45 protein-coding genes and 2 pseudogenes (1 of these 47 running past the window's edge) are annotated in these 57671 nt (G+C 71.2%); 23 read left to right on the top strand and 24 right to left on the bottom strand.

Annotated elements, in window-relative coordinates:
- Nucleotides 1-109: 109 nt before the first annotated feature.
- Nucleotides 110-1471 (bottom strand): NAD(P)/FAD-dependent oxidoreductase, encoded by a 1362-nt coding sequence (locus tag ACFWRV_RS25290; protein ID WP_384338029.1) that lies wholly within the window; start codon nt 1469-1471, stop codon nt 110-112.
- Nucleotides 1472-1890: 419 nt separating this feature from the next.
- On the opposite strand from ACFWRV_RS25290, the gene ACFWRV_RS25295 reads away from it, so the two are divergent.
- On the top strand, nt 1891-3459 hold the full coding sequence (locus ACFWRV_RS25295; RefSeq protein WP_384338030.1) for a fused MFS/spermidine synthase: 1569 nt from the start codon (nt 1891-1893) through the stop codon (nt 3457-3459).
- A gap of 23 nt (nt 3460-3482) precedes the next feature.
- On the opposite strand, the gene ACFWRV_RS25300 is transcribed toward ACFWRV_RS25295, so the two are convergent.
- The 5 genes from ACFWRV_RS25300 to ACFWRV_RS25320 all read right to left on the bottom strand — a co-directional run bounded on the left by ACFWRV_RS25300 (nt 3483) and on the right by ACFWRV_RS25320 (nt 12524).
- The gene (locus ACFWRV_RS25300) at nt 3483-5264 is read right to left on the bottom strand and encodes an ABC transporter ATP-binding protein (protein ID WP_384338031.1); all 1782 of its coding nucleotides are present in this window, start codon (nt 5262-5264) and stop codon (nt 3483-3485) included.
- Complete coding sequence (locus tag ACFWRV_RS25305) at nt 5261-7120, bottom strand: ABC transporter transmembrane domain-containing protein (protein WP_384338032.1); 1860 nt, start codon at nt 7118-7120, stop codon at nt 5261-5263. The genes ACFWRV_RS25300 and ACFWRV_RS25305 overlap by 4 nt, the downstream gene beginning before the upstream one ends.
- Before the next feature lie 157 nt (nt 7121-7277).
- Nucleotides 7278-8762 carry a Gfo/Idh/MocA family protein gene (locus ACFWRV_RS25310; RefSeq protein ID WP_384338033.1) on the bottom strand — a complete coding sequence of 495 codons (1485 nt, stop codon included), beginning with the start codon at nt 8760-8762 and terminating at the stop codon, nt 7278-7280.
- A 262-nt stretch (nt 8763-9024) separates the two neighbouring features.
- On the bottom strand, nt 9025-11976 hold the full coding sequence (locus ACFWRV_RS25315) for an FAD-binding and (Fe-S)-binding domain-containing protein (protein ID WP_384338034.1): 2952 nt from the start codon (nt 11974-11976) through the stop codon (nt 9025-9027).
- 83 nt (nt 11977-12059) lie between these two features.
- Entirely contained in the window at nt 12060-12524 is a 465-nt protein-coding gene (locus tag ACFWRV_RS25320) for a MarR family winged helix-turn-helix transcriptional regulator (protein ID WP_384338035.1), read from the bottom strand.
- A gap of 115 nt (nt 12525-12639) precedes the next feature.
- On the opposite strand from ACFWRV_RS25320, the gene ACFWRV_RS25325 reads away from it, so the two are divergent.
- Both ACFWRV_RS25325 and mltG read left to right on the top strand, forming a co-directional pair.
- Nucleotides 12640-14457, top strand: coding sequence for an ABC transporter ATP-binding protein (locus ACFWRV_RS25325; protein ID WP_384338036.1), 1818 nt, complete (start codon nt 12640-12642; stop codon nt 14455-14457).
- A 425-nt stretch (nt 14458-14882) separates the two neighbouring features.
- Nucleotides 14883-15743, top strand: coding sequence for an endolytic transglycosylase MltG (gene mltG, locus ACFWRV_RS25330; protein ID WP_384338037.1), 861 nt, complete (start codon nt 14883-14885; stop codon nt 15741-15743).
- Between the two features lie 23 nt (nt 15744-15766).
- Here mltG and ACFWRV_RS25335 read toward each other — a convergent pair whose 3' ends face one another.
- The 6 genes from ACFWRV_RS25335 to ACFWRV_RS25360 form a co-directional block, all read right to left on the bottom strand.
- Nucleotides 15767-16903 carry an NAD(P)-binding domain-containing protein gene (locus ACFWRV_RS25335; protein WP_384338038.1) on the bottom strand — a complete coding sequence of 379 codons (1137 nt, stop codon included), beginning with the start codon at nt 16901-16903 and terminating at the stop codon, nt 15767-15769.
- A 244-nt stretch (nt 16904-17147) separates the two neighbouring features.
- Nucleotides 17148-18359 (bottom strand): LLM class flavin-dependent oxidoreductase, encoded by a 1212-nt coding sequence (locus ACFWRV_RS25340; protein ID WP_384338039.1) that lies wholly within the window; start codon nt 18357-18359, stop codon nt 17148-17150.
- On the bottom strand, nt 18356-19384 hold the full coding sequence (locus tag ACFWRV_RS25345) for an ABC transporter substrate-binding protein (protein WP_384338040.1): 1029 nt from the start codon (nt 19382-19384) through the stop codon (nt 18356-18358). The genes ACFWRV_RS25340 and ACFWRV_RS25345 overlap by 4 nt, the downstream gene beginning before the upstream one ends.
- Nucleotides 19381-20409 (bottom strand): ABC transporter ATP-binding protein, encoded by a 1029-nt coding sequence (locus ACFWRV_RS25350; protein WP_384338041.1) that lies wholly within the window; start codon nt 20407-20409, stop codon nt 19381-19383. Before ACFWRV_RS25350 ends, ACFWRV_RS25345 begins: the two co-directional genes overlap by 4 nt.
- A complete protein-coding gene (locus ACFWRV_RS25355) occupies nt 20382-21269 on the bottom strand; it encodes an ABC transporter permease (protein ID WP_384338042.1) in 888 nt (295 codons plus the stop codon). Before ACFWRV_RS25355 ends, ACFWRV_RS25350 begins: the two co-directional genes overlap by 28 nt.
- 293 nt (nt 21270-21562) lie before the next feature.
- Nucleotides 21563-21664 (bottom strand): putative leader peptide, encoded by a 102-nt coding sequence (locus ACFWRV_RS25360; protein ID WP_350772794.1) that lies wholly within the window; start codon nt 21662-21664, stop codon nt 21563-21565.
- A 74-nt stretch (nt 21665-21738) separates the two neighbouring features.
- Here ACFWRV_RS25360 and ACFWRV_RS25365 point away from each other — a divergent pair, with 74 nt between their 5' ends.
- The 3 genes from ACFWRV_RS25365 to ACFWRV_RS25375 all read left to right on the top strand — a co-directional run bounded on the left by ACFWRV_RS25365 (nt 21739) and on the right by ACFWRV_RS25375 (nt 24505).
- A complete protein-coding gene (locus tag ACFWRV_RS25365; RefSeq protein WP_384338043.1) occupies nt 21739-22161 on the top strand; it encodes a YjbQ family protein in 423 nt (140 codons plus the stop codon).
- An 873-nt stretch (nt 22162-23034) separates the two neighbouring features.
- On the top strand, nt 23035-23898 hold the full coding sequence (locus tag ACFWRV_RS25370) for an RNA polymerase sigma factor SigF (RefSeq protein WP_384338044.1): 864 nt from the start codon (nt 23035-23037) through the stop codon (nt 23896-23898).
- Nucleotides 23899-24196: 298 nt separating this feature from the next.
- Nucleotides 24197-24505, top strand: a complete 309-nt coding sequence (locus tag ACFWRV_RS25375; protein ID WP_384338045.1) for a hypothetical protein — start codon at nt 24197-24199, stop codon at nt 24503-24505.
- A gap of 117 nt (nt 24506-24622) precedes the next feature.
- Here the strand turns inward: ACFWRV_RS25375 and ACFWRV_RS25380 are convergent, their stop codons facing one another.
- On the bottom strand, nt 24623-25708 hold the full coding sequence (locus ACFWRV_RS25380) for a DNA gyrase subunit B (RefSeq protein WP_384338046.1): 1086 nt from the start codon (nt 25706-25708) through the stop codon (nt 24623-24625).
- Between the two features lie 438 nt (nt 25709-26146).
- Between ACFWRV_RS25380 and ACFWRV_RS25385 the strand changes: the two genes are divergently transcribed.
- Entirely contained in the window at nt 26147-26401 is a 255-nt protein-coding gene (locus tag ACFWRV_RS25385) for a hypothetical protein (protein WP_384338047.1), read from the top strand.
- A 4-nt stretch (nt 26402-26405) separates the two neighbouring features.
- On the opposite strand, the gene ACFWRV_RS25390 is transcribed toward ACFWRV_RS25385, so the two are convergent.
- The gene (locus tag ACFWRV_RS25390; RefSeq protein ID WP_384338048.1) at nt 26406-27194 is read right to left on the bottom strand and encodes a hypothetical protein; all 789 of its coding nucleotides are present in this window, start codon (nt 27192-27194) and stop codon (nt 26406-26408) included.
- A 264-nt stretch (nt 27195-27458) separates the two neighbouring features.
- Here ACFWRV_RS25390 and ACFWRV_RS25395 point away from each other — a divergent pair, with 264 nt between their 5' ends.
- A complete protein-coding gene (locus tag ACFWRV_RS25395) occupies nt 27459-28148 on the top strand; it encodes an SDR family NAD(P)-dependent oxidoreductase (protein WP_384338049.1) in 690 nt (229 codons plus the stop codon).
- A 97-nt stretch (nt 28149-28245) separates the two neighbouring features.
- Here ACFWRV_RS25395 and ACFWRV_RS25400 read toward each other — a convergent pair whose 3' ends face one another.
- Nucleotides 28246-28758, bottom strand: coding sequence for a universal stress protein (locus ACFWRV_RS25400; RefSeq protein WP_384338077.1), 513 nt, complete (start codon nt 28756-28758; stop codon nt 28246-28248).
- A gap of 199 nt (nt 28759-28957) precedes the next feature.
- On the opposite strand from ACFWRV_RS25400, the gene ACFWRV_RS25405 reads away from it, so the two are divergent.
- Nucleotides 28958-29293 carry an SAV_915 family protein gene (locus ACFWRV_RS25405; protein ID WP_384338050.1) on the top strand — a complete coding sequence of 112 codons (336 nt, stop codon included), beginning with the start codon at nt 28958-28960 and terminating at the stop codon, nt 29291-29293.
- A 38-nt stretch (nt 29294-29331) separates the two neighbouring features.
- Nucleotides 29332-30666 carry a diaminopimelate decarboxylase gene (gene lysA / locus ACFWRV_RS25410; protein ID WP_384338051.1) on the top strand — a complete coding sequence of 445 codons (1335 nt, stop codon included), beginning with the start codon at nt 29332-29334 and terminating at the stop codon, nt 30664-30666.
- A gap of 151 nt (nt 30667-30817) precedes the next feature.
- On the opposite strand, the gene ACFWRV_RS25415 is transcribed toward lysA, so the two are convergent.
- Entirely contained in the window at nt 30818-32275 is a 1458-nt protein-coding gene (locus tag ACFWRV_RS25415) for a serine hydrolase domain-containing protein (protein ID WP_384338052.1), read from the bottom strand.
- Between the two features lie 143 nt (nt 32276-32418).
- Here ACFWRV_RS25415 and ACFWRV_RS25420 point away from each other — a divergent pair, with 143 nt between their 5' ends.
- Complete coding sequence (locus ACFWRV_RS25420; protein ID WP_384338053.1) at nt 32419-33144, top strand: TetR/AcrR family transcriptional regulator; 726 nt, start codon at nt 32419-32421, stop codon at nt 33142-33144.
- A gap of 54 nt (nt 33145-33198) precedes the next feature.
- Here ACFWRV_RS25420 and ACFWRV_RS25425 read toward each other — a convergent pair whose 3' ends face one another.
- Complete coding sequence (locus ACFWRV_RS25425; RefSeq protein ID WP_384338054.1) at nt 33199-33933, bottom strand: MerR family transcriptional regulator; 735 nt, start codon at nt 33931-33933, stop codon at nt 33199-33201.
- 54 nt (nt 33934-33987) lie between these two features.
- Here ACFWRV_RS25425 and ACFWRV_RS25430 point away from each other — a divergent pair, with 54 nt between their 5' ends.
- Nucleotides 33988-34266: a hypothetical protein gene (locus ACFWRV_RS25430; RefSeq protein ID WP_384338055.1), complete on the top strand. Its 279-nt coding sequence runs from the start codon at nt 33988-33990 to the stop codon at nt 34264-34266.
- A 185-nt stretch (nt 34267-34451) separates the two neighbouring features.
- On the opposite strand, the pseudogene ACFWRV_RS25435 reads toward ACFWRV_RS25430, so the two are convergent.
- Nucleotides 34452-35244 (bottom strand): annotated as a pseudogene (locus tag ACFWRV_RS25435) (ABC transporter permease).
- A pseudogene (locus ACFWRV_RS25440) lies at nt 35241-36202 on the bottom strand (ATP-binding cassette domain-containing protein). The pseudogenes ACFWRV_RS25435 and ACFWRV_RS25440 overlap by 4 nt, the downstream one beginning before the upstream one ends.
- A 211-nt stretch (nt 36203-36413) precedes the next feature.
- Between ACFWRV_RS25440 and ACFWRV_RS25445 the strand changes: the two are divergent.
- Nucleotides 36414-37148 carry a helix-turn-helix domain-containing protein gene (locus tag ACFWRV_RS25445; protein ID WP_384338056.1) on the top strand — a complete coding sequence of 245 codons (735 nt, stop codon included), beginning with the start codon at nt 36414-36416 and terminating at the stop codon, nt 37146-37148.
- A gap of 504 nt (nt 37149-37652) precedes the next feature.
- On the opposite strand, the gene kdpB (ACFWRV_RS25450) is transcribed toward ACFWRV_RS25445, so the two are convergent.
- The gene (gene kdpB / locus ACFWRV_RS25450; RefSeq protein WP_384338057.1) at nt 37653-39803 is read right to left on the bottom strand and encodes a potassium-transporting ATPase subunit KdpB; all 2151 of its coding nucleotides are present in this window, start codon (nt 39801-39803) and stop codon (nt 37653-37655) included.
- A gap of 245 nt (nt 39804-40048) precedes the next feature.
- Complete coding sequence (locus tag ACFWRV_RS25455) at nt 40049-41929, bottom strand: APC family permease (RefSeq protein WP_384338058.1); 1881 nt, start codon at nt 41927-41929, stop codon at nt 40049-40051.
- Nucleotides 41930-42199: 270 nt separating this feature from the next.
- Here ACFWRV_RS25455 and ACFWRV_RS25460 point away from each other — a divergent pair, with 270 nt between their 5' ends.
- From ACFWRV_RS25460 to ACFWRV_RS25505, 10 genes are all read left to right on the top strand, one after another.
- Nucleotides 42200-42352: a hypothetical protein gene (locus ACFWRV_RS25460; RefSeq protein WP_384338059.1), complete on the top strand. Its 153-nt coding sequence runs from the start codon at nt 42200-42202 to the stop codon at nt 42350-42352.
- Nucleotides 42349-42438, top strand: coding sequence for a K(+)-transporting ATPase subunit F (kdpF, locus tag ACFWRV_RS25465; protein ID WP_380948735.1), 90 nt, complete (start codon nt 42349-42351; stop codon nt 42436-42438). The genes ACFWRV_RS25460 and kdpF overlap by 4 nt, the downstream gene beginning before the upstream one ends.
- Nucleotides 42439-42446: 8 nt before the next feature.
- Nucleotides 42447-44111: a potassium-transporting ATPase subunit KdpA gene (gene kdpA, locus ACFWRV_RS25470; RefSeq protein ID WP_384338060.1), complete on the top strand. Its 1665-nt coding sequence runs from the start codon at nt 42447-42449 to the stop codon at nt 44109-44111.
- Nucleotides 44108-46216 carry a potassium-transporting ATPase subunit KdpB gene (kdpB, locus tag ACFWRV_RS25475; RefSeq protein WP_384338061.1) on the top strand — a complete coding sequence of 703 codons (2109 nt, stop codon included), beginning with the start codon at nt 44108-44110 and terminating at the stop codon, nt 46214-46216. The genes kdpA and kdpB (ACFWRV_RS25475) overlap by 4 nt, the downstream gene beginning before the upstream one ends.
- A gap of 6 nt (nt 46217-46222) precedes the next feature.
- Nucleotides 46223-46894, top strand: a complete 672-nt coding sequence (locus ACFWRV_RS25480; protein WP_384338062.1) for a potassium-transporting ATPase subunit C — start codon at nt 46223-46225, stop codon at nt 46892-46894.
- A 98-nt stretch (nt 46895-46992) separates the two neighbouring features.
- Nucleotides 46993-47676 carry a response regulator gene (locus ACFWRV_RS25485; RefSeq protein WP_384338063.1) on the top strand — a complete coding sequence of 228 codons (684 nt, stop codon included), beginning with the start codon at nt 46993-46995 and terminating at the stop codon, nt 47674-47676.
- Nucleotides 47677-47711: 35 nt separating this feature from the next.
- Complete coding sequence (locus ACFWRV_RS25490) at nt 47712-50273, top strand: DUF4118 domain-containing protein (protein ID WP_384338064.1); 2562 nt, start codon at nt 47712-47714, stop codon at nt 50271-50273.
- Between the two features lie 297 nt (nt 50274-50570).
- Nucleotides 50571-51824, top strand: a complete 1254-nt coding sequence (locus tag ACFWRV_RS25495) for a lycopene cyclase family protein (RefSeq protein ID WP_384338065.1) — start codon at nt 50571-50573, stop codon at nt 51822-51824.
- Nucleotides 51821-52549 (top strand): class I SAM-dependent methyltransferase, encoded by a 729-nt coding sequence (locus tag ACFWRV_RS25500; RefSeq protein WP_384338066.1) that lies wholly within the window; start codon nt 51821-51823, stop codon nt 52547-52549. Before ACFWRV_RS25495 ends, ACFWRV_RS25500 begins: the two co-directional genes overlap by 4 nt.
- Nucleotides 52550-52554: 5 nt before the next feature.
- Nucleotides 52555-54105, top strand: coding sequence for an FAD-dependent oxidoreductase (locus ACFWRV_RS25505; protein ID WP_384338078.1), 1551 nt, complete (start codon nt 52555-52557; stop codon nt 54103-54105).
- A 45-nt stretch (nt 54106-54150) separates the two neighbouring features.
- Here the strand turns inward: ACFWRV_RS25505 and ACFWRV_RS25510 are convergent, their stop codons facing one another.
- The 3 genes in view from ACFWRV_RS25510 to ACFWRV_RS25520 are tightly spaced (each overlapping or abutting the next) and all read right to left on the bottom strand, a layout consistent with a single transcriptional unit that may run on beyond the window.
- Nucleotides 54151-55161, bottom strand: a complete 1011-nt coding sequence (locus ACFWRV_RS25510; RefSeq protein ID WP_384338067.1) for a DUF5914 domain-containing protein — start codon at nt 55159-55161, stop codon at nt 54151-54153.
- Nucleotides 55158-56186: a phytoene/squalene synthase family protein gene (locus ACFWRV_RS25515; protein ID WP_384338068.1), complete on the bottom strand. Its 1029-nt coding sequence runs from the start codon at nt 56184-56186 to the stop codon at nt 55158-55160. The genes ACFWRV_RS25510 and ACFWRV_RS25515 overlap by 4 nt, the downstream gene beginning before the upstream one ends.
- Nucleotides 56183-57671, bottom strand: partial view of a phytoene desaturase gene (locus tag ACFWRV_RS25520; protein ID WP_384338069.1) — the 3' portion only. Its footprint extends 29 nt past the window's final position; only the last 1489 of its 1518 coding nucleotides appear in the window; its start codon lies off the right edge, out of view; it ends in the stop codon at nt 56183-56185. The genes ACFWRV_RS25515 and ACFWRV_RS25520 overlap by 4 nt, the downstream gene beginning before the upstream one ends.

Consider the following 57671-nt stretch of genomic DNA (forward strand, 5'->3'; position numbering starts at 1 on the left):
CTCTACTGGCACACTCCGGCGGGGGTGGCGCACCCCGTGTTTCGGGACGTGCCCGGGCCGCGGTTTCCCCCCCGGGGGCTGCCGGCCGGCGCCCACGCCGACCTGCGGCTCAGTGCTTGATGACGGTCGCCGCCGTGTGCTCCTTGATCTGCTCCGGTGTCAGATAGGCGTCCGTGTACTCGAAGTCCCGCAGCGTCGCCGGCTTGCGGGACTGGAACCCGGTCCGGACGAAGTCGTCGCCGGCGACCGCGTTCAGCATCCAGTTCGTCATGACCCGGGTCTTCGCCACGTTCGTCCGCAGCGCCGACCAGTGGTAGCCCCGGGCCACCGCCTGCGCGGGCAGCCCGCGCAGCTCGATGCCCAGCGGCTTGGACACGGCGTCCTTGCCGCCGAGGTCCACGACGAGCCCCAGATCCTTGTGCACGTAGTCCTTGAGCGGCTCGTGGCGTACCGAGGCGATCAGGTTGTCCGCCAGCACCCGGCCCTGGCGCATCGCGTGCTGCGCCGTGGGCGGGCAGACCGCCCCGTCCCCCTTCGCCAGGTCGGGCACCGCGGCCGCGTCGCCGAGCGAGAACACCCCGTCCGCGCCCGGCAGTCTCAGCTGCGGAGTCACGGCGAGCCGGCCGCGTACCGTCTCCGCGCCGAGGGTGGCGATCAGCGGACTCGCGGCCACCCCGGCGGTCCAGATCAGGGTCCGGCAGGGCAGCACCCGGCCGTCGGTGAACGTGACCTCCTCCGGTCCCGCCTTGGCGATCGAGACCCCGAGCGACACCTCGATGTTCCGCTTGCGGAGCACCTCCAGCGCGGCCTGGCCGAGCTTGTCGCCGAGCTCCGGCATCAGCTTGGGCGCGATGTCGATCAGATGCCACTTGATGAGGCGCGGGTCCAGCCGGGGATAGTGCTTCACCGCGTTGGTGGTCAGGCGCCGGAGGCAGGCGGCCGTCTCCGTCCCCGCGTAACCGCCGCCGACCACCACGAACTGGAGCCGGGAGGCCCGCTCGGCCTCGTCGTGACTGGCGTCCGCCAGGTCCAGCTGGGCGATGACGTGGTCGCGCACGTACGCGGCCTCGGCCAGCGTCTTCATCCCCCGGGCGTTGTCGAGCAGCCCGGGAATGTCGAAGGTCCGGGTGACGCTGCCCGCCGCCAGCACGATGTAGTCGTACGGCTCGTTCACGATCTCGTCCGTGATCTTGCGGATCACGCAGACCTTGGCCTGCGTGTCCACGCCGATCGCCCCGCCCGGCACGATCCGGGTCCGGTGGCGGCGGCTGCGGCGCAGTGACACCGCGACGGACTGGGGGGTGAGCACCCCGGAGGCCACCTGGGGGAGCAGCGGCAGATAGAGCTGGTAGGAGAACGGTGTGACGAGCGTGATCTGTGCCTCGCCCGGAGCGAGCCTGCGCTCCAGACGGCGTACGCACTCGACGCCTGCGAAGCCGGCGCCGACGACGAGAATCCTGGGTGGTGCCACGGTCTGCGTCCCTTCTCGGGCTTGCGTGGTTCTGCGCTCGCCTGCCCCGTTTACCGGGTGATTCACCCCTCATCCTCACCGGATGCCCCGGCATCCGCCTCCTGACGGGGGTGAAACGGGGCCCGATCGGAGGGGAGGGGCGAGGCCCTCGGTCACCCGGTCGAGGGCCGCCGCCCGCCGGACCGGGTCCTCCCAGCGGGTCACGGCATCCGGGAAACGCCTCCGGTCCACGGCCGGGGCCGCGTCGGGCCTGGGCTTCTCGCCTCTGCACACCGGATCATGGGACCACCGGCCCCGGCGCGGGCGCACCGCGATGTCGTGGAACACCTGTTCCCGTCCCGCCCGGATCGGCTGTCCCGTTCCCTCCACCTCTTGGAACACAGGGAGTTCGGACCCTGCCCCCGTGCGAGGATGCTGCGGTGACCACATCGCCCCCCTCGCCCGTGGCCGACGACTCTCCCGTGGGCGACGACCCGCCCCGCGACGACCCCAGGGGGCTGGGGTCCCGTGCCGCGGCGGTCCTCGTGTTCGGGTCGTCGGCCGCCGTCCTCGTGGTCGAGATCGTCGCCCTGCGGCTGCTCGCCCCCTACCTCGGCCTCACCCTGGAAACCAGCACGATGGTGATCGGCATCGCGCTGACCGCCATCGCGCTGGGCTCCTGGCTGGGCGGGCGCATCGCGGACCAGGTCGACCCGCACCGGCTCATCGCCCCGGCGCTCGGGGTGTCGGGCGTGGTCGTCGCGCTCACCCCGCTCCTGCTCCGTACCACCGCGCAGTGGTCGCCGGCGCTGCTCCTGCTGGTCGCCTCGGCGACGCTCCTGGTGCCCGGCGCGCTGCTGTCCGCGGTGACCCCGTTCGTGACGAAGCTACGGCTGACCAGCCTCGCCGAGACCGGGACGGTCGTCGGGCGGCTCTCGGGCGTCGGTACCTTCGGAGCCATCGTCGGCACCGTCCTCACCGGATTCGTCCTGGTCTCCCGGCTGCCCGTCAGCTCCATCCTGATCGGCCTCGGAACGCTGCTGGTCCTCGGGGCCGCCGTCGTCGGATGGCGGGCCCGTCGCCGGCGGCGCGCCACGGCCGTGGCGCTCGCCACCGTCGTCGCGGGCACCCTGGCCACCGGGGTCGCCCCCGGCGGCTGCGACGCGGAGACCCGCTACCACTGCGCGCAGGTCGTCGCGGACCCGGACCGGGACAGCGGCCGCACGCTCGTCCTGGACGGACTGCGCCACTCCTACGTCGACGTGGAGGACCCGGCGTACCTGAGGTTCGCGTACGTACGCGCCTTCGCCTCCGTGGTCGACACCGCCTTCCCCGAGGGCGATCCGCTGACCGCCCACCACATCGGGGGCGGCGGCCTCACCTTCCCCCGCTACCTCGCGGCCGCCCGCCCCGGGACCCGCAGTCTCGTCTCCGAGATCGACCCCGGAGTCGTCCGCATCGACCGCGACCGGCTCGGCCTGGGCACGGGGGCCGCGACCGGCATCGACGTACGGGTGGAGGACGGCCGGCTGGGTCTGCGGCGGCTGGACGCGGGCGGCCACGACCTGGTCGTCGGCGACGCCTTCGGGGGCGTCAGCGCGCCGTGGCACCTCACGACGTCACAGGCGCTGAAGGACGTGCGCCGGGCGCTCGACGCGGACGGCCTGTACGTCGCCAACCTCATCGACCACGGCGAACTGGCTTTCGTCCGCGCCGAGGTCGCCACCCTCGCCGCGACCTTCCCCCATGTCGCGCTGCTCGGGAAGCCCGCGGACATCGGCCTGGACCCCACGGCGTCCCCCGTCGGCGGCAACATGGTGGTCGTCGCCTCCGGACGGCCGGTCGACGCCCCCGCGATCCAGGAGGCCCTGGACGCCCGGGACGTCGGCTGGAAGATCACAGGCGGCGACGACCTCGCCACCTGGACCGGCAACGCCCGGGTGCTCACCGACGACCACGCCCCCGTCGACCAGCTCCTCCAGCCCCACCCCACCCGAACGGCCCGGTGAACCCGGGCCGTTCGTCGAGTGCCTCACCCGTGCCAGGACCGCCACAGCGACGCGTACGCGCCGTCCGCCGCCACCAGCTCGTCGTGGCTGCCCAGTTCGCTGATCCGGCCGTCCTCCACGACCGCGATCACATCCGCGTCGTGCGCGGTGTGCAGCCGGTGCGCGATCGCCACCACCGTACGGCCCTCCAGCACCCGGGCCAGTGAACGCTCCAGATGGCGGGCGGCCCGCGGGTCCAGCAGCGACGTCGCCTCGTCCAGCACCAGCGTGTGCGGATCGGCCAGCACGAGACGGGCCAGCGCGATCTGCTGCGCCTGCGCGGGGGTCAGCGCGAACCCGCCCGAGCCGACCTCGGTGTCCAGCCCCTTCTCCAGGGCCTTCGCCCAGCCGTCGGCGTCGACCGCGGCGAGCGAGGCCCACAGCTCCGCGTCCTCCGCCCCTTCGCGGGCGAGGCGGAGGTTGTCCCGGAGCGAACCGACGAAGACGTGGTGTTCCTGGTTGACCAGGGCGACATGCTCGCGGACCCGCTCCGCCGTCATCCGCGACAACTCCGCCCCGCCGAGCGTCACCTCGCCGGTGCGGGGCGCGTAGATCCCCGCCAGCAGCCGCCCCAGCGTCGACTTGCCCGCGCCGGACGGGCCGACCAGGGCGAGCCGGGTGCCCGGAGCCACGTCGAGCGACACCTTGTGCAGGACGTCGACGCCCTCCCGGTACCCGAAGCGGACGTCGTCCGCCCGCACGTCCCGGCCGTCCGGACCCACCCCGGCATCGCCCGCGTCCGGCTCGATCTCCCGGACGCCGACCAGCCGGGCCAGCGACACCTGGGCCACCTGGAGCTCGTCGTACCAGCGCAGGATCAGACCGATCGGGTCGACCATCATCTGGGCCAGCAGCGCCCCTGTGGTCAGCTGGCCGACCGTGATCCACCCCTCCAGCACGAACCAGCCGCCCAGCAGCAGGACCGCGCCGAGGATCGTCACGTACGTCGCGTTGATGACGGGGAACAGCACCGAGCGCAGGAACAGCGTGTACCGCTCCCACGCGGTCCACTCGGTGATCCGCCGGTCCGACAGCGCGACCCGGCGGTCGCCGAGGCGGTGCGCCTCCACGGTCCGCCCGGCGTCCACGGTCTCCGCGAGCATCGCGGCGACGGCGGCGTAACCGGCGGCCTCCGAGCGGTACGCGGAGGGGGCCCGCCGGAAGTACCAGCGGCAGCCCACGATCAGCACCGGCAGCGCGATCAGCACGGCCAGCGCCAGCGGGGGAGCGGTCACCGTCAGCGCGCCGATCAGCAGACCGGCCCAGACGACGCCGATCGCCAACTGCGGCACAGCCTCGCGCATCGCGTTCGCCAGCCGGTCGATGTCCGTGGTGATCCGGGAGAGCAGATCGCCCGTCCCGGCCCGCTCCAGAACCCCGGGCGGCAGCCCGACGGACCGGACGAGGAAGTCCTCGCGCAGATCCGCGAGCATCTCCTCGCCCAGCATCGCGCCGCGCAGCCGCATGGAGCGGGTGAAGACGGTCTGGATGACCAGCGCCACCGCGAAGATCGCAGCCGTACGCTCCAGATGCAGGTCGGTGACGCCGTCGGACAGGTCCTCGACCAGCCCGCCCAGCAGATACGGTCCGGTGATCGAGGCGATCACCGCCACCGCGTTGACCGTGATCAGGACGGTGAACGCCCTGCGGTGCCGGCGCAGCAGACTCCGTACGTATCCCCGCACGGTCGTCGGCGTGCCCACGGGCAGCGTCGTCGCCGACTCCGGGGCCGCGGGGTCGTACGCCGGGGGTGCGACGCCGATCATGCCCTCTCCTCGATTTCCTGGATGTTCTTCATGGCGGGGACCGCTTCGATGCCGGCCGTGGTGTCCGGTGCGGACGCCGCCGCCTCGTCGTCGGTCTCCCGGGTGACGACCGCCCGGTAGCGCGGTTCGGTGCGCAGCAGTTCGCGGTGGCCCCCCACGGCGACGACGGCGCCCTCGTGGACGAGGACCACCCGGTCGGCGGCGTCGAGCAGCAGCGGCGACGAGGCGAACGCCACCGTCGTACGCCCCCGGCGCAGCTCGGCGATCCCGGCGGCGACCCGTGCCTCGGTGTGCGAGTCGACCGCGGAGGTCGGCTCGTCGAGCACCAGCGCCTCCGGGTCGGTGACCAGCGACCGGGCCAGCGCGAGGCGCTGGCGCTGGCCGCCGGACAGGGACCGGCCGCGCTCGGTGATCCGGGTCCGCATCGGGTCCCCGTCGTTGTCGGGGGACGCCTGCGCCAGGGCGCTCAGCACATCACCGCACTGGGCCGCCGCCAAGGCCGCGTCCGCTGTGACCAGGCCCGAGGACGGTACGTCGAGCAGCTCCCGGAGCGTGCCGGACAGCAGCACCGGGTCCTTGTCCTGGACCAGCACCGCGGCCCGTGCGGCGTCCAGCGGGATCTCGTCCAGCGCGACCCCGCCGAGCAGCACCGACGGTTTCGCCGCCGACGCCTCGCCGTCCTCTTCCCCGTTCTCCTCGCCGGTCTCCGCGTGCCCGCCGAGCCGCTCGGCCAGCCGGCCGGCCTCGTCCGGGTCGCCGCAGACGACGGCCGTGAACGTCCCCCGCGGGGCCATCAGCCCGGTCACCGGGTCGTACAGATCACCGGTCGGCGTCACGCCCTGCACCGTGGCCGCCCGCGAGCTGCGGCGCAACGACAGCACGCGGACCGCACGCTGGGCGGACGGCCGCGAGAAGGAGTACGCCATCGCGATCTCCTCGAAGTGACGGAGCGGGAACAGCATCAGGGTGGCCGCGCTGTAGACCGTGACGAGCTGGCCGACGTCGATGCGGCCGTCCCGGGCGAGCGTCGCCCCGTACCAGACCAGGGAGATCAGCAGGATCCCCGGCAGCAGCACCTGCACCGCCGAGATCAGCGCCCACATCCTGGCGCTGCGCACGGCCGCGCGGCGGACCTCCTGGGAGGCACGGCGGTAGCGGCCGAGGAACAGCTCCTCGCCGCCGATGCCGCGCAGCACCCGCAGCCCGGCGACGGTGTCCGAGGCCAGCTCGGTGGCCTTGCCCGCCTTCTCGCGCTGTTCGTCGGCGCGGCGGGTGGCCCGCGGCAGCAACGGCAGCACGGCCAGGGCGAGCACCGGCATGGCGAGCGCCACCATCAGACCGAGGGACGGGAGGTAGATCGCCAGACCGACGCAGATCACCACGAGGGCGGTGGCCGCGGCGGCGAAGCGGGAGAGCGCCTCGACGAACCAGCCGATCTTCTCCACGTCGCCGGTCGAGACGGCGACGACCTCACCGGCCGCGACCCGCCGCGTCAGCGCCGATCCCAGCTCGGCGGTCTTGCGGGCGAGCAGCTGCTGCACCCGAGCGGCGGCGGTGATCCAGTTGGTCACGGCGGTCCGGTGGAGCATGGTGTCGCCGACGGCGATCAGCACGCCGAGGGCCACGATGAGGCCACCCGCCAGGGCGAGCCGACCCCCGGAGCGGTCGATGACGGCCTGGACGGCGAGCCCCACGGTGACCGGCAGTCCCGCGATGCCGAGCTGGTGCAGCAGTCCCCAGGAGAGGGACTTCAGCTGCCCACCGAGCTGGTTGCGCCCGATCCAGTAGAGGAATCGGGGGCCTGAACGGACATCGGGGTCGCCGGGATCCGAATACGGAAGGTCGCGAATCTGCATGACGTCCCAGGGCTTGTGAAACGGAGATCCGGGTGGATCTCGAAGAACGGGGTGACGTGCAAGGTTCCCTGTTCGTCCCGTTCCGGGGCAACCGGTTTTACGGCGTGCCACCGCCCTGCGGGGCCCCGGGCCCGCTCGGCCCGGGACCCCGGGAACGTCACTCCGCGGGCTTCTCGGAGTCCATGCCGGACCGGGCCTTCTTCCACTCGCCCCGGGTGAAGTCCGGGATCGGCAGCGGCGCGCCCTTGGCCTTGATGGAGAGGTGGCTCAGCGGCACGGGGGCCGTCCAGGTCGCCGCGTCGTACACGTCGAAGTCGGGGACCAGTCCGAGCCGCATGCACTGCATCAGCCGGAAGACCATCATGTAGTCCATGCCGCCGTGCCCGCCCGGCGGATTCGCGTGCTCCTTCCAGAGCCAGTGGTCCCACTCGGCGTACTTCTTGAAGTCGTCCCACTCGTGGTTCGTGTTGGTGGGCTCCAGGTAGACGCGCTCCGGGTAGTCCTCGAACACGCCCCGGGTACCGCCGAGGCTGTTGATACGGGAGTAGGGGTGCGGGGACGACACGTCGTGCTCCAGCCGGATCACCCGCCCCTTGGCCGTCTGCACGAGGCTGATCGTCCGGTCGGCCCCGATGTACGACTCCTTCCAGCTCGGGTCGCCGGGCGGCATGTGCTCCTTGCGGTAGGCGGCAAGCCCCAGCGCCGGGGTGCCGATGCTCGTGATGCTCACGGCACGGTCGCCCCGGTTGACGTCCATGTAGTTGGCGACCGGACCGAACCCGTGGTTGGGGTAGAGGTCACCGCGCAGCCGGGTGTGCCACAGCCGCCGCCACGGACCCTCGTAGTAGTCGGGGTCGAACATCAGCTCGCGCAGGTCGTGGTTGTAGGCCCCCGCCCCGTGCAGCAGATCGCCGAAGAGACCGGCGTGCGCCATGCGCAGCACCCGCATCTCGTTCTTGCCGTAACAGCAGTTCTCCAGCTGCATGCAGTGCCGCCGGGTGCGCTCGGAGAGGTCGACGAGCTGCCAGAGCTCCTCCAGCCGCATCGCGATCGGACACTCCACGCCGACGTGCTTGCCGTTCAGCATCGCCGCCTTCGCCATCGGGAAGTGCAACTCCCACGGCGTCACCACGTAGACGAAGTCGATGTCCCCGCGCTTGCAGAGGTTCTCGTAGTCGTGCTCGTCCTTGGCGTAGATCGCCGGGGCGGGCTGACCGGCGGCCGTCACCTTCTTGGCGGCCTTCTCCGCCTTGTCCCGGACCGTGTCGCAGACCGCCTTGACCTGGACGCCCGGGACGGCGAGGAACAGGTCGATCATGCTGTCGCCGCGGTTGCCGAGGCCGATGATGCCGACCCGGACCTTGGAACGTCGCTCGAAGGGCACGTCCGCCATGGTGCGGCCCTGCCGGGCGGGAGCGGCGGCGACGGCCTCCGCGGCCGCGACGGCTTCGGGGGCGGTCGCCCCGGCCGCCGACGCGGTTCCGCCGCCCAGTGCGCCGAGGCCGATTCCGGCGCCGGCCACGCCCGCCGTGGTCCACAGCACCGAACGGCGGCTGGGATCCTGCCGCTTCGCCTCGTCGGCCGCGCCGCTGTGCGGGGGTATGCCCTGCGGTTCCGGTGCGGGCCGGGCGTGGTCGTTCATCGAGCCTCCAGGTGGGGTTGGGGGTTCAGACGGTGCGCGAGCGCGTCCGGTCCCCGCACGGATGGCGAGCGCGGGGACCGGGGCTCGGTAAGGACCCTGGAGGGTGAGGCTGAGGGTGCGCAAGGGAAGTATTTGGACTCTTGTCCTCAAACCTTGGACTTTTCTCACGGCACGCCGCGACCCCGACCGGTTCAACCAATCGGGGCCGCGAAACGCTCATGTGTGCACGTCGGAAGGGGTGTCTCCGGCCGACGTCAGGAAGTCATCGGACGGTCGGCCGGGTGGCGTGTTCCAATTCGATCAGCGCCGAGCGGTACGGGCGCCCGGTTGCCCGCTCCATGCCGATCTCGCACATCCGGTTCGCCGACAGATAGGCGTCGTACGGGCGGCGGTCGACCTCGGCGGCCTCCTTGGCCGTCGCCGAGTCGGTCAACTCCTTGTGCAGCATGCCCCGGTCGCCCGCGAACGCGCAGCACCCCGCGTCGTCCGGGACCACGACCTCCTCCGCGCAGGCCTCGGCCAGGGCCCGCAACTGCCCCACGTCACCCAGGTGTTCCATCGAACAGGTCGGATGCACGACGGCCGAACCGGCGGTCCGGAACACCGTCAACTCCGGCAGCAGCTCGTCGGCAGCCCACACCAGCGAGTCCACGACGGTCAGTTCGCGGTGCAGCGCCCGGTTGTCATCGGTGAGGTAGGGCACCACCTCCTCGGCGATGCCGAGCGTGCACGAGGAGGCGTCCACGACCAGCGGCAGCGTCCCGCCCGCCGTCCAGCCCCAGGCGGCCTCCACGATGCGGTTCGCCATGATCCTGGTGCCCGCGTCGTACCCCTTGGAGTGCCAGATCGTCGCGCAGCACGTCCCCGCGACGTCCTCGGGGATCCACACCGGCTTTCCGGCCCGGCCGGACACGGCGACCACCGCCTCGGCCAGGGAGAGCTCCGGGCCGCTCCCATCCCCCGGCCCGCCGAAGATGCGGTTGACACACGCCGGGTAATAGACCGCGCTCGCCCCGACGCGGGAGGTGCGCGGCAGCCGCCGGGCCGCCGCGCCGGGGATCTGCGGCAGCCACTCCGGTACGAGATCGGGGCGGACGGCCTTGCGGGCGAGCCGCGTCACGGCCTCCAGCGGACCGTCGCCCACCCGGTCGCCGACCGCGTCGGCCGCCGCGACGGCGAGCCGCGCCGAGGCCTCGACCGCGCGGAAGTTCTTCGCGGTGAGCGCGGCGATCCGCTCCTCGCGCGGGGTGTGCCTGCGGTGCCGGAAGCCCTTCATCATCGCCCCCGTGTCGATGCCGACCGGGCAGGCGAGTTTGCAGGTGGAATCTCCGGCACAGGTGTCCACGGCGTCGTATCCGTACGCGTCCAGGAGGCCGGCCTCCACCGGGGAGCCGTCGCCCTGGCGCATCATCTCCCGGCGCAGCACGATCCGCTGGCGCGGAGTGGTCGTCAGATCCTGGCTGGGGCAGGTCGGTTCGCAGAAGCCGCACTCGATGCACGGGTCGGCGACCGCCTCCACCTTCGGAATGGTCTTCAGACCCCGCAGATGGGCCCGTGGGTCCCGGTCCAGCACGATGCGCGGGGCGAGCACCCCGGCGGGATCGATGACCTGCTTGGTCCGCCACATCAGCTCGGTGGCGCGCGGCCCCCACTCCCGCTCCAGGAACGGCGCGATATTGCGTCCGGTGGCGTGCTCCGCCTTGAGCGACCCGTCGAACCGGTCCACCACCAGCCCGCAGAACTCCTGCATGAACGCGTCGTACCGCGTCACGTCGGCCGGCTTCGCCGCGTCGAACGCGAGCAGGAAGTGCAGATTGCCGTGCGCCGCATGACCGGCCACGGCGGCGTCGAAGCCGTGCCGCGACTGGAGCTCCAGCAGCGCCCCGCAGGCGTCCGCCAGCCGGTCGGGCGGCACCGCGAAGTCCTCCGTGATCAGGGTGGTGCCCGAGGGCCGGGACCCGCCGACCGCCGTGACGAACGCCTTGCGGGCCTTCCAGTACCCGGCGATTGCCCCGGCGTCCCGGGTGAACGCGTTGGTCACCGACGCGGCCGGACGAACCAGGTCCAGATCGGCGACGACGGTGTCCGCCGCCCGCTCGAACGCCTCCTGGCCCGCGTCGTCGGCGGCCCGGAACTCCACCAGCAGTGCGGTCGTCTCCCGGGGCAGCGCCGCCCAGTCCGCCGGAACGCCCGGCACGCTCACCGAGGCGCGCAGGGTGTTGCCGTCCATCAGCTCCACGGCGATCGCCCCCGCCTCGTTGAACCGGGGCACGGCGGCCGCGGCGGCGGTGAGGGAGGGGAAGAACAGCAGGGCGCTGGAGATCCGCCGGTCCAGCGGCAGGGTGTCGAAGACGACCTCGGAGATGAAGCCGAACGTGCCCTCGGAGCCGACCATGAGACCCCGCAGGATCTGCACCGGGGTCGCCCCGTCGAGGAAGGCGTCCAGGCGGTAGCCGTTGGTGTTCTTGATCGTGTACTTGGCGCGGATCCGGGCGGTCAGCTCCTCGTCCGCCTCGATCTCCGCCTTCAGCTCCAGCAGCCCCGCGCACAGCTCCGGCTCGGCGTGGGCCAGCTCCTCGTCGGCGGCGGGGTCGGCCGTGTCGACGACGGTGCCGCTCGGCAGGACGAAGGTGAGCGAGGCGAGCGTCCGGTAGGAGTTGCGGGTGGTGCCCGCCGTCATGCCCGAGGCGTTGTTGGCGACGACCCCGCCGACGGTGCAGGCGATGGCGCTGGCCGGGTCGGGGCCCAGCAGCCTCCCGAACCGGGCGAGGGTGATGTTGGCCCGCATGACGGTGGTGCCCGGCAGGATCCGGGCCCGCGCCCCGTCGTCCAGCACCTCGACGCCGGTCCAGTGGCGGCGTACGTCGACGAGGATGTCCTCGCCCTGCGCCTGGCCGTTGAGGCTGGTGCCGGCGGCCCGGAAGACCACGTCACGGCCCTTGCCATGGGCGTACGAAAGGATCGCGGAGACGTCGTCGAGGTCCGCGGGGACCAGCACGACCCGGGGGAGGAAGCGGTAGGGGCTGGCGTCGGAGGCGTACCGCACGAGGTCGGAGATCTTCCAGAGCACCTTGTCCGCGCCGAGCAGGGCGATCAGCTCGGAGCGCAGGGGCTCGGGGGTGCCGCCCGCGCTGCCGTCGGTGACTCGGTCGGGGGCGGGTTCGCGTGCCGTTCCCGGGCGCAGGGCTTCCGGATCGGGCTCCAGCAGAGGCATGTGTGATCGGCCTTCCCCTCGGCGCGGCGCTCAGCGGCCGCACTCGGCAACGGCTTTCGGCAACGGCTCTTCAGCGACAGCTCTCAGCAGTGGCGCTCCGGCATTCCGTCGACCAGAGCGGACAGCAGCCCGCCGAGCACCTCGCGCTGATCGGCGGTCAATGGAGCCAGGATCTCCTCTGCGGCGGCCCGGCGCGCGCTGCGCAGGGACCGCAGCGTGGCGCGCCCCTCGTCGGTGATCTCGATCCGGACCACCCGGCGGCTGTCGGGATCCGGGGCGCGGCGCACCCGGCCGCTCGCCTCCAGGGCGTCGACCAGCGTCGTCACGGCGCGCGGCACGACGTCCAGCCGCCGGGCGAGATCCGCCATCCGGGGGGCCGCGTCGTAACTCGCGACCGTCCGCAACAGCCGGAACTGCGCCGGAGTGATGTCGATCGGCTCCAGCTGGCGGCGCTGGATGCGGTGCAGCCGACGGGTGAGGCGCAGCAGCTGCTCGGCGAGCACGCCGTCGCGGGAATCGGGGGAGCCGGGGGAATCTGGGGCGTCCATACGGGAACAATATCAGGACCTTGTTCATTGTGAGTACAGGTAACAATGAGCTAAGCTCTCGATGTGCGGAGGCCGGGTCTGTCCCGGCCGCGCCTCACGCCCGACGAAGGAGCCCATGAAACCCGACGAATCCACGTGGACGCCCCCGCCCGATGCCCGCGCCGAAGCCGACCGGCCGCCCGCCGAGGTGCGCCGCATCCTCCGTCTCTTCCGCCCCTATCGCGGCCGCCTGGCCGTCGTCGGCCTGCTGGTCGGCGCATCCTCCCTGGTGTCCGTCGCCTCCCCGTTCCTGCTCCGCGAGATCCTCGACACCGCCATCCCGCAGGGACGCACGGGCCTGCTGACCCTGCTGGCCCTCGGCATGATCCTCACCGCCGTGATGACCAGCGTCTTCGGCGTGCTCCAGACCCTCATCTCGACCACCGTCGGCCAGCGCGTCATGCACGACCTGCGTACCGCCGTCTACACCCAGCTCCAGCGGATGCCGCTCGCCTTCTTCACCCGCACCCGCACGGGCGAGGTCCAGTCCCGCATCGCCAACGACATCGGCGGTATGCAGGCGACGGTCACCTCCACCGCGACCTCGCTGGTCTCCAACCTCACGGCCGTCATCGCGACCGTCGTCGCCATGCTCGCCCTCGACTGGCGGCTCACCGTCGTCTCGCTGCTCCTGCTGCCGGTCTTCGTCGCGATCAGCCGCCGCGTCGGCCGGGAACGCAAGAAGATCACCACCCAGCGCCAGAAGCAGATGGCCGCGATGGCCGCCACGGTCACCGAGTCCCTCTCGGTCAGCGGCATCCTCCTCGGCCGCACCATGGGCCGCTCCGACTCCCTCACCCAGGGCTTCGCCGAGGAGTCCGAGCGCCTGGTCGACCTCGAAGTGCGCTCCAACATGGCCGGCCGCTGGCGGATGTCCACGATCGGCATCGTGATGGCCGCCATGCCCGCCGTCATCTACTGGGCGGCCGGCCTCACCTTCGCCTCCGGGGCCGCCGCCGTCTCCATCGGCACGCTGGTCGCCTTCGTCACGCTCCAGCAGGGCCTGTTCCGGCCGGCGGTCAGCCTGCTCTCCACCGGTGTGCAGATGCAGACCTCCCTCGCCCTCTTCCAGCGCATCTTCGAGTACCTCGACCTCACGGTGGACATCACCGAACCGGAACACCCCGTCCGCCTGGAGAAGATCCGTGGCGAGATCGCTTTCGAGGACGTCGACTTCAGCTACGACGAGAAGAGCGGCCCGACCCTGACCGGCATCGACGTGACCGTTCCCGCGGGCGCCGGCCTCGCGGTCGTCGGATCCACCGGTTCCGGCAAATCGACCCTCAGCTACCTGGTGCCCCGGCTGTACGACGTCACCGGCGGCCGGGTCACGCTCGACGGGGTCGACGTCCGCGACCTGGACTTCGACACCCTCGCCCGGGCGGTCGGCGTCGTCTCCCAGGAGACCTACCTCTTTCACGCCTCGGTCGCCGACAACCTGCGCTTCGCCAAGCCGGAGGCCACCGACGAGGAGATCGAGGCCGCGGCCCGCGCCGCGCAGATCCACGACCACATCGCCTCCCTGCCCGACGGCTACGACACGATGGTCGGCGAGCGCGGCTACCGCTTCTCGGGCGGCGAGAAGCAGCGCCTCGCCATCGCCCGCACCATCCTGCGCGATCCGCCGGTCCTGATCCTCGACGAGGCGACCAGCGCGCTCGACACCCGTACGGAACAGGCCGTGCAGGAAGCGATCGACGCCCTGTCCGCCGGACGGACCACGCTCACCATCGCGCACCGGCTCTCCACCGTCCGCGACGCTGACCAGATCGTCGTCCTGGAGGACGGCCGGGTAGCCGAGCGAGGTACGCACGAGGAGCTGCTCGACCGCGACGGCCGCTACGCCGCCCTGATCCGCCGCGACGCCCACCCGACCCCGGTGCCGACGTCCTGACCGCCCGCGACGAGCGGCTGAGCAGACCGGCTCCGTACACACGGCGGCGCCGCCACTCCCGTGGGACGGGGAGCGACGGCGCCGGGTGGAGCGATGGTCAGACGAGCCAACCCACGAAGTGGACGACGCCGGCAAGCAGGTTGGTCAGGAAGTTCATCGGGTCTTTCTCCTTGTACGTGGTGCATCTGTGGGACTACGCAGTAGCGGTCTGCAGCCCGTTGACTGCGCTCTGCAATCATCACGCCCCGGACGAGTGAAGAGCAATGAATCCCCTGACGATCACGCGTTCCAGCGAACATCCGATCCCTTGTTCGTGTGTTCCGGCCACGGGTGTTCTCTTCGCGCCGTACGGCGTTCGTGTCGCCGGAGCCGACGCCGTGGTCGGGCTACCGGCCGTGGCTCACATGCCGGGTTAACGTGCCCGCATGGTGAACGAGTCCCCGGACGCCCGCCCCCGCCGCAGACTCCGCCCGACCCGCCGCGGGAAGATCGTCATGGTCGTCGGCGCACTGCTCGTCGTGTCGGCCGCCGTCCTGATCCCGCTCTCCCTGACCGGATCGGACCAGCCGCAAAAGGAGAAGGAGAGCCCGCAGGCCACGCTGATGATCCCCGAGGGCCGTCGCGCCTCGCAGGTGTACGAAGAGGTCGACCGGCGGCTCGACCTGAAGCCCGGCAGCACACGGAAAGCCGCGTCGACGGTGGATCTGAAGCTGCCCGAGGAGGCCGAGGGCAACCCCGAGGGCTACCTCTTCCCGGCCACGTACCCGATCGACGACGCGACCGAGCCCGCCGGCCTGCTGCGCTACATGGCCGACACCGCCCGCACGTATTTCGGCGCGGACCACGTCACGGCGGGGGCCCAGCGCAACAACGTCTCGGTCTACGACACGGTCACGATCGCCAGCATCGTCCAGGCCGAGGCCGACTCCGTGTCCGACATGGGCAAGGTGGCCCGGGTCGTCTACAACCGGCTGCTCAAGGACATGCCGCTCCAGATGGACTCCACCATCAACTACGCCCTGAAGCGCTCCACCCTGGACACGACGACCGCCGACACCCAACTGGAAAGCCCGTACAACAGCTACCGGATCAAGGGCCTCCCGCCGACTCCCATCGGCAACCCGGGGGAGGAGGCGCTGCGCGCGGCCGTCAGCCCCACGCCCGGCCCCTGGCTGTACTTCGTCACGGTCGGCCCCGGCGACACCCGGTTCACCGACAGCTACGACGAGCAGCAGAAAAACGTCGAGGAGTTCAACCGCAGCCGCGGTGCCGCCACCACGAGCTGACCGGTTCCCTCCCGACGCGGGGATCAGACTCCTGGGCCCGCGACGGGAACGGCGACCGCCGCCCCGGCGTCCCGTTCCGTCCGGCCGGCGTCGGTCTCCTTCAGCAGCCGCACGACCGACCGCACCGCCGCGCGGCCCGCGCGGTTGGCTCCGATGGTGCTGGCGGACGGCCCGTACCCCACGAGATGCACGCGCCGGTCGCGTACGGCACGGGTGTCCTCGGCCCGGATGCCACCACCCGGCTCACGCAGTCTCAGCGGGGCCAGATGGTCCACGGCGGGCCGGAACCCGGTCGCCCAGAGGATCACGTCGGCCTCGACGGTCCGGCCGTCGTCCCAGGCCACGCCGGTCGGGGTGATCCGGTCGAACATCGGCAGCCGGTCCAGCACCCCCTGCTCCCGGGCGCGCCGCACCGCATCGGTCATCGGCAGCCCGGTCACGCTGACCACACTCTTCGGCGGCAGCCCGTTGCGGACGCGCTCCTCCACCATCGCCACGGCCGCGCGCCCCCACTCCTCGGTGAACGGCCCCTCGCGGAACACCGGTTCGCTGCGCGTCACCCAGAACGTGCCGGCCGCGTGCTCGGCGATCTCCATCAGATGCTGCGTACCGGAGGCGCCGCCCCCGACCACGAGGACGCGCTGCCCCGCGAACTCCTCGGGCCCCGGGTAGTTCGCCGTGTGCAACTGCCGCCCCCGGAAGGTCTCCTGGCCCGGATAGCGCGGCCAGAACGGCCGGTCCCAGGTGCCGGTCGCGTTGATCAGGGCCCGCGTCGCGTAATTCCCCTCGGACGTCTCCACCAGCAGCCGCCCGCCGCTTCCCTCCCGCACGGCGCTCACCTCCACGGGCCGGTGGACCCGCAGATCGAAGCGCTCCTCGTACGCGGCGAAATACCCGCCGATCACCTCCGAGGAGGGCCGGTCGGGGTCGGCTCCGGTCAGCTCCATGCCCGGCAGCGCGTGCATCCCGTGGACCTTGCCGTACGTCAGCGAGGGCCAGCGGAACTGCCACGCGCCACCCGGCCGGGGCGCGTGGTCCAGCACGACGAAACGGCTCTCCGGCTCCAGCCCGACGCGGCGCAGGTGGTAGGCGGCGGACAGCCCCGCCTGGCCCGCGCCGATCACGACCACGTCCAGCTCGCGCACCCCAGAAATGTTCACGCTTCTACTAACTCGTCGGGGGGGGGGGGGGGGTGCGCGCCGCCCCCGGGCCCCCCCCCCCCGGGCCCCCGGCCCCCCCCCCCCCCCCCCCCGCGCCCCCCCCCCCCCCCCCCCCCACCGGCGCCGCGCGCCCGCGCCCCCCCCCCCCCTGACTCGCCCCCCCCCCCACCAAGGTTCACGTCTCAAACCAATTGGGGGGGGTCCGGTTATCTCCGGGGCCCCCCGACGGACACCACCGCGAGGCTCAGCGACCCCCGGCCACCAGCAGCGGCGCACCCCCGGGAGCCGAGGCCGGGCGGTTCTCACGGCCGCCAGCCCCGTGCAGCAGCGGAGACGCCGGGACGGTCGGCAGCAGCCCGCGACGGGCCAACTCGGGAGTGACCCCCTCGCCGAACCAGTAGGCCTCCTCCAGGTGCGGATACCCGGAGAGCACGAAGTGCTCCACGCCCAGCGCGTGGTACTCCTCGATCCGGTCCGCGACCTCCGCGTGGCTGCCCACCAGGGCGGTCCCGGCCCCGCCACGCACCAGGCCGACGCCCGCCCAGAGGTTCGGCGCGATCTCCAGCTTGTCCCGCGACCCGCCGTGCAGCGCCAGCATCCGCTGCTGCCCGACCGACTCGCTCTTCCCCAGCGCCTGCTGAGCGGCCGCGATGGTGTCCGGGTCGAGGTCGCCCAGCAGCCGGTCGGCGGTGGCCCACGCCTCCCGCGAGGAGTCCCGGGAAATGGTGTGCAGCCGGATGCCGAACCGGACCGTGCGGCCCTGCTCCTCCGCCAGGCCCCGAATCCAGTCGATCTTCTCCTTCACGGCGGCCGGCGGCTCGCCCCAGGTGAGATAGACGTCGGCGTGCGCGGCGGCGACCGGCCCGGCCGCCGCCGACGACCCCCCGAAGAAGATCTCCGGCAGCGGGTCCGGCGGCAGCGCGGTCAGCCCGCCCTCCACCTGGTAGTGCTCACCGTCGAAGTCGTACGGCTGCCCGCTCCAGGCCCCCCGCACCACCGACAGGAACTCCGCGGTGCGCGCGTACCTCCGGTCATGGTCCAGGTGGTCCCCGAAACGCCGCTGCTCGGTGGAGTCGCCGCCGGTGACCACATTGAGCAGCAGCCGGCCCCGGGTGATCCGCTGATAGGTGGCGGCCATCTGCGCGGCGAGCACGGGCGAGATGACGCCCGGCCGGAACGCCACCAGGAACTTCAGCCGCTCGGTGTGCTGGGCGAGCGCCACCGTGGTCAGCCAGGCGTCCTCGCACCAGGTGCCGGTGGGAGTCAGTACGGCCTCGAAGCCCAACTGCTCGGCTGCTTTGGCGATCTGGGTCAGATACTCGATGTCCGGGGCCCGCACGCCGCTCACCGGGGTGATCCGGTCGCGCTTGATGCCGCCGTCGGTGTACGCGTGCCGGTCGACGAGCGTCCGGCCGTCGCCGCCGGTCGGCAGGAACCAGTGCAGATGGACGTTCATGAGGAGGCCTTTCCATAGGAGCGGGGTGCGGTGGAGGAGGGCGGAAGGTCGCGGTTGAACCGGGTGTCGACGTAGTCCTCGAAGTCGAACCGCCGCGGAATCAGATTCAGTTCGGCGAAGGCGTCGGCGATCTCCTGCTCGGAGGCGATGGCCGCTGCGTCGATCGCGACCGGGACGCGGGTGCCGTAGCTGAGCTTCACGGCGTCCAGCGCCACCTCGTAGGGGAGTCCGGTCTCCTTCGCCCAGACCTTCGCCCACTCCTCCGGATGCTCGAAGACCCACTTCTGGGCCCGCTCCAGCCGGACGAGCAGGTCGCCGATGGCCTTGGACTTCTTCGCGTCCTTCAGCGAGGCGGGCGAAGCGACCTGGAATCCGAGGCCGTTGACCACGCCTTCACCGGTCGTGAGTACCCGCGCGTCCGCCGTACGCAGGACCTGCGAGGTGTACGGGTCCCAGATCGCCCAGGCGTCGACCTTGCCGCGGCTGAACGCGGCGAGCGCGTCGGCGGGCTGGAGGTAGTTCAGCTTCACGTCCCCGATCCCGAGCCCGGCCTTCTTGAGCGAGGCGACCAGCTGGAAGTGGGCCGAACTGCCCTGGGCGACGGCGATGGACTTGCCCTTGAGCTGGGCGGGTTTGCGCAGCGGGGAGTCCTCGGGCACGACGATCACCTCACCGGCCGGCGAGCCGTGGGTGGCGCCGACGACGGCGATGTTCGAGTCGGCCCCCGCGGCGAAGACGGGCGGCGTGTTGCCGACGCCTCCGATGTCCACGGCCCCCGCGCTCACGGCCTCCAGCAGGGGTGGCCCTGAGGTGAAGGTGGACCACTTGACGCGGTAGTCGAGGTCGTCGAGCTCTCCGGAGGCCCGCAGGATCGCCTCGTAACCGCCCTTCTGGTCACCGACGTTGAGCGTGAGGGTGCCCTTTCCGTCCGTGTTGCCGCCCGAATCGGCGGAGGAGGCCCCGCCGCACGCGGAGAGGAGCAGAGCGAGGGGGAGGAGGAGTGCGGGCAGAGCGCGGCGTTTCATGACGGGTCTCCGTGACGGGGGTGTGCGGGCGATGCGTCGGGGTTCTCCGTACGGACCTGGCCGGACGGGGTTCGGGCGGGGCCGGCGGGGGCGGCGGCCTGGGACGGGGTTCGGGCGGGGCCGGAGGGGGCGGCGGCCTCGGGCGGCGTGTCGCCACCACCACCGCCTTCGGCACCGCCACCGCCGACGCCCCTGCTGGCACTGGCACGGGCACCGTCGGCGGCGTCGGCGGTGGCGCCCGGCCCACCGTGGGCACGGCCCCCGCCCTCGACGCCCAGTTCGGTCAGCAGGCGGGACCGCAGCTCGGTGAACCCGGGGAAACCGACCTCGCGCGGCCGGTCCAGGACGACGGGCGTGTCGTACGCGATCCGGCCGTCGCGCATCACCAGCACCCGGTCCGCGAGCAGCAGGGCCTCGTCCACGTCGTGGGTGACCAGGAGCACGGCGCAGCCGCGCCGCTGCCAGAGTTCGGCCACGAGCTGCTGCGCCTTGATCCGGGTCAGGGCGTCCAGCGCTCCGAAGGGCTCGTCGAGCAGCAGCAGATCGGGCTCGCGTACCAGGGCCCGGGCCAGCGAAGCGCGCTGGGCTTCGCCGCCGGACAGCGTCTTGGGCCACGCCCCGGCCCGCTCCGTCAGTCCGACCTCCGCCAACGCCTGCTCGGCGACGGCGCGCTCGGGCTTGCCCGGCAGCCCGAGCAGCACATTGCGCCAGACCCGCTTCCAGGGCATCAGGCGCGGGGCCTGGAACGCGACCGCGCGCCGGCGGGGCACCAGAACGGTGCCCGAGATCTCCCGGTCGAGTCCGGCCAGCACGCGCAGCAGAGTCGACTTGCCGCAACCGCTGCGCCCGAGCAGCACGGTGAACTCGCCCGCTTTGAGGGTGAGATCGAGGTCGTCGATGACCGCACGCCCGTCGAAGGCGCGGGTGAGCCCTTCGACCCGTACGGCTGCTTCAGAGGCCTCGGCAGATGCCGAGGGGGTGGGGGCGAGGAGGGTGTTCACTGGCCGGTGAAGGTCGGTCGCCATTGCAGCAGCAGCCTTTCGAGGATCCGGACGATGACGTCGGCGGTGAGGCCGAGGAAGGCGTACACGACGAGACAGACGACGATCACGTCGGTCCGGAAGAACTCCCGGGCCTGGTTCATCAGGAAGCCGATCCCGGCGTCGGCGTTGATCGACTCACCGAAGACGAGCGCGAGCCAGGCCGTGGCCAGTGAGTAGCGCAGACCGGTCATGGCCCCGGGGAGCGCCCCCGGCAGCACCACATGCCGTACCAGCCCCCACCGCCCGAGCCCCAACGACGTACCGGCCTCGATGAGCTGGGCGTCGACGCCCCGGATTCCGGCGTACACGTTCAGGTACAGGTGAAAGGCGACCCCGAGGGCTATGAGGGCCACCTTGGGTGCCTCGCCGATCCCGAGCCAGATGATGAACAGCGGGATGAGCCCCACCCACGGCACGGTGCGCAGCATCTGCACGGTCGCGTCGACCAGGTCCTCCCCGAGCCGCGAGAGCCCCGACACGAGCGCGAGTACCGTCCCGATCACCCCACCGAGCAGGAGCCCCACGACCACCCGCTGGAGCGAGACACCCATCGCGGCGGGCAGCGTCCCGTCGGCCACCAGGTCGGCGCCGGCCCGGGCGATGGTCCCGGGAGAGGCGAGCGCATCGGGGTCCAGCACCCCCGTGGCGCTGAACACCTGCCACAGCGCGAGCAACAGCAGCGGCCCCACCGCTCGCCGCACCCACCGCGGAGCGGCCCGCAACCGTGACCGGCGGGCGGACGCCGGGACGACGGCCTCCAGCTCGGGCGGCGTGGGCGCCGGCGCGGAGGATTTTTCGAGGGGGACCGGTATCGCGGGTGGTGGTGCATGACTGACGGTCATGACGGCTCCAGGGAGAAACGCATGGATGCGAGCAGAGGAGGGGGAGGGGAGGGCGGGCAGCGGGACGGACATGCCGGAGCAAACCCGTGACCACGTACGCGCGGGGACCGGCCGAAGGCCGGCAGGAAGGCGAGGGCAGGCGGGGCGGGCGCGCTCAGTGGGCGTGAGGCGGTACGGAGCCGGACGCGGCTACGGCAGGACGAGCGACGGAATGCCGCAAAGGTCGCGGGCACCGCGGGCGTCGCAGGCACAGCCGCGCGGCCGGATACGGCCCGGAGATCGCTGAGAGAACGTCAGCAGCCGCGACAACACGCGGCGGAAGCCACTCGCAGCAGGTCGATGTGACCGCGCGAAGTGAGCAGAGCTGATCGGAACATGGCGCTGAACGTAGTCATCCGGTTGGGACACGGTCAATGGCGTCTCGGAGCGTGGACGCGTCATCTCACCCCGGTGAGGTGATGATGGAGGCATGTCCGATTCCTTCACCACCACGGTCCTGAACATCACCACGGGTGCCGCCGAGACCGTCACGGACCTGACGCGCGCCTGCGAGGAGTTCCTCACCCGCACCGCCCCCGGCCGCGACGGCCTGCTCAACGTCTTCGTCCCGCACGCCACGGCCGGCATCGCCGTACTGGAGACCGGCGCGGGCAGCGACGACGACCTCCTGGCCGCTCTCCACCACCTGCTCCCGGCGGACGACCGCTGGCAACACCGCCACGGCAGCCCCGGCCACGGCCGCGACCACGTACTCCCCGCTTTGGTCCCGCCCCACGCCACACTGCCGGTGATCGGCGGCCGGCTGGAGCTGGGGACCTGGCAGTCGGTCTGCCTGGTCGACACGAACGTCGACAATGCCGACCGCCAGGTCCGGCTGTCGTTCCTCGGGTAGGTCTCAAAGGTGACGGCTGTGGGGGTGTTTCTGCCCGCGGCGCGCACATCGATCGCCTCGTTCTCGCCGACCGGCTCCGTGAGGTGCGGGTGTTGGGGCGGCGCTCACGTGTCCACGGGGCTCCTACCGGCTCGCCGCCGCCGGTGGTAGGTGCGCTCGATCCGGGTCACTGTCGCGATGGCGCTCCACCTATGGCTGAAGAGTTCTCGCGTCGCGCAAGGCAGCTCGTCGATCATCGGTTGATGCGCGCCCCAACCGGTGCGCGCAACTTTCGCGATGGTACCCAGCCCGTCGTCAGTGAGAGCTGCCTGCTCGTCTGCCAGGACGCGACCGGCCCGAGCCGCGCCCACAGTGGTGAGAAGCTCGGGCGGCCGATGACGCCAGCAATTCCGGCACGGGGGAGGCCGGCGACAAGGTCCAGGCCGGCCGGTACGACGCCGCGACCCATCGACTGCCGCCCTGGCCGCAGCCACCGCGGGCTTCGCCGGCCAGGCCCACCTCACCCGTACTGCGCGGCACTTCATCGGGCGTACGCCCGGCTCCTTCAGCGTGGGGACGCGTAGCAGAACCTGACTGCCGCGTTCAGGTGTACGCCGGCAACCACCACGTGAGCGTCCGAGGGAGTGGCCTTCGGCCCGGGCCGAGCCCCTTCTGGCAGGTCGATCCGGGGCAGGCGCACTGCCGACCGACCGGGCCCCTTCGCCCCAGCTTCCGACAGCACGTTGAGCCCGACGCGCACGGGTCGCCCCCCCCAACCCGGGTGTGAAGGCACGCTCCTGTCGGTACGTTCAGGTGTGATCCGCATCAGCCGGGGAAGTCGCACCAGTACGTGCGCGGGTCTCCGCTGCGTTCCGGCGCAGTGGAAGGATCCTCATGCCGACAGTCCTCAAGGCCCCCGGCACAAGAAGCGACGCGACGGAAGCACTTCCGCAGATCAACGACCCGGGAACGATATCTCCGAAGGACGCCCGCGCCTTGGGCAAGCTGTTCTTCGATCAGCTGCGGGTTCTCGAAGAGGGCACACGCGAGTACCAGTACGCCCGTAACACCCTCATCGAGATGAACCTCTCGTTGGTGCAGTTCGCGGCGAAGCGGTACCGCAACCGCGGCGACGGCCAGATGGAGGACATCATCCAGGTCGGCACCATCGGCCTGATCAAGGCGATCGACCGCTTCGAGCTCTCGCGCGAGGTCGAGTTCACCTCCTTCGCGATCCCTTACATCGTCGGGGAGATCAAGCGCTTCTTCCGCGACACGACCTGGTCCGTCCACGTCCCCCGGCGCCTCCAGGAGCTGCGGGTCACCCTGGCCAAGACCAAGGAAGAGCTCGCGACCAAGCTCAACCGGGACCCCACCGTCGCCGAACTCGCCGCCCACCTGGACATCACCGAGGAAGAGGTCATCGACGGCCTCATCGCCTCCAACGGTTACACCGCGGGCTCCATCGACCTCCCGCTCGGCGGGACCGAGCAGGGCGCCTCCGACAGCGGAACCAGCTACGCCGACATCACCGGCGACTGCGACCCGGGCATGGAAATGGTCGAGAACCTCCATGCCCTGGCCCCGCTCCTGGACGCTCTGGACGAGCGTGAACGCGGCATCGTCGAGATGCGCTTCGGCCAGGAGATGACCCAGGCCCAGATCGGCGAGCAGCTCGGGGTTTCCCAGATGCACGTCTCACGGCTTCTCACCCGCATCCTCGCCAAGCTCCGCGAAGGCATGCTCACCCAGAACTGAGGGCCCGGCCCGGCCCAGCCGACCGGCCCCCGCGCACCCGGTCGCGGCGGGCCAGGCACACAGCACTTCCCACTCCGCCCCTTCGGCATGGTCCGGCAGGGCGGGGTAGGCGGGGGACATGAGCCCTGCGGACCGAGACCCGACCGACCCCCACTCCTCCGACGCCTCCGATGGCGGGCCGGCAGGGCCAACCAGTCGGCCTGACTCGGCGGCGCACGCCCGCAGGGAAGTGGAGTTCGCCCTCCACCCCTTGCTCTGCGCCCCTGACGTCCACTTTCGCGCAGCCCACCAGGAAGGAGTGGACAACGCACTCCTGGTCGCCTCGGAATTGATCGCCGACGCCCTCACCTCCAGCACGCCCGGACCCCCCTGCGAACTCACCTGCACCTTCGACCGGTGCGAGGTAACGATCAGCGTCACCGGGCCCTACGACACTGCGATCCGGCCGTATCCGCCGTCGCCCTCGCCCGAACTGCTCCCATTAAAGGGTGAGTTGGACGCGCTGAGGCAGCGCATCGTGCACAAGATCGCCTCCTGCGTACGGGTCACCCGGCGGACGTACGGCGGAAGCGTCACCACCGCGACTATCCCACTCACCGGGCCCTGAGAAGTCTGCATGGCCCGTTGGCGGCCGAGGTCGGTCGGCGCGAGCGCCGAAGTTGACCGCAGCGCAGTGCGGGGCCCCGATGGGCAGTGCCCTGCCGGCGCCCCCGCCAGGCGCTGTTCAGTCCTGGTGAGTGTTGCGCAGGATTCGGTCGATGACCTGTGCGGCGTGCTGCGGATGCTCCTTGAGCCGGCTGCCGAGATGTCGGCGGACAGCGTCCCCGACACAGCCGCGTACGTCGCTGTTGCCCAGCAGTCCCTGCGTGGCGCCGAGGTATTCGAGGTGGTCGAGTTTCACCGACACGACGGCCGTGAGGCCATCATTGATCCCGTCGGCCCGGGGAGCGTCGTCCCCGGTCAGCAGCCCCCGGTCACGGGCGTACTCGGTCACCGCCGCCGCCACTCCGTCCCGGAAGCCGTCCAGGTGCGTGCCGCCCTGGCGAGTGGCCCGGCTGTTGGCGAAGCCGCGTATGCGCTCCCGGCGGGAGCCGCTCCACAGCAGGGCCACCTCCATCGTGCCCGCCATCCTCGGATCCTCGTGCTCGAAGGCGATGATGTCCGGATGGTGGGTGCCCGGTGTTTCCGCGTCGAGGGCGGCCACGAAGTCCCGCACGCCGTCAGGAAACCGGAAGCTCACCTCCCGGGCCCCGCCTGCGGGGCGTTCGTCGGTAAGCGAGATCCTCAGGCTTCGGTTGAGGAAGGCCACCTGCCGGAGTCGCTCCGCCAGCACGGCGAATGAGCACCGCGTCGTTTCGAAGATCTCGGTGTCGGGCCAGAAGGCAATGACCGTTCTGCTTCCGGCCATCGACTCCGTGGTGGCGGGCTGGGCGGCCGCCACACCGCGCGCGTACTCCTGGACCCGGCAGGTCCCTCCGCGCCGCACCTCGGCCGTCAGTCTGCTCGAGAGGACGTTGGCCACGAAGAGCCCCGCTTGGCCGCTCCGGCTCACGTGCGCGATGTGCCGACCAGCCCCCTCGTCGGAGGACATACGGGTCAGCAGTGCTTCGAGATCGCGGCCCCCGGTGTCCTCGTCGGCCGCGGAGGGACCATCAGGCCCGTAGTCGGCGACCCGCACACCGCCGTCGTGGGTCAGCGCGACATCGACGGAGCCGCCTCCGTGGCCCGCCAGGACTCGGTTGACGGACCAGCCCACGACCTGGAGCACGACTTCGTGCAGCCCGCGTTCGCTCGTCGAGCCAACCCACATACCGGGACGTTTCCGAACGGCTTCCCGCCCCTCCAACGCTTCGATCCCGACCGCGTCGTACCCGATTCTCTTCTCCCTCACGAAGACCCCTCCCATGGTGTTCGGCAGATCTCCGCAGCCTAGGCAGAATCGATGAAAACACCAGGTCAGGGGCGTTTCAGTGAAGCCGCGTACGGGTGCGTGAGAGGCTGCCGGCAAGCAGTCGACCCAGGTGGCGTCGAGCCCGCCCGGAACGGGGCCACGGCCCCGGACTGGCCGCGTACGCCGCCACTCCGGAGACCTCTGAGGCTTCCTCTTCCATCGACGGCGGGGAGACCGCACTCCTCGTGCGGTCAGGGAGCGTGCGAGCAGGGAACGCCTGAGAGGTCTGAGATGCGACCCCGAAGACCGGGGGCCACGATGGAGGGAGTCCGTGTCCCTTCTGCCTTACGGAGAGTCATGATCGTCAAGGTGCTGCACGAAAAGGGCTTCAAGTCCGAGCACGCCTACACCGCGGCGTTCGCGTCGATCGGGTTGTCCATCGCCTCCTGGTGCGGATCCATGAAGGCTGAATCGGCCGGCACCGCCCGGGCCGACCGCTGGGGCATCTTCGTCGGTGAGTGGGCGCCCACCTTCTTCGCCCTCGGCCTGGCTCTGGCGAACTACGAACGCGACCACGAACCCCTCCACTCCGCGACGCACGCGACGCACTGACGGCTCAGCCGGCCGAAGCGTCCTGTATCGCCTCATGTGCCTCGGCGAGGGCTCGCTGCCTGAGGTTGCCGCCGAACAACTGAATCGTGGTGGCGGCCAGGATGTCATCGCTGCCGATGGTCCGTCCGTCCCCTCTGCGGGCGGACGGGGCCTGGAGGGGATCCACGAGGTGTGGGGGTGGGGTCGGTTCGCCCGGTTCGCCCGGCGCTACCAGGGTGACCGTACCGAAGCGTTTGACCCCGCCTTCGCGGACGACCATAGCCGCGTCCCGGGCGAGGTCCGTCAGGAATGCGCTCGCTATGCCGTTCAGGTCGCGGACCATCGCCGGGGCGGCGGTCGCCCCCTGACTCGACAGCAGCTTCTTGACCCCGGCCTCGAACCTGTGGGCGCCGACCACCGCACTCGGTTTCCGCGACCGGCTGCGCTTACGGGAAGGCACGATCACACCCTCGGCGTCGTACAGGACACCGGTCAGACCTCGGAACGTCGGGCTGTGGTCGTACCATTCTCCCCCTACTTCGAGCTCGACGTTCCGGTCGATCGCTGAGACAAGGTCACCGGGAAACAGCTTCTTCCGGGCTTCCGCCGCGGCCGCTCTCCTCGCGCCCTCGATGATCTCCGTCAGCACTGTCCGCGTCACCGACGCGGCGGCCCGGGCGGCCGATCGAGAGACGTGCATGGGGGTCACGTCTCTGACCACCGCTTTGATCAGAGAAGGCTTGAACGGCGAGACATCCATGACCGACGCGGTCTCAGGGCGGCTGCGCTCAGGGCGTATGGGCTGTGCGGTCATCGGAAGAAGCGCTCCCCGTCTCACGAGTTGTCAGGAGTCCCCACCTCACCACGCAGATCCGCTCTTCCGCCATCTTCACCGCCGAAGCCGTACCCCTGGGCCTGGCGGCGGATTCCGACGCTCACGCTTGTCCGGATCAGGCGATCGCTGAGGTGGGATGGCGTGTGTCACCGCCGAGCCGGTCACCGCATCAGGGTGTGCCGCACACCCCGTTCGCACCCGGCCGGAAGTCTTTTCACGGGAACCGCAGACAGGAGAGTCGGAGTGAAGATCGCAGGTGCACGCATCCTCGTCCCCGGAGCCACCGGCGCCATCGGCAGCTCACTCGCCGAGCGGCTGCACCGGCAGGGAGCGCACATCGCTGTCGCCGGACGCGACAGGGCGGCCCTGGCACGGCTCGCCGGCGTCTGCGGCGACGTACCGTCCCGACGCTTCGACGCCTACGACCTGGACTCCTGCGCCGGCACGGTCACGTGGGCCCACGAAGAACTGAACGGCCTCGACGCCGTCGTCGTCTGCGTCGGGGTCGCCGGCTTCGGACCGGCGGAGACCGTCGGTGACGCGGTCGCCGAACACCTGGTCACCGTGAATGCCCTGGCACCCATGGCGTTTCTGCGCGCCGCCCTGCCTCTGGTTCCGCGAGGAGGTCTCGTGGCCGCTGTCACCGGGGTCGTCGTCGACATGGCCCCGGCCGGCATGGCGGACTACACCGCGTCCAAAGCGGCACTCGCGTCCTGGCTCTCCTCCGTCCGTCGTGAGCAACGCCGCAAGGGCGTGCATGTCCTGGACCTGCGGCTTGACCATGTCGAGTCGGGATTCGCTCAACGAGCCGTTGTCGGAAGCCCACCGGATCTGCCGCGCGGGCAGACCGTCGAGGAAGCCGTGGACAAGGTAGGGGAAGCGCTGGAAGGCGCAGCCGGAGACGGAGCATCCCGCGGCCGGGCGAACCGCTGACTGCCGGTCCGACCTGGAGGGCGACGATCAGGGCCTGCGGCTGGGTCTTGGGTGGGCCGTGAGCTCCCTGGCCGGTGCGTTGCCATGCCCCGCAGTCTCATCGTTTCCCCTCTTCGGGCATGTACGGCAGGGACCAGCCGGCGCTGCGTGCCGCGGTGAGTTCGGCCTCGAGCGGGTTCGGCGGGACCGCGAGGACGGGGCAGGTCGCGTGTTCCAGGCAGTAGCGGGTCACTGACGGCCGTATCCCGGGCAGCCATCTGCCTCGTAGGCCCGTACCCACCACCAGGAGGTCGTCGCCCGACCGGGCGGCTTCGACCAGGACCGCCCCGGGCTCGCCGCGCACGGTGAGCCCGGACAGCGTGACGCCCGGCCTCCTGACGGCGAAGGCGCAGTCAAGGATCGTGCGCAGGTCTTCGACAGCGGCTTCCCGGCACTCCCGGAGCACGGCGGCGCCGTAGGTGGCGCGGCCTCCCAAGCCGCCGCCGGGCAGTTGCCAGGCCAGCACGACGTGCAGGTGCGCGTGGCGTTCCCGGGCCTCAGCAGCGGCCCGGTGGAGGGCAGCCAGGCTCCCCAGGGAGCCGTTCACGCCGACCACGATTCTCTGCCGCACTTCTTGGTCCCCCGTCTCGTCCTGTTCCACCGTTCCATTGAACGGCGGGCCGGTGGCCGGGAGCGTCAGCGATCCGTATGAAACGGTCGATGTCCGTCAAAGTTGCGTCAGGTCACAGCCCGATACCTGCCGGGGTGGGCATAGCTTCGACGTCACGCGGCACGGCAACGGCCGGTCGCGCTCACCCCGGAGGAAAACCATGTGCCTCTTCTCGTACGCCGAGGACCCCGACCCCGATGAACAGGCCCCGGCCGGGCTGCTCTTCGTGCCCGTCCGACCGCACGCTACGGGCCCCGCGCTGCGGGTGTTCCGTACGCCGCTGGGGGAGCGCACGGCCGTCGGCTTCACCCGCGAGGACCTGCTGACCGCGACGCTCGGCGACGGGCAGCCCGCGATTCTGCTCGCCGAGCCGGCTCTGCGCGCCCTCACGACGCCCCTCGGGGTCGGCCGGCTCGTCGTCGATCCGGTCCTCTCGGCCCCCGCCGTCAGCACGAAGCCGGTGTACGCGGCCGAAGTGCCCGCCCGCGCGCTGTGACCGCCCTCCTTGCCCACGCCTCCCGAGGTGACGCCACCATGTCCGCACCCCTTCTCACCGACCTTCCCGCCGGTCTGGACGATCTGACCGTCTGGCCCGCCTCCACCGCCCGCCTCCCGCAAGGCCACCTGAGTGTCGGCGGGGTGTCCCTCGCCGATGTGGCAGACCGCTTCGACACCCCCGCCTACGTCCTGGACGAGGACGAGATACGCGCGCGGTGCCGGACGTACCGGGCGGCCTTTCCGCAGGCCGATGTGATGTACGCGGCCAAGGCGTTCCTGTCCCGGGCGATGGTCCGGTGGATCGACGAGGAGGGCCTGGGGCTCGATGTCTGTTCCGCCGGTGAACTCGAACTCGCCCACGCCGCGGGGTTCCCGCCGGAGCGGATGGTGCTCCACGGCAACGCGAAGTCACCGCGCGACATCGAGCTGGCGCTACGCCTGGGGGTCGGGCGGATCGTCGTCGACAGCCCGTCGGAGATCGCCCGGATCGCCGCGCTGGTCGGGCCCGCCGGGCGGCAGAAGGTGATGGTGCGGGTGGTGCCCGGGGTGTCGGCGGGCGGCCACGAGAAGATCCGTACCGGTACGGACGGCCAGAAGTTCGGGCTGTCCCTCACCGACGGGTCCGCCCAGCACACCATCGCCCGGGTGCTCGGTCAGCCGCAGCTCGAACTGACCGGTCTGCACTGCCACATCGGCTCCCAGATCACCGACGTCAAGCCCTACCTGGTGGCCGTGCGGCGCATGGTCGGACTGATGGCCCGGATCAAGGAGAGTCATGGCGTCACCTTCCGCGAACTCGACCTGGGGGGCGGGCACGGGGTCGCCTACCGCCCGGGAGAACCGGCACTCGACCTGACCACCCTCGCGCGCCGCCTGAACGCGGAACTCCTCGCGAGCTGCGCCGCCGCCGGGCTGCCCGTGCCGAGACTGGCCATCGAGCCGGGGAGGGCGATCGCGGCCCCGGCAGGGGTGGCCCTGTACCGCGTCCTCGCCGTCAAGCACACGGGCCCGAAGCTGTTCGTGGCCGTCGACGGCGGCATGAGCGACAACCCCCGGCCGGCCCTGTACGGCGCCCGTTATGCGCCGCGCCTGATCGGCCGCCCGGCCGACGCCGAACCGGTCACGGCCACGGTGGTGGGACGGCACTGCGAGGCCGGCGACGTGCTCGGAGACGATATTCCGCTGCCCGGGGACATACGCCCCGGCGACCTGCTCGCGGTGCCCGTTGCGGGCGCCTACCAGGTGTCCATGGCCTCCGCCTACAACCTCGTCGGCCGGCCGCCGGTCGTCGCGGTGCACGAAGGCGCGGCACGCCTGCTGATACGGCGGGAGACGCAGGAAGACTTCCGGCGGCGCGACATCGGCGCGTAGGCGGTTCGGCCGCCCGCCGTCCGCCGTCCCCTGCGTTTCCCGCAGGGGACGGCGGGCGCGCGGGTACGTTCCTGCCATGCCCGTGCCGGTGACCCGTGTTCGTCCCGGTGCCGGTCCCGGTGCCCCGAAGGTCCGCTCCGGTCGGACCGCGTCACGCGACCTTGGGCCCGCAGCGCATACCGATGTAGACACACCCCGTGCCGTCCTCCAGGCGGGAGAACACCACCGGCATGTAGTCCTCGCTGAACGCCGCGCCGACTCCCGTACCGGCGAACACCGTGCCGGACACGGGCACCAGATCGATGTCCAGGGGCTCCGAGAAGTCCTTCATGCCGTCGACGAACTCGTACACCGCGTGCCCGGCGCCGTCCCGTTCGGTCACGGTGATGACCACGCCCTCGCGTCGGTACGTACCGACGAGGGGCGCGAGGTCGACCACCGGCGGTTCGGCAGGCGGGCCGAAGGGCTCCGGCATCGTCACCCCGGCCAGCTCGGCCAACAACTCGCGGTAGAGCGCCGCGTACAGCTCCCGCGCCCCGCCGCCGTTGGTGAGCAGCACCACCGCGACGCCGGCGGAGGGGACGACGCGCAGGTAGCCGTACTGGCCGATGGACGCGCCGTCATGGCCGAACCCCTGCACACCGGCCCAGTCGTACAGGGTCCAGCCCAGCCCCCAACCATCGGCGCTGACCGTCCACTTGTCGGGGGAGTCGACCACTCGCCGCCGCATCGAGGCGACGGTCTCCTCGGACAGGACGCGGGTGCCGTCCGTCGCCACGCCACCGTCGAGATGCATCCGCGCGAGCCGCGCGACGTCTCCGGCCGTGGCGATGACCCGGCCGTAGGGGCCCGCGGAGCGCGGCATCAGATCCCAGGCGGGGGCCGGCTCCGGGTCCTTTCCGGCCTCGCCCAGGTGCCCCATCGCCGCGCGGAACCGCAGGGCCTCCTCGGGCAGCGTCATGGTGTGGGTGAGGCCGAGCGGGGTGAGGAGCAGGTCCTTGAGGGCCTCGTCCCACACTTTTCCGGTCACCACCTCGATGATCCGGCCGAGGACGTTGTATCCGACGCTGCTGTACGAGAGCCCGGTCCCGGGCGGGCAGTCGAGCGCCACGTCCCGCGCCGCCTCGACGTACCGGGCGAGGCAGTCGTCGCCGCGGCCGCTGTCGTGGGTGAAGTCGCAGGTGAGGCCGCTCGTATGGCTGAGCAGCATGCGTGTGGTGATCGCCCTGGTGGCGTCGGGGTCGGCGACGGAGAACTCCGGCAGGAGGTCGGCGACCGGTGCGTCCAGGTCCAGTTCGCCTGATTCGGCGAGCCGCATGATCAGGGTCGCCGTGTAGACCTTGGCGATCGAGCCCAGCTGGAAGACGGAGTCCGTCGTCGCCGCCACGCCCGTGCCCCGGTGCAGCACCCCCGCGGCGAGCTCATGGACCGTTCCGTCGACGAGGATCGCCAGCGATGCGGCCGGGACGTGGTGCTCGGCGCGCAGCGCGTCCAGCCGGGCCTGCCAGTGGGCGAGGTCCAGCTGCCGGCCCTCCGGCGCCCGGACTCCCCGTCGGCCTCGGGCATTTCCGTCGCCTCGCTCGGCCTCGGTCACGGTGTTCTGCAGCATGGTGGCCCCCCACTCGCATCGCGTGATGCGTACGGCGTTCGTTGATGCGAACACTGCACGCACGGCGGAGCGCTGTACGCAAGATGCGTACGCCGTGCGCTAGAGTCCGGCGCAGGAAGTGGAATCCAGGGAGACGAGGGCGTATGCCGACCGACAGGAAGCCGGCCACATCGGTGTGGGACCGCCCGCGCCCTCGCCCGCGGGAACAGCTGACCCGCGAGCAGATCGTCGCCGCGGCCATCGAGCTGCTGGACGCGGAAGGCGTCGAGGCGCTCAGCATGCGCAAGCTCGGTACCCGCCTGGAAGCCGCGGCCACTTCCCTCTACCGGCATGTGGCCAACAAGGACGAGCTGATCGAGCTGGTCGTGGACGACGTCTACGGCGAGCTTCAGGTGCCGTCCGCCGCCGGCCGCGACCCGTGGCGCGCGACGGTCGCCCGCACCGCCGCGGACCTGCGCGCCATGGTCCTGCGCCATCCCTGGATCGCATCGGAGCTGAGCCAGGTCGGCCTCGTCCACATCGGCCCCAACGCCCTGCGGATGGCGTCGGGGCTGCTCGCACAGTTCGAGACGGCGGGCTTCCCGGCGGACGAGACGGAACGGGCTCTGGGGACGCTCATGGCTTACGTCGTCGGGATCGCGACCTCCGAGGCCGCGTACCTCTCACTGATCGCCCGCAGCGGCAGAACCGAGCAGGAGTGGGTGGCGGACGTGCGCCCGGCCTTCGACGAGGCCGCGCGGCCCCACGCGCCGCTGCGGGAGGCGAGCTCCGCCCGGCAGGACGTGCACCCGCGGCAGATCCGCGACGACGACTTCGCCTACGGGCTCGAACGGGTCCTCGACGGGCTGTCCGCCCGGCTCGGAGCCTGATGGACCTCGACGCCGTCCGGGCGTCGTCCGTCGTCCCCCGAGTCCCGCGCCGGGTCATCGGCCCAGTCGCGCCCGGATGAGCGTGTCGAGTCGCCGCCACGCCGGGGACGACGCGTTGACCGTGCCCTGGATGAGAGCGGGGATCTCGGAGGTCCCGTCGTCCAGTTCGGGCAGTTCGTCCGGCCCGTAGCGCTCCCGGGTCGCCTCGACGATGCGGTGGGCGAGGTCGTCGACGCGGGGGTCTTCGGCGTCGAGGTCGCGCGCCTGGTCGTAGGCGAGGAAAAGCTGCCGCAGCGCCGGGGCGGCCAGCATCCCGGCCTGGTCGCGGAACAGCTTGATCGCACGGTCCGGGTGGGTGGCGAACGCGAGGATCCACAGGTCGCGTTGCAGGTCCACCCAGTCCCGGGTGAACCCCCAGCGGGCCAGTTGCTCCAGATGTCCGCCGACAACCTCCGGCAGCGGCGCCAGGCGTCCGGCGGCGAGCCGGCGCAGGCGGTCTTGAGTGGCCCGCAGGCCACGGATGCGGTCGGTGAGCTCGTCGTCGATCTGGCCGAGAGCCTGCTGGAAGGACGCGTCGTCCGCTGATCGCAGGTCCCGGATGCGGGCCAGTGGGACACCGGCCTCGGCGAGCGTACGGATCTTGATCAGGTCGATGGCGTCGTCCGCGCCGTAACGCCGGTAGCCGGACGCGTCGCGCTCCGGCTCGGGGAGCAGCCCCTTGTCGTGATAGACGCGGACGGTCTTCACCGACACCCCGACGGACCTGGCCAACTGTCCAATGGTGATCACTCGGCCATCGTCCCACTTGACCCTTCCCGTGGGGCAGGGGTGCAGCATGGCGTCATGTCGAACACGAACCACGACCGGGACACCCTGCGCGAGCTGGCCGACGAGGGCAACGAGATGGCCCTGGACCGCCTGGCCGACCTCGCCGACGCGGCCGGTGACCTGACTGAGCTGAGCGAACTGCTGGACGAGGGGTCCCCGCGCGCCGGGTTCCTGCTCACCCGACGCGCGGTGGCGAGCGGTGATCTGCGCGAGCTGCAACGGATCTCGGACGCCGGGTACGACGGGGCCGGGCAGGAGCTGGACCGGCTGCTGGAGGCGCCCGCGGACCTCTAGAAGCCTGTACGTGGCCCTGGAGTCCTGTGGTCGAACGTCAGCCCGTACGGCACCTTCCGCCTGGACACGGACGCCCGGCTCGACCAGGGACCAGTTGCCGCCGTGCCCCCCCGAGCCGGCCTCGAATCCGAGCGGACTCGTCCCGACCGGCTAGGTAGGTGGTCAAAGGCCGACAACTGAGCCGCTCACTGCGTGGGCTCGCGGTTGTACAGCTTCTTGGCCCACAGGTAGCCGCCCAGGGTGATCAGGGCGCACCAGCCGATGGCGAGAGTCGCGTTGTTGCCGATCGGTGTGCCCATCAGCAGCCCGCGCAGGGTCTCGATGAACGGGGTGAACGGCTGGTAGTCGGCGAACCATTGAAGCCCGGCGGGCATCGAGTCGGTGGGGACGAATCCGCTGCCCATCATCGGCAGGATCATCAGCGGCGTCAGCATGTTGCTCGCGGCCGCGACGCTCTTGGCCATGATGGCCAGCGCGACCGACAGCCAGGTGAGCGCAAAGATGATCAGCATGAGCATGCCGATCACGCCGAGCCATTCACCGAATTCCGCAGTGGGCTCGAAGCCCACCAGCAGCGCGACGCCGGTGACGACAGCCATGCTCAGCAGGGTCTGGGCCAGGCTGCCCAGCACGTGGCCGGTGAGCACCGAGACCCGGGCAATGGCCATGGTGCGGAACCGGGCGACGATGCCCTCGGTCATGTCGAGGGCCACCGAGATCGCGGTGCCCTGCGCAGCAGTGGCCGCGGTCATCAGGATGACGCCGGGGACGACGTAGTTCACGTAGGTATCCCGGCCGCCCGACGGCCCCACCGAGGCCACTGCCGAGGATGCCGCCGAGGACGTAGACGAACAGCAGCAGGAAGACCACCGGGACCCCGGCGGCGGTGAGGGTGAGCGTCGGGTAGCGCAGCATGTGCCGCAACTGGCGGCGCAGCATGGTCGCCGAGTCGGTGAAGGCGTGGGTGGCGGTGCTCATCGGACGGGCTCCTGTTCCGCGACGGGGTTGCCTGTCAGCGCAAAGAAGACATCGTCGAGATCGGGGGTGTGGACCCGGAGTTCGTCCACGGTGAGCGAGGCGCGGTCGAGCCGGTCAAGGAGTACCCGTAACGACCGGACGTCGCCCTGGCTCGCGACCCGCAGAGTGAGTGCCTCATCGTTGCGGGACACCACGTCCAGGGTCCGGGCCGCGTAGTCGTGGCCGCGTGCGTCGGCGAACCGCAGGGTGATGTGGCCGCCGCCGACCTGCCGCTTGAGCTCCTCTGCCGTGCCCTGGGCGACGATCTTTCCGTGGTGCAGCACCGCGATCCGGTCGGCGAGGCGGTCGGCCTCGTCGAGGTACTGGGTGGTGAGGAAGATCGTGACGCCGTCGTCGGTCACCAGACGGCGGATGACTTCCCACATGGTCCGCCTGCTGCGCGGGCGAGGCCGGTGGTCGGCTCGTCGAGGAAGATCACCCGGGGGCGGCCGACGAGCGTCATCGCGAGGTCCAGGCGGCGGCGCATCCCGCCGGAGTACGTCACCGCGGGCTTGCGGGCCGCGTCCACCAGGTCGAACCGCGCGAGCAGGTGGGTGGCGCACGACCGCCGTTCCCGGCGGGGCAGGTGGTTCAGGTCGGCCATCAGCAGCAGGTTCTCCTCGCCGGTGAGAAAACCGTCAACCGCGGAGAACTGGCCGGTGACGCCGATCGCGGCACGGACCGCGTCCGGATCACGGACCACGTCGTGGCCGGCGACCCGGATGTCGCCGGCGTCAGCGCGGATGAGCGTGGACAGGATGTGCACCATGGTGGTCTTGCCTGCGCCGTTCGGGCCGAGGAGCGCGAAGACCGATCCTGCGGGGATGTCGAGGTCGATGCCTCTCAGCACCACGTGCTCGCCGTACGCCTTGCGTACCGCGGTCGCCGAGAGGGCGGGGGGAGGGAGGTTGGTGTTCATGGGTTTCGCTTCCGTCGATGAGCTATCGGCCGACCTTCACGGCTCAGTAATAGTTACGTTGCATGCACTGATTCGTCAATCGCGCTTATGTGAAGCAACGAGATAAATGCAGGTGAGAGAGGTAAACCGTTGCATGGTGGATGTCAGGTAATGCAATGAGAGATGCGTTGCATTAAGCTGGGCCGGACGTCGAACAGTGGAGGACGCCCTGATGCCCGGCGACCGTCTCACGCTCCAGGACCGTCAGCAGATCGCCGCAGGGCTGCGCGAGGAGCTGACCTACGCCGCCATCGGCCGCCGCATAGGGCGGCCGACTTCGACCGTCACCCGCGAGGTGATGCGCAACGGCGGGCCGCGCGGCTACCACGCCGACGCGGCGCACCACGTGGGCGCAGCGTACGTCCGTCAGCGCAGGACCCCCGCGCCGGCGACCTCACCGGGAAGGTCCGACCTCGGCGGGCGCGATCCGCGGATCATGGACGAGGTGGGCGCGCAGAGCGTGGAGCTGATGATTCAGGCCGGACTCCCGCAGATGATGGCCAGGGTGCTCGCCGCGCTGTTCACCACCGACAGCGGCAGCCTCACTTCCGCGGATCTCGTTCGACGCCTGCGGGTCAGTCCCGCCTCCGTCTCCAAGGCCATCGGCTACTTGGAGAACCAGGCACTCATCAAGCGCGAGCGCGACCCCCGCAGCCGCGCCGAACGCTACGTCATCGAAGACGACGCGGTGTTCGAATCCATCATGGTCGGCGCGCGCAACCAGACCCGGATCGCCGAAGCCTGCGCGGCCGGAGCCCGGAAGCTCGGCGTCACCACCCCTGCCGGTGCCCGACTGGAGAACACGAGCCAGTTCCTCCGACACGTCATCGACGACCTGGTCCGCTCGGCCGAGCAGTGGCACAAGGTCTACTCCGTCCGCCCTCGACAGGCATCCGAAATCGACTGACCGCGTCACGTCGACCGCAGGTCTCGCCGCATCGTTTCCGTCGCGACCTCCACCTCCGCCGCCCCGGCGGGCTCGCGGCTGGTGTCCGAGCCGGGACTCCAGGGCCTACATGACTGAGCGGTCTCCTGCTCGGGGGCGGGCGAGCGGTCACCCGGACGCCGCCGTCAGGGCTGTGTCCACGAGCCTGTCCGCGGCGTCCGGGCGACGAAGGGCGGGGGCGGCCTGGACGGAGGCCGCCCCCGCAGCGGAACCAGCGGCTCGGGAGGCAGCGCCGGCCGGCCTTGGGGGGCCGTGGTCACGTGGTGCCTGCTGCCGGCCGGGGCGGGCACGGCCGGCAGCAGGGCTCAATCGGATCGGCGCGGGGAAGAAGGCTGTGCGCCGCGCCGAAGGCAGCGGTGACCTGACCGGGGAAGGGAGGTCCCGCTGCCGCTTCAACCAGTCAACGGCTCCGGTGGCCTGCTGCTCAAGGGCATGTACGCGGTCCTGACGGCCCTCTGACGGAAGTCATCCGAAGCCGGGGAGCGTGGAGATGACGACGTCGATGAGCTTGATACCGGCGAAGGGCAGGACCAGGCCGCCGAGTCCGTAGACGGCGAGGTTGCGGCGCAGCAGGTCCTCGGCGGAGGCGGGCTTGTACCGCACGCCGCGCAGGGCGAGCGGGATGAGGGCGATGATGATCAGCGCGTTGAAGACGATGGCCGAGGTGATGGCCGACTGCGGGCTGTGCAGTCCCATGATGTTGAGCATGTCCAGGCCCGGGTAGGCGGTCGCGAACATGGCGGGGATGATCGCGAAGTACTTCGCCACGTCGTTCGTGATGGAGAAGGTGGTCAGCGCTCCTCGGGTGATGAGGAGTTGTTTGCCGATCTCGACGATCTCGATGAGTTTGGTGGGGTTGGAGTCGAGGTCGACCATGTTCCCGGCCTCTTTGGCGGCCGAGGTTCCGGTGTTCATCGCGACGCCTACGTCGGCCTGGGCGAGGGCGGGGGCGTCGTTGGTGCCGTCGCCGGTCATCGCGACGAGCTTGCCGCCGGCCTGTTCCCGCTTGATGAGGGCCATCTTGTCCTCGGGCGTCGCCTCGGCCAGGAAGTCGTCGACCCCCGCCTCCTCGGCGATCGCCTTCGCGGTCAGCGGGTTGTCACCCGTGATCATGACCGTCCTGATCCCCATCCGGCGCAGCTCGTCGAACCGCTCCCGCATGCCCTCCTTCACCACGTCCTTGAGATGGATGATGCCCAGGACCCTCGGGCCGTCCCAGTCGTGGACGGCCACCAGCAGCGGGGTGCCGCCGGACGCGGAGACGGCCGCGGACCACTGCGCGGCCTCGGCCGGCACGCTGCCACCGCGCAGCCTGACCCATTCGGCGACCTGCGCCGCCGCGCCCTTGCGGATGGCGCAGCCGGCCCCGTTGGGCCACGTGAGGTTCACCCCGCTCATCCTGGTGCGAGCGGTGAACTCGACGAACCGGGGATTGCTCAGCTCGTCCTCCCGCGGCGCGACGAGGCCGTAGCGGGCGGCCAGCGCGACCACGGACCGCCCTTCGGGGGTCGTGTCGGCGAGCGAGGACAACTGGGCCGCGTCCGCGAGCTTCGTGTGGTCCACACCCGGCAGCGGGGTGAAGGCCACGGCCTGCCGGTTGCCGAGCGTGATCGTTCCGGTCTTGTCGAGGAGCAGGGTGCTGACATCCCCGGCCGCCTCGACCGCCCGCCCGCTCATCACCAGGACGTTGCGCTGCACCAGACGGTCCATCCCGGCGATACCGATCGCGGACAGCAACGCGCCGATGGTGGTGGGGATGAGGGTCACGAGCAGGGCGACGAGAACGGTCGTGGACTGTGCGGCCCCCGCGTAGCCGGCCATGGGCTGCAAGGTGATCACCACGAGGATGAACACGGCGGTCAGTGCGGCGAGCAGGATGTTCAGCGCGATCTCGTTGGGGGTCTTCTGCCGGGACGCGCCCTCGACGAGTGCGATCATCCGGTCGATGAAGCTGTCGCCCGGCCGGGCGGTGACGCGGACCACGATCGCGTCGGACAGCACGGTCGTACCGCCGGTGACCCCGGACCGGTCGCCGCCCGACTCCCGGAGCACGGGGGCCGATTCACCGGTGACGGCTGATTCGTCCACCATCGCCGCACCGTCGACCACATCGCCGTCCGCGGGGACGGTCTCGCCCGCCCGGACCAGGACGAAGTCGAAGGGCTGGAGCTCAGCGGGGGTGACGGCCTCGGTCCCGGCGTGCCGCAGGTTCGCACCGTACGTCCAGTGCTCCAGCCGCAGCGCGACCGTGTCCGTACGCGTCTTGCGCAACGACGCCGCCTGGGCGCGCCCCCGCCCTTCGGCGACCGCCTCGGCCAGATTCGCGAACAGGACGGTGAGCCAGAGCCAGCAACTGATGAACCAGGCGAAGACGGAAGGATGCGCGACAGCGGAGAGGGTGGTCAGCGTGGATCCGACGGCCACGACCAACAGCACCGGTTTCCGGGCCAGTTCGCGCGGATGGAGCTTGCGCAGAGAATCCCGTACGCACACGGTGAGTTGCCCCGGATGCAGAACGTTCACCGGCCCGGGCCGCTTCCGGGACGGCGGGGCGGGCGAAGTCGGCGGAGATTCCCGGACATCCGGAGGAGTGCGGTGTACTGCGGCGCGAGACATGAGGACGCCTTATCGGGAGAATCAGAGGGGGCGGTCACCCCCGCGATAAGGGAGTGAGCGCGAGAAAGGGGGCCGCCGGGACCTTCGCCATCGCCCCCCCCCACGGGCTGCTTTCTGCGATGCGGGTCACCGGCGGCCGAAGAGAACGTATCGCCTTCGCCCTGTCATTTTCTCTGTGGAGATGAGGAATTGGCGCTCTTCTGACGGCCGGACGGAAATGGCGTCAGGGCAGCGCCAAGAATCCGTCAGGGCGAGTCGGCGGTGATCCGGAAACGCAGTCGGCAGATCACCGCGTCGGTATCCCGGCGTACCGCGTGGGCGACGACGGATCCCCGCTGATTTTGCAGCAGCCGCTGCCAGACGTGGGCCGGTTCCGTCTCCGGGATGATGACGGTGACGTGGAATCCTGGACGGGACTCGCCCAGCTCGCGCACGTATCGGGAGAAGGGGCGGCCGAGTTCGCGGCGTTCCGAGTGGACTTCGACGAGCTCCACGCCGGGCTTCCACAGTTCCCAGTCGCGCCGCAGGGCCTCCGCGGCCTGGCGGTCCTCGTCTCCCGGGTGGGTGACGGTGACGGCGAGGACGCAGTCGCCCAGGGACCGGGCGGCGGTCAGCGCCTGGGAGGTGAGCTTCGACAGGCCGGAGACGGGCACCACGACCAGCGAGGGCGACCGGTGCGGAGGCTGAGGGATCCGGCCGAGTTCGAGGTGGGTGCCGATCCGGGCGTACGCACGGTGAATCCTGCCGAAGGCGAGGACCAGCAACGGCATGGCGAGGACGATGAGCCAGGCGCCCTCGGTGAACTTGGTGGCGGTGACCACGATGGCGGAGACCCCGGTGAGCAGTGCCCCGAATGCGTTGAGGGCGGCCTTTGCCCGCCAGCCGCCGGGGCGCAGCTCGTGCCAGTGGCGCACCATGCCGGCCTGGCAGATGGTGAAGCCGACGAACACGCCGATGGCGAAGAGCGGAACGAGGGTGTTCGTGTCGCCTCCGGAGAAGACCAGGAGAACAGCGGAGACAGCGGCGAGCCACACCACACCGTGTCGATGCACCTGCCGGTCGCCCTTCAGGGCGAAGAAGTGCGGCAGGTAGTTGTCACGGGCGAGCAGACTCATGAGCACCGGCAGACCGCCGAACGACGTGTTCGCGGCCAGCGCCAGCAGCACCATGGTGGCGAACTGAACCACGTAGAAGGCCGCGTTGTGCCCGAAAGAGGCGTCCGCGAGCTGGGCCAGCACCGTGACGCCCTCGACCGGCTGGAGGTGGAAGCGGCCGATCAGCACGGACAGACCGATCAGCATCACCCCGAGCAGAGCACCGAGCACGACCTCGGTGTGCTGGGCGCGACGGGCTGCCGGGGTCCGGAAGGAGGGCACAGCGTTGGCCACCGCCTCGACGCCCGTGAGGGCCGAGCAGCCGGCCGCGAAGGCCTTGAGCAGCAGCAGGGCGCCGACCGTCGTGGCACCCTCACCGAGCGCCGAGGCGTGACCCGCGGCGGACGCGGTGCTGGCCGGACCGTCACGGAAGAGGCCGACCGCGATCATCACCAGGATCGAGCCGACGAAGACGGCGGTCGGCGCGATGAACGCCCTCGCGGAGTTCACCACCCCGAACAGGTTCACCGCGGTGACCAGGGCCAGCACACCGAGGCAGATCCACGCCCGCTCCCCGTACAGCTGAGGGAACGCCGACGTCAGAGCCGCCACGCCGGCCGTGACGGAGACGGCCACGTTCAGGACGTAGTCGAGGATCAGTGAGGCGGCTGCCACCAGACCGGTCCGGCGGCCCAGGTGCCGTTTGGCGACCGCGTAGGAGCCGCCGCCGTCGGGGAAGGCGGCGATCACCTGCCGGTAGGAGGCGACGAGCACGGCGAGCAGGACCGCGATCGCGAGGGTGACGGGAAGCGTGAAGCCCAGCCCGTACGCGCCCGCCGCGGCCAGTACGAGCACGATCGACTCAGGTCCGTAGGCGACCGACGCCATCGCGTCCAGCGACAGGGCGGCCAGCCCCTGGAGCGACGTCAGCCGGTGGCGTTCCCCCGCTGTTCCGGGGCTGGTCCCGGTCGGCTCCTTCGTGCCGGGCGCAGGCCGGCCGGCCGTGATCGGTTCACCAGGGTGCAGGGACATGGGAGTGCCTTCTACGAGACGAATGGGAAGTGAGGACAGCGTCGGCCTCGTCGGGAGCACCGTCGACGGGGCTTGGCGTGATCCGTACGCACACCGCGGTGGTTTTCACGCCTTCGATACGCGGAGCCCGCGCACCCCACGCCCGGGCTCCGCTTCTCTCCGTGGATCAGGGGCGACACTCCGTGAGCGCCGCCCGGTCGGCCGCGTCAGACGAGCGTCAAGGGTCGTCCTGTATTCGTATGGACCTCGTCAAGGTGGCTTATCACCGGGGTGAACCCGAGGTTTGCTCGTATCGGCCAAACGGCCGATTCCATTCCTCACGTCAATCAGGAGCTCGCGATGGCCGACCTGGCCTTCGTCGTCACCACGATCGCGGTATTCGCGCTGGTGGCTCTCATCGCCCGGGGGGTGACCAAGCTGTGACCGTCGAGAACGTCGTCGGCCTCATCGTGGCCGTTTCCCTGCTGGGGTATCTCGTTCTGGCTCTCCTTTACCCGGAGAGGTTCTGAGTGCTGATATGAGTCCCCAGATCGCTGGTCTGCTCCAGCTCATAGCTCTGATCGCCGCCCTCGCCCTGGCCTACCGTCCACTGGGCGACTACATGGCCAAGGTCTACTCCTCCGAGAAGCACTACAAGCCGGAGAAGTGGATATACAAGGTCATCGGCGCCAATCCGGCCGCCGAAATGCGCTGGCCCGCCTATCTGCGCGGCGTGCTCGCCTTCTCGGCGGTGAGTGTCCTCTTCCTGTACCTGATGCAACGGGTGCAGGGATCGCTGCCCGGTTCGCTCGGCTTCTCCTCCATCGACCCCGACCAGGCGTTCAACACCGCCGCGTCCTTCGTCGCCAACACCAACTGGCAGTCCTACTACGGCGAACAGGCCATGGGCCACGTCGTGCAGACCGGCGGCCTCGCGGTGCAGAACTTCCTGTCGGCCGCCGTGGGCATGGCCGTCGCGGTGGCACTCGTACGCGGCTTCGCCCGGTCCCGTACCGGCGATCTCGGCAACTTCTGGGCCGACCTGGTACGCGGCACCGTCCGCATCCTGATCCCCATCTCGGTGATCGGCGCGATCGTCCTGGTCGCCTGTGGAGCCATTCAGAACTTCTCCGGGATCCACCAGGTCGGACAGTTCATGGGCGGCACGCAGGAATGGAACGGCGGCGCGGTCGCCTCCCAGGAGGCCATCAAGGAGCTGGGCACGAACGGCGGCGGTTACTTCAACGCCAACTCCGCCCACCCCTTCGAGAACCCCAACCCCCTCTCCAACCTCTTCGAGATCTTCCTCATCCTGCTGATCCCGTTCGCCCTGACGCGGACCTTCGGCCGGATGGTCGGATCGCTGCGGCAGGGGTACGCGATCCTCGGCACGATGGCCGTCATCTGGATCGGCTTCACGGCCCTGATGATGTGGACCGAGTTCGCTCACCGGGGCCCGGCGTTCGAGATCGCGGGCGGGGCCATGGAAGGCAAGGAGACCCGCTTCGGGATCGCCGGCTCGTCGATCTTCGCGGTCGCCACGACGCTGACCTCGACCGGCGCGGTGAACTCCTTCCACTCCTCGTACACCGGCTTCGGCGGCGGCATCACGATGCTGGGCATGCAGCTCGGAGAGATCGCTCCCGGCGGTGTCGGCTCCGGCCTCTACGGCATGCTGATCATGGCCATCATCGCCGTGTTCATCGCCGGTCTGATGGTCGGCCGTACCCCCGAATACCTCGGCAAGAAGATCGGCACCCGCCAGATCAAGCTCGCCGCCTCCTACATCCTCGTCACCCCGGCGCTCGTGCTCGGCTTCACCGCCGTCGCCATGGCCCTGCCCACGCCGGGCGACTCGATGACCAACTCCGGCGCGCACGGCTTCTCCGAGATCCTGTACGCCTACACCTCCGGTGCCAACAACAACGGCTCCGCCTTCGCCGGGCTCAACGCCGACACCCAGTGGTTCAACACGACCATCGGCATCGCGATGCTGCTCGGCCGGTTCCTGCCGATGGTGTTCGTCCTCGCCCTGGCCGGTTCGCTCGCCGAGCAGAAGCCGGTGCCCGAGACGGCGGGCACGCTGCGCACCGACAAGCCGCTCTACGCGGGGCTGCTCGTCGGCACGATCCTCATCATCACCGGACTCACCTACTTCCCGGCCCTGGCGCTGGGTCCGCTCGCCGAAGGGCTCGCCTCATGAGCACCGTCACCCCTACCCGCGCTCCGCACGGAGACATCCCGCCGGTCGGCGGACACGGGACCGCCGGCCGGGTCGGCGGTGGCCTGTTCGACCCGAAGCAGCTCATGAAGTCGTTCCCGGACGCCCTGCGCAAGCTCGACCCGCGCGTGATGATCAAGTCGCCGGTGATGTTCGTCGTGCTGGTCGGCTCGGTGGTCACCACCGCGCTCGCTCTCGCGGACCCGACCGACTGGTTCGGCTGGGCGATCACCGCCTGGCTCTGGCTGACCACGGTCTTCGCCAACCTCGCCGAGGCGGTCGCCGAGGGCCGGGGCAAGGCTCAGGCCGACACCCTGCGCCAGGCCAAGACCGGCACCGTCGCCCGCCGGATCATCGGCCCGAACGAGGAACGCGTCGCGGGGACGGACCTGCGCATCGGGGACCTCGTGGTCTGCGAGGCCGGTGACGTCATCCCCGGTGACGGGGACGTGGTCGAGGGCGTCGCCTCCGTCGACGAGTCCGCGATCACCGGCGAGTCCGCGCCGGTCATCCGGGAGTCCGGCGGCGACCGCAGCGCGGTCACCGGCGGTACGAAGGTGCTGTCCGACCGCGTCGTCATCAGGATCACCACCAAACCGGGCGAGACCTTCATCGACCGGATGATCAACCTGGTGGAAGGCGCCTCCCGGCAGAAGACGCCCAACGAGATCGCCCTGAACATCCTGTTGGCGTCCCTCACGATCGTCTTCCTGCTCGCCGTGGTCACCCTGAAGCCCTTCGCGATCTACGCGGGCGCCGACGACCAGACCTCTCTGATCGTGCTCGCCGCGCTGCTCGTGTGCCTGATCCCCACCACCATCGGGGCCCTGCTGTCCGCGATCGGGATCGCCGGCATGGACCGCCTGGTCCAGCGCAACGTCCTGGCCATGTCCGGGCGCGCGGTCGAGGCCGCGGGCGACGTGTCGACCCTGCTGCTCGACAAGACCGGCACCATCACCCTGGGCAACCGGCAGGCCGCCGAACTCGTGGCGGTCAAGGGCGTGAAGGAGTCCGAACTCGCCGACGCCGCCCAGCTCTCCTCGCTCGCCGACGAGACTCCGGAAGGCCGGTCGATCGTCGTGCTGGCCAAGGAGAAGTACGGGCTGCGGGAGCGGGACCAGGGCGAGCTGACGGGTGCCGCATGGGTCGCGTTCACCGCGCAGACCCGGATGTCGGGTGTCGATCTGGACGGGCGCAAGGTTCGCAAGGGTGCGACCGGTTCCGTCGTCGCGTGGGTGAAGGAGCTGGGCGGGAGTGTCTCCGAGGACGCGCAAGCGCTCACGGACCGGATTGCCCAGGCTGGTGGTACGCCGCTGCTGGTGGCTGTGGAAGATGCTCACGGCGCACGCGTCCTCGGCGTCATCCACCTCAAGGACGTGGTGAAGGAGGGCATGCGGGAGCGGTTCGACGAGCTGCGCCGGATGGGGATCAGGACGGTCATGATCACGGGTGACAACCCGCTGACCGCGAAGGCGATCGCCGAGGAGGCGGGGGTCGACGACTTCCTGGCCGAGGCGACGCCCGAGGACAAGATGGCCCTCATCAAGCGGGAACAGGCCGGCGGCAAGCTCGTCGCGATGACCGGCGACGGCACCAACGACGCCCCCGCCCTCGCCCAGGCCGACGTCGGCGTCGCGATGAACACCGGAACCTCGGCCGCCAAAGAGGCCGGGAACATGGTCGACCTCGACTCCAACCCCACCAAACTCATCGAGATCGTCGAGATCGGCAAACAACTCCTCATCACCCGAGGAGCGCTGACCACCTTCTCCATCGCCAACGATGTCGCGAAGTACTTCGCGATCATCCCCGCCATGTTCGCCGTGGCGTACCCGTCGCTGGACAAGCTCAACGTCATGGGACTCGCCTCGCCCGAGTCCGCGATCCTGTCAGCGGTCATCTTCAACGCGTTGATCATCGTGGCCCTGGTGCCGCTCGCCCTCAAGGGCGTCCGCTACCGGCCCGCCAGCGCGGACAAGATGCTCCGCCGCAACCTCGGCCTGTACGGACTCGGCGGCCTCGTCGCCCCGTTCATCGGCATCAAACTCATCGACCTGCTCCTCTCCCTCATCCCCGGAATCGGCTGATCCGCCATGACCAACAACACCGTCAGCAGCACTGCGCGCGTGCTCGGGGCAGGGCTCCGCGCCCTGCTCGTCCTCACCCTCGTCTGCGGGGTCATCTACCCGCTCGCGGTCACCGGCGTAGCCCAGGCCCTGTTCGACGACAAGGCCAACGGCTCCGAGATCAAGGACGCGGGCGGGCAGGTCGTCGGCTCCTCCCTCATCGGTCAGCGCTACGACCTCCCGCTGAAGGAAGGGGAGGAGTCGCCCGCCCCGGACCTGAAGTGGTTCCAGCCCCGCCCCTCCAACGGCCTCGGCAGCAACAGCGTCAACACGCAGTACTCACTGATCCTCTCCGGCGCCACCAACCGTTCCGGAGACAACGAGGAGTTGATCCAGTGGGTGAAGGACGCCAAGGCCGCCGTGGTGAAGGACAACTCCACCCCCGCGTACAAGGTGAAGCCCGCTGACGTACCGGCAGACGCCGTCACCTCGTCCGGCTCCGGCCTGGACCCGGACATCTCACCCGCGTACGCCGAACTCCAGGTGCACCGGGTCGCCGAGAAGAACGGCCTCGACGTCAAGAAGGTCGAGGACCTCGTCGCCGACCACACCACCGGCCGGCTGCTCGGCTTCATGGGCGAGCCGCGGGTGAACGTCCTTGAGCTGAACACGGCGCTCAAGGACCTGACCCAAGGCTGATGGAGCTGAGCCGCGGGACCGGGAGCCGGTGGGGTACGGAAGACGCGCATCCCACCGGCTCCTCAGCCATCCACAACCAAGGAGAGAGTGCACAACCCATGCCCCGGGTGCTCGTGGTGGAAGACGACGCGCAACTGGTACGCGCGCTCAGGATCAATCTTCAGGCACGTGCGTACGAAGTCGAGGAGGCCTTGGACGGCGTTACGGCCCTGCGGCTCGCCGCCGCCCACAAACCCGACGCCATCCTGTTGGACCTCGGCCTGCCGGACATGGACGGCGTCGAGGTCATCAAGGCGATCCGGGGGTGGAGCCAGACGCCGATCCTGGTGCTGTCCGCGCGCCATCTGTCCGAGGACAAGGTCCGCGCCCTGGACGCGGGCGCCGACGACTACGTGACCAAGCCGTTCAGCATGGACGAGCTGCTGGCCCGGCTGCGGGCGGCCACCCGGCGACGCCAGGAGACCGCCGAGGCGAAGGCGCAGACCGTCGTGACGACGGACGGCTTCACCATCGACCTGGTGGCGAAGAAGGTGCGGCGCGGAGCCGACGCCGTCCGGCTGACGCCGACCGAATGGCATCTGCTCGAAATGCTGGTCAGCAGCCCCGGCCGCCTGGTGTCACAGCGGCTGCTCCTGCGGGAGGTGTGGGGGCCCACGTATGTGGAGAACACCAACTACCTTCGGGTCTACATGGCTCAGCTACGGCGCAAACTCGAAGCGGACCCCGCGCACCCCCGGTATCTGATCACCGAACCGGGCATGGGCTACCGCTTCGAACCCTGATGCCCGCATTCACCACGGAAGAACGAGAAGTCATCATGGGACGCGGAAAGCTGCGGATCTACCTCGGGGCGGCACCGGGCGTCGGCAAGACGTACGCGATGCTCTCGGAAGCCCATCGGCGGGTGGAGCGGGGCACCGACGTGGTCATCGGATTCGTGGAACACCACAACCGGCCGCGGACCGAGGTCATGCTGCACGGACTGGAGCTCCTGCCGCGCCGGGAGCTGGAGTACCGCGGCACCGCGTTCACCGAGATGGACGTGGACGCGGTGCTGGAGCGCGCCCCGGCGGTGGCCCTGGTCGACGAGCTGGCCCACACCAATGTCCCCGGCTCGCGGAACGCCAAGCGCTGGCAGGACGTCGAGGAGCTGCTGAAGGCCGGGATCGACGTCGTATCCACGGTGAACATCCAGCATCTGGAGTCCCTGGGCGATGTCGTGGAGTCGATCACGGGGGTACGGCAGCGGGAGACGGTCCCGGACGAGGTGGTGCGCCGGGCCGACCAGATCGAGCTGGTCGACATGTCGCCCCAGGCGCTGCGCCGGCGCATGGCGCACGGCAACATCTACCAGCCCGACAAGATGGACGCGGCCCTCTCGAACTACTTCCGCCCCGGCAACCTCACCGCGTTGCGGGAACTGGCGCTGTTGTGGACCGCGGACCGGGTCGACGAGTACCTCCAGCAGTACCGGGGCGAGCACAACATCCGCTCCACCTGGCAGGCCCGCGAACGCATCGTCGTCGGGCTCACCGGCGGGCCCGAGGGCCGCACCCTCATCCGCCGCGCCTCCCGCCTCGCGGAGAAGGGGGCCGGCGGCGAGGTGCTGGCCGTCTACATCGCGGCCAGCGACGGACTGAAGTCGGTGTCGCCCAAGGAACTGGCCGTCCAGCGCACCCTCGTCGAAGATCTCGGCGGTACCTTCCACCACGTGATCGGGGACGACGTGCCCTCGGCCCTGCTGGAGTTCGCCCGCGGGGTCAACGCCACCCAGATCGTCCTCGGCGTCAGCCGCCGCAAGTCCTGGCAGTACATGCTCGGGCCGGGCGTCAGCGCGACCGTCGCCCGCGAGTCCGGTCCGGACCTGGACGTCCACATCGTCACCCACGACTCCGTCGCCAAGGGCCGAGGGCTGCCGATCGCCCGCGGCGCACGGCTCGGCCGGGCCCGGATCCTCTGGGGCTGGCTCGTCGGCGTCGCCGGACCCGCCCTCCTCGCCCTGCTGCTCAGTACCGTCGTCCCCGACGTCGGGCTCGCCAACGACATGCTGCTGTTCCTCACCGCCACCGTCGCGGCAGCCCTGCTCGGCGGCATGCTGCCCGCCCTCGCCTCAGCCGCCTTCGGCTGCCTGCTGCTGAACTACTACTTCACCCCGCCCCTGGGCCGGTTCACGATCGCCGACCCCAACAACATCGTCGCCATCGTGATCTTCGTCGGGGTGGCCGTCTCCGTCGCCTCCGTCGTCGACCTGGCGGCTCGCCGGACCCACCAGGCGGCACGGCTGCGCGCCGAGTCGGAGATCCTCTCCTTCCTCGCGGGCAGCATCCTGCGGGGGGAGAACTCCCTCGACGCGCTGCTGGAGCGGCTCCGGGAAACCTTCGCCATGGACTCCGTCGCCCTCCTGGAGCGGGCGAGCGAGGTCGAGCCCTGGACCTGTACGGCGGCAGTCGGCGCCCCTCCCGTCGGCCGCCCCGAGGACGCCGACGTCGACATACCCGTGGGGGAGAACCTGGCCCTGGTCCTGAGCGGCCGGGCGCTGCCCGCCGAGAACCGTCGGGTCCTGGGCGCCTTCGCCGCCCAGGCGGCCGTGGCACTGGACCGCCAGCGCCTGGTCGACCAGGCCGAGGAGGCACGCGAACTCGCCGAGAGCGACCGCTTCCGCACCGCCCTCCTCGCCGCCGTCAGCCACGACCTCCGTACCCCCCTGGCAGGCATCAAGGCATCGGTCACCTCGCTGCGCTCCCACGACGTCGCCTGGTCGGAGACGGACCGCGAGGCCCTGCTGGAGGGCATCGAGGACGGGGCCGACCGCCTCTCGGCACTCATCGGCAACCTCCTGGACATGTCCCGCCTCAACACGGGCACCGTCGTCCCGCTGATCCGGGAGACGGACCTGGACGAAGTGGTTCCCATGGCCCTGGGCGGCGTCCCCGACGGCAGCGTGGAACTGGACATCCCGGAAACCCTGCCGATGGTCGCCGTCGACCGCGGGCTGCTGGAACGCATCGTCGCCAACATCGTCGAGAACGCCGTCAAGTACAGCCCGGAGAACCTGCCGGTCCTCGTCTTCGCCGGGACTCTGCACGACCGGGTCGAACTCCGCGTCGTCGACCGCGGCCCCGGTGTCCCCGACGCGGCGAAGGACCACATCTTCGAACCCTTCCAGCGTCTCGGCGACGCCCCGCGGGGCGCGGGGGTCGGGCTCGGCCTGGCCGTCGCGCGCGGCTTCACCGAGGCGATCCGCGCCACCCTCACCGCCGAGGACACCCCGGGCGGCGGCCTCACCATGGTCCTGTCCCTGCCGGTCGCCGCGACCGTTCCGCCCTTCCCGCCCGACGAGCCTCCCGCCCCCCGCACCAGGACGAACCATTCCGAATGATCACCTGCCGAGCCGGCTTCAGGAGGCCTCCGGGAGGAAACCTCCGGGCACGGCATCACCCGAAGACGGGGTCGGCTCACGATCGGCACGTTTGAGCGGCAGGCGAGCGGTCAGGCGGAGGGAGGCTGCCGACCAGGAGCCGACGGGCCTCTCCGCCATTCAGGTGGCAGCCGCGGCTCGGGCCGGGTCCGGAATCGGTCGGCGGGATACGGTCGGGCAGCAAGCAACTCGCCCGGTCTGCCGGTGTGGAGGACATCGGCTTCGCACACCGGGGGTTCGTCCGACCGAGAGGAAGCCGTGCCGGCCGACTTCGATGTGGTCATCGTGGGGGCCGGAGCGGCCGGGCTCAGCCTGGCGCACCACTTGTGCGCCCCGAACAGCCCCACACCGCTGTCGGTCGCCCTTGTCGACGCCCCGCCGGGGCCCCTGAGGCCGCCGCCCCGGACGTGGTGCTTCTGGGAGCCGCCGGGCGGCGCCTATGACTCGTCTCTGGCCGCCTCCTGGCCGCAGTTGCGGGTCCGGGCGGCCGACGGCCCCTGCACGGTGTCCCGGTTCTCCCGGCTGCGCTACAAGATGCTGCGGTCGGACGCCTTCGAAGCACTGGTCGAACGGCGGTTGTCCCTCACGCCGGCGCTGTGCCGGATCGATGCGACCGTGAGCGCCGTACGCGACGTTCCGTACGGCGGCGAGGTCCTGACGCAGGACGCGTCCGGCGAAAGCGTCCTCGCGCGCGGACGCCTCGTCTTCGACTCCCGCCCGCCCCGTCGCCTGCCCCCGGCTCGCACCACCCTGCTCCAGCACTTCACCGGCTGGTTCGTCCGCACCGAGCGGCCCCTGTTCGATCCGGCGACCGCGGACCTGATGGACTTCCGTACGCCGCAGCCCGCCCATGGGCTCTCGTTCGGCTATGTCCTGCCTCTGGACCCGCACACGGCGCTGGTCGAGTACACCGAGTTCTCCGCCGCCCCGCTGGACGCCGACGGCTACCGGCGAGCCTTGCGCCACTACACCGACGAAATCTTGAGACTGGGGCGATTCCACGTCACGGCGCGGGAGCACGGCGTCATCCCCATGACGGACGGTCACTTCCCCCACCGGCAGGGGCGTTCGGTGTACCGCATCGGCACGGCCGGAGGCGCGACCCGGCCCTCCACCGGCTACACCTTCGCCGCGGTGCAGCGGCAGAGCCGGGCCATCGCCGCCCAGCTGCGCGCCGGACGGCCGCTGCGCATGCCTCTGCCGTACGGGCGTCGGGCGCGTGCGATGGACGCGGTGATGCTGCGCGCCCTGGACAGCGGCCGGGTGGACGGCGCCGACTTCTTCGGCCGCCTCTTCCGCGGCGTTCCCGGCGAGCGGCTGCTGCGATTCATGGACGGCGGTTCGCGGCTGCACGAGGACCTGCTGATCGGCCTGCGGACACCGATGGTTCCCATGCTGCGAACCGTCGTCGAACTCCCCTTCAGACCCCGGCGTGAAGGACCTGTCACCTTGTCGTCCCCCTCACCGATCTCACCGATCTCCCCGACCGACCACGAAGAGAGCACCCCATGACCCTGTTGTGCGGCGACGCACTGTCCGCGGCCTTCGACCGCGGCTCCGCCGCCTACGACCGGCTCGTCGCGGCCAGCCCCGGCTACCACACGCACCTGCGCCGGTCGGCCCGCCGGCTCGGTCTGGCGGAGGAGGGACGCGGACTGCGCGTGCTCGACCTGGGATGCGGAACGGGCGCCTCCACAGCCGCGCTTCTCGCCGCCGCCCCGCACGCCCGGATCACCGGCGTCGACGCCTCCAGCGGCATGCTGGACCGGGCGAAGGCCAAGAGCGGGCTGGCCGGCGTCGACTTCGTGCACGCGCCGGTGGAGGAGCTGGCCGACCGGCTGCGGCCCGGCTCCTACGACGCGGTGTTCGCCGGATACCTCTTCCGCAACCTCGACGACCCCGACAAGACCCTCGACCTGGTACGTCGCCTGCTCGTTCCGCGCGGCCGCCTCGCCGTCCACGACTACACGCTCAGCGGATCACCCGTCCACCGTGCCGTTTGGAACACGGTCTGCTCGGTGGTCATCCAGCCCGCCGGACGGCTCGCCGGGGACGCCGACCTCTACCGTCACCTCCGCGACAGTGTCGTCCGGTTCGACACGGCGCCCGCGTTCGCCCGGCGGTTGCGCCGGGCCGGCTTCGCCGACGTTCGCGTGTCGCCGCTGCCCGGTTGGCAGACCGGGATCACACACACCTTCACCGGCCGCACCACCGCGGGCGCGGGGGAGGGGCTGTGATCCTCCTGCGTGGCGGCGGCAGGGACGACCGGCGCGTCCGGGACCGGCGGGCGGCCGTCGTACCGGCCCCCGCCGGCCGCGCCCGGTTCACGGGAGAGGCCCCCTCGGTGGCCGTCGTCGGCGGCGGAATCGCCGGGATCGCGGCGGCCGCCCTGCTGGCCGAGCGTGGCGCGCGCGTCACGCTGTACGAACGCGAACCGGGCCTGGGCGGAAGGCTGGCGGGGTGGCCCACCGAGCTCGCCGACGGCACCACCGTGACGATGAGCCGCGGGTTCCACGCCTTCTTCCGGCAGTACTACAACCTCCGCGGCCTGCTGCGCCGGGTCGACCCGGACCTCGGCTCGCTGACCCGGTTGCCCGACTACCCGCTGCGGCACAGCTCCGGCCTGCACGACAGCTTCGCCCGGGTCCCGCGCACCCCTCCGCTCAGCGCGATGGGATTCGTCGCCCTCAGCCCCACCTTCGGCCTGCGGGACCTGATCCGGATGAACCCGAGGGCGGCTCTGCCGCTGCTGGACGTGCGGGTGCCCGAGGTCTACGACCGGATCGACTCCACCAGCGCCACCGACTTCCTCCACCGCATCCGCTTCCCGGAAGCCGCTCACCACCTGGCCTTCGAGGTCTTCTCGCGCAGCTTCTTCGCCGACCCGCGTGAACTGTCGGCCGCCGAACTGGTGCTGATGTTCCACATCTACTTCCTCGGCTCCAGCGAGGGCCTGCTCTTCGACGTCCCCGACGAACCGTTCCCCACCGCCCTGTGGGACCCGCTGCACCGCCACCTCGAAAGCCACGGCGCGCGGGTCCGGACCCGGTGCCCCGTCCGCGAGGTGCGCCCCCTGCCGGGCACCGGCCTCGACATCACCTCCGACGACGGCACCGACCGCCACGACGCTCTCGTCCTCGCCCTGGACAGCGGCGGCCTGCGCCGCGTCGTCGCCGCCTCACCGGACCTGGGCGACGCCGACTGGCGCTCACGGATCGCACGGCTGCGCACCGCCCCGCCGTTCCTCGTCTCACGGCTCTGGCTCGACCGGCCCGTGGCGCGGGACCGGCCGGGCTTCCTGGGCACCAGCGGCTACGGACCGCTGGACAACGTGAGCGTCCTGAACCGCTGGGAGGGGGAGGCCGCCCGCTGGGCCGGGCGGAACAGGGGCTCGGTCCTCGAACTGCACGCCTACGCCGTCGCGCCGGACGCCGACCGGTCCGCCGTACAGCACGACGCGCTGCGGCAACTGCACCGGATCTACCCGGAGACCCGCAGCGCCCGCGTCATCGACGAGCGCCACGAATGGCGGGCGGACTGCCCGATGTTCCCCGTGGGCGGCTACCGGGACCGGCCGGGCGTGCGCAGCCCCGACCCCGCCGTCACCGTGGCGGGGGACATGGTCCGCACCGGTCTGCCGGTGGCCCTGATGGAACGCGCGGCCACGAGCGGGTTCCTCGCCGCCAACGCCCTGCTGGAAGGGTGGGGCGTACGCGGGCAGACGCTGTGGACCGTGCCGCGCGCGGGACGGTCGGCCGTCCTGCGCGGGCTCGCGGCGCTCGGGTCCGACTGACGGAGGGGCGGTGCGGGGCCTCCCGACAGGGGCCCCGCCCGCTCGTCAGCCCGGGAACCGTCCGCTGTCGCGCAGCTCCCAGCGCCGCTCCGCGTACGCCAGGTCGTCCCGCCACAACCGGCCGGCCGAGGCACGCATCAGGGGGCGCAGCAGCGGCGCGGCGGCCCGGGCCACGGCGAACCCGCGCCGGTCCGACGCCGCGACCAGGGCGTCCGTCACGGCGGTGCGGGGCCGCCCTTGCGCGTCCGGAGGCAGGGGCGTTGCGTGGGTCTCCACCACGGACCCGGCGCCCTCGCCCTCGACGATGTGCATGACGACCGTACGGGGCTCGGGTGCCGTGAACCGGGCCCGGACCGGCACGACGAGCCGCCCGGCCACCTTGAACGACACGTCGACGGTGAACCCGTCGTCGTCCGCCGGGCGGTCGGCGGGCGTTCCGGTGACCGTCAGGTCCACGAAGGAGTACGGGTGGAACCATGCGCCGTGCCACGGGTCGAGGCGGTTGGCCACCACGTCCTCCGGCTCGCAGCGGCCGACGCCGGAGTAGACCGTCTCCACAGCCTCCCGGACCCTGGGCCGGGCGGGCACGTAGGGCCGTTCCGAAGGGGGCTCCTGGCCCAGGCGGTCGAGCCGCACCCACAGGAGGACCCCGTCGTCGAAGGCCGGATAGGGCTCCCATCCCGCGAACGGCCCGCCGTCCAGGGCCAGTCCGTGCCAGTGGCAGACCAGCGTGCCGCAGCGGACCGGGCTGTCGCGCAGGGGCGCCCCCAGATGCGGGCACGCTCCGGGGCCCGCGCGGAGCTTGCCCTCGCCGTCGCGCCAGGCCACCACCTCGGTGGAGCCGACCGTGACCCCGAGGGTCCGGCCGGGAGGAAGACCACGCGCGGCGCCGATGACGTACCAGTTGCCGGAAGGCCGGCTCTGCGCACGCTTCAGGGCCTGGGCGATCAGCGCCGGTTTCGCGTCCCGCCACGTCGGCGCCTGCCGCTCCCACGGCACGGGTGCGGACCGCAGCCGTAGCGGTATGCGCCGGGGACGCCCTGTCGCGGGGCTCATACGGTCTCCTTCCGCACCGCGCTCGCGGTCTCGGCCACCCGTGGAGGGGAGGCGGTGCGCAAGCGCGTACCCGCGACCGGCCTCTCCCGGCGTCGGCCCACGGTGCGCACGGCGACCGCCCGGACCAGTCCGTCCAGCGCCACGGCGGCCCGTCGCCGCCGCGGGACGACCGCCCGGCGGTGCAGGACCGCGTACCCGTCCGCCTCGATCGCGTCGAGGATGCCGCTGTAGAGCACGAACGCCGTACGGATGCAGGGCCGCGAGACCGGGGCGAGCATCGCGATGCCGGGCAGGGCGGCCCGGTAGACGGCCCGGTTGTGGGCTGCGGCGGCCCGCAGGACATCGGTGATCCGGCCGTCCCGCGTCCCCGTGCTCCGGCTCCACTCGAAGCGTTCCCGGTCCACCCCGTACGCCGCCAGCAGCTCGGCCGGCAGGTAGAGCCGGCCCCGGTCCAGGTCCTCGCCCACGTCCCGCAGGAAGTTGGTCAGCTGGAAGGCGACACCGAGCGCGGCCGCGTGCACCGCCGCCTCCTCGCTCGGCCCCACCGTCCCGAGCACCGGCAGCATCTGAAGACCGATCACCGCGGCCGAGCCGTGCATGTACCGGCCGAGCTCCTCGTACGAGGCGTACCCGCCGACCGTCAGATCGCTGCGCATGGAGGACAGGAAGTCGGTGAAGTGCTGATGCTCGATGCCGTACCGCCCCGCCGTGTCGGCGAGCGCGCGGATCACCGGCTCGGTGGCCCGCCCGTGCTTCAGCCCCTCGGTCAGCTGGGCCTCCAGCGCGACCAGGGCTCGGGCGCGCTCCCCGGGGGTGGCCGTGCTGTCGAGATCGTCGACGATGTCGTCGGCCCAGCGGGCGAAGCCGTACAGGGCGTGCACAGCGGGCCGACGGTCGACGGGAAGGAGCCGTGTCGCGAGGAAGTACGTCTTGCCGTGACGGGCGTTGAGGCCGCGGCAGCGGGTGTACGCGGCTCGGAGGGCGGGGTCGCGGATGCCCGCGGCATCCAGTTCACGGGCGGTCATGCGGCAGTACCTCTCGGGCGGGGTCGCGGAACGGAGGGCGGGCCGGTGATCCTCTGCGCCGCCAGTTTCCCGGAGATCAGGACCGTCGGCACGCCGACGCCGGGCGTGGTGCCGCAGCCCGCGAGGACGGCATTGGCCGTGCCCCGCACCAGGTTGCCCGGCCGGAACGGGCCGGTCTGGGGGAAGGTGTGGGCCACGGAGAACGGGGTGCCCGCCGCATGGCCCCGGGCGGTCCAGTCGACCGGAGTGACCAGCCCCTCCTCCTCGATCGCCGTGCCGAGTCCGGGCATCTCGCGGCGCTCCAGCTCGGCCAGCAGCTCGTCCCGGTAGCGGGGCCCCAGCTCGCGCCATTCCCGTACGCCGGGCCCGACCTCGGTGTTCGGGCAGGGAGCCAGCACGTAGTGGAGGTGCTTGCCCGGCGGCGCGAGAGAGGGGTCGCTCGCGGTGGGACGGGTGATGAGGAGCGAGGGGTCCGACATCAGCTCGCCGGTGCGGGTGAGTTCGTGGAAGGTGCTCTTCCAGGCCGCGCCGAACGAGATGGTGTGGTGCGCCAGATCCGGCCAGGTGCGGTCCGTGCCCGCGTGCAGGATCACCGCGGACGGCGAGTGCCGCAGGGGGAGCGGCCGGTGCGGGCTGCGGCCGAGGAGCCGGTAGCTGACGGGCAGGTCGGGGGTCAGGACCACCGCGTCGCAGGCGATGCGCTCCTGGTCGGTGACGACCGCGGTGACCCGGTCGCCCGATCGCTCCAGCCGGGTCACGCTCTGCCCGTAACGGAAGGACGCTCCCGCGTCGGCGGCCGCGTCCGCCATCGCCCGGGGCAGCGCGTGCATGCCGCCCCGGGGGAAGTACACCCCGGCCACCGTGTCCATGTAGGCGATGACCGCGTACGCGGCCAGCGCCCGCGCCGGAGGCACACCCGCGTACAGCGCCTGGAAGGAGAAGACCCTGCGCAGCCGTTCGTCCGAGACGAAGTGCCCGATCCGCGCGTCGAGCCGGCCGAAACCGCCGAGGGCGGCGAGCCGGGCGAGGTCCGGGTGGACGAGTTGGAGCGGCGAGTCGAAGTTGGCGTCGATGAAACGGCGCATCTGCACCCGGTACAGGCGTTCCAGCCAGATCCGCAGCCGCCGGTAGCCGACGGCCTGCCGGGCTCCGGCGAACTGCTCCACAGCGGCCTCCATCGCCGCGCCGTCGGTGTGCACGTCGAGCTGGGAGCCGTCCGCGAACCGAGCCCGGTAGGCAGGGTCCAGCCGGATCAGCTCCAGCCGGTCGGTCATCCGCTCCCCGACCGCGGCGAAGGCCTCCTCCACGAGATCCGGCATGGTCAGAACGGTCGGCCCGGTGTCGATCCGGAAGCCGCCCGTCTCCAGCAGTCCGGCCCGGCCGCCGGGCACGGCTTCCCGCTCGACGACCGTGACGCTGCGGCCCGTGCCGAGCAGATGGAGCGCGGCGGCCAGTCCCGAGAGACCGGCGCCGACCACCACCACA

The sequence above is a fragment of the Streptomyces sp. NPDC058576 genome (assembly GCF_042718715.1).
GTDB lineage: Bacteria > Actinomycetota > Actinomycetes > Streptomycetales > Streptomycetaceae > Streptomyces.

Excerpts from the sequence above, each read along its gene's own strand:
- kdpA (WP_384338060.1), top strand. The coding sequence starts at position 42,447 with ATGAGTCCCCAGATCGCTGGTCTGCTCCAGCTCATAGCTCTGATCGCC.
- ACFWRV_RS25370 (WP_384338044.1), top strand. The coding sequence starts at position 23,035 with ATGCCGACAGTCCTCAAGGCCCCCGGCACAAGAAGCGACGCGACGGAA.
- ACFWRV_RS25515 (WP_384338068.1), bottom strand. The coding sequence starts at position 56,186 with ATGACCGCCCGTGAACTGGATGCCGCGGGCATCCGCGACCCCGCCCTC.
- ACFWRV_RS25355 (WP_384338042.1), bottom strand. The coding sequence starts at position 21,269 with ATGACCGTCAGTCATGCACCACCACCCGCGATACCGGTCCCCCTCGAA.
- ACFWRV_RS25405 (WP_384338050.1), top strand. The coding sequence starts at position 28,958 with ATGTGCCTCTTCTCGTACGCCGAGGACCCCGACCCCGATGAACAGGCC.
- ACFWRV_RS25325 (WP_384338036.1), top strand. The coding sequence starts at position 12,640 with ATGAAACCCGACGAATCCACGTGGACGCCCCCGCCCGATGCCCGCGCC.
- ACFWRV_RS25305 (WP_384338032.1), bottom strand. The coding sequence starts at position 7,120 with ATGCAGATTCGCGACCTTCCGTATTCGGATCCCGGCGACCCCGATGTC.
- ACFWRV_RS25430 (WP_384338055.1), top strand. The coding sequence starts at position 33,988 with ATGTCGAACACGAACCACGACCGGGACACCCTGCGCGAGCTGGCCGAC.
- ACFWRV_RS25300 (WP_384338031.1), bottom strand. The coding sequence starts at position 5,264 with ATGATCGGCGTCGCACCCCCGGCGTACGACCCCGCGGCCCCGGAGTCG.
- ACFWRV_RS25445 (WP_384338056.1), top strand. The coding sequence starts at position 36,414 with ATGCCCGGCGACCGTCTCACGCTCCAGGACCGTCAGCAGATCGCCGCA.
- ACFWRV_RS25365 (WP_384338043.1), top strand. The coding sequence starts at position 21,739 with ATGTCCGATTCCTTCACCACCACGGTCCTGAACATCACCACGGGTGCC.
- kdpB (WP_384338057.1), bottom strand. The coding sequence starts at position 39,803 with ATGTCTCGCGCCGCAGTACACCGCACTCCTCCGGATGTCCGGGAATCT.
- ACFWRV_RS25310 (WP_384338033.1), bottom strand. The coding sequence starts at position 8,762 with ATGAACGACCACGCCCGGCCCGCACCGGAACCGCAGGGCATACCCCCG.
- ACFWRV_RS25510 (WP_384338067.1), bottom strand. The coding sequence starts at position 55,161 with ATGAGCCCCGCGACAGGGCGTCCCCGGCGCATACCGCTACGGCTGCGG.
- ACFWRV_RS25340 (WP_384338039.1), bottom strand. The coding sequence starts at position 18,359 with ATGAACGTCCATCTGCACTGGTTCCTGCCGACCGGCGGCGACGGCCGG.
- ACFWRV_RS25415 (WP_384338052.1), bottom strand. The coding sequence starts at position 32,275 with ATGCTGCAGAACACCGTGACCGAGGCCGAGCGAGGCGACGGAAATGCC.
- ACFWRV_RS25420 (WP_384338053.1), top strand. The coding sequence starts at position 32,419 with ATGCCGACCGACAGGAAGCCGGCCACATCGGTGTGGGACCGCCCGCGC.
- ACFWRV_RS25485 (WP_384338063.1), top strand. The coding sequence starts at position 46,993 with ATGCCCCGGGTGCTCGTGGTGGAAGACGACGCGCAACTGGTACGCGCG.
- ACFWRV_RS25350 (WP_384338041.1), bottom strand. The coding sequence starts at position 20,409 with ATGGCGACCGACCTTCACCGGCCAGTGAACACCCTCCTCGCCCCCACC.
- kdpB (WP_384338061.1), top strand. The coding sequence starts at position 44,108 with ATGAGCACCGTCACCCCTACCCGCGCTCCGCACGGAGACATCCCGCCG.
- ACFWRV_RS25320 (WP_384338035.1), bottom strand. The coding sequence starts at position 12,524 with ATGGACGCCCCAGATTCCCCCGGCTCCCCCGATTCCCGCGACGGCGTG.
- ACFWRV_RS25360 (WP_350772794.1), bottom strand. The coding sequence starts at position 21,664 with ATGACTACGTTCAGCGCCATGTTCCGATCAGCTCTGCTCACTTCGCGC.
- ACFWRV_RS25490 (WP_384338064.1), top strand. The coding sequence starts at position 47,712 with ATGGGACGCGGAAAGCTGCGGATCTACCTCGGGGCGGCACCGGGCGTC.
- ACFWRV_RS25385 (WP_384338047.1), top strand. The coding sequence starts at position 26,147 with ATGATCGTCAAGGTGCTGCACGAAAAGGGCTTCAAGTCCGAGCACGCC.
- lysA (WP_384338051.1), top strand. The coding sequence starts at position 29,332 with ATGTCCGCACCCCTTCTCACCGACCTTCCCGCCGGTCTGGACGATCTG.
- ACFWRV_RS25390 (WP_384338048.1), bottom strand. The coding sequence starts at position 27,194 with ATGACCGCACAGCCCATACGCCCTGAGCGCAGCCGCCCTGAGACCGCG.
- ACFWRV_RS25380 (WP_384338046.1), bottom strand. The coding sequence starts at position 25,708 with ATGTGGGTTGGCTCGACGAGCGAACGCGGGCTGCACGAAGTCGTGCTC.
- ACFWRV_RS25315 (WP_384338034.1), bottom strand. The coding sequence starts at position 11,976 with ATGCCTCTGCTGGAGCCCGATCCGGAAGCCCTGCGCCCGGGAACGGCA.
- mltG (WP_384338037.1), top strand. The coding sequence starts at position 14,883 with ATGGTGAACGAGTCCCCGGACGCCCGCCCCCGCCGCAGACTCCGCCCG.
- ACFWRV_RS25500 (WP_384338066.1), top strand. The coding sequence starts at position 51,821 with ATGACCCTGTTGTGCGGCGACGCACTGTCCGCGGCCTTCGACCGCGGC.
- ACFWRV_RS25455 (WP_384338058.1), bottom strand. The coding sequence starts at position 41,929 with ATGTCCCTGCACCCTGGTGAACCGATCACGGCCGGCCGGCCTGCGCCC.
- ACFWRV_RS25480 (WP_384338062.1), top strand. The coding sequence starts at position 46,223 with ATGACCAACAACACCGTCAGCAGCACTGCGCGCGTGCTCGGGGCAGGG.
- ACFWRV_RS25345 (WP_384338040.1), bottom strand. The coding sequence starts at position 19,384 with ATGAAACGCCGCGCTCTGCCCGCACTCCTCCTCCCCCTCGCTCTGCTC.